Origin of the sequence: Psychrobacter sp. CCUG 69069 (assembly GCF_021023115.1) — a bacterium.
Lineage (GTDB): Bacteria > Pseudomonadota > Gammaproteobacteria > Pseudomonadales > Moraxellaceae > Psychrobacter > Psychrobacter namhaensis.
Window position 1 is genome coordinate 173,015 of sequence record NZ_QQAI01000003.1, and the last position, 47,293, is coordinate 220,307.

The window sequence follows — 47,293 nt, forward strand, 5'->3', positions numbered from 1 at the left end:
AAGACTTTATCAGGTCTTAAGAGGGCCTGTATTCTCAGAAAAATCTCAAATGCTTGGCGACTCACTTGGTGTGCAGGTATTTAAAATTGATTCTAATGCTACTAAGCTTGAAGTCAAAAAAGCAGTTGAGTTGATGTTTGAAGGTGTTGAAGTTACTAAAGTAAACACTTTGAATGTTAAAGGTAAGACAAAGCGTTTTGGTAAGAGTATCGGCCGTCGTAACGACTATAAAAAAGCCTATGTTACCTTAAAAGCTGGTCAAGATGTACAAATGGCTGATGCTGGTGAAGAGGTCGCGAATACGACTGCTTCTGCTAGTGAAACAGCGAACAACGAATAAGGATTACACTCATGCCTATCGTAAAAGCAAAGCCAACATCACCAGGCCGTCGTTTTGTTGAAAAAGTGGTGCATCCACACCTTTACAAAGGTCGTCCTTATGCAGCGCTTCTCGAATCAAAAAGTAAGTCAGGTGGTCGTAACAATAATGGTCGCATAACTACTCGTCACATTGGCGGTGGTCATAAGCAACATTATCGCATCATCGATTTCAAACGTACTAAAGACAATATCCCAGCTGTGGTTGAGCGTATTGAATACGATCCTAACCGTACTGCACATATTGCATTACTTAAGTACGCTGATGGCGAACGTCGTTACATCATTGCTGCTAAAAAACAAGCAGTTGGTGATACAGTAATGTCAGGCGAAACTTCTCCAATCCGTCCAGGTAACTGTCTACCGCTGAAAAACATCCCATTGGGTACTGTGATTCACAATATCGAGCTTAAAATCGGTAAAGGTGCACAGATGGCTCGTTCTGCGGGTGCTAGCGTTCAGTTACTAGGTCGTGACGGTATCTACGCAATTTTACGTATGCGTTCAGGCGAAACTCGCCGTGTACATGTGAATTGCCGTGCTGTTATCGGTGAAGTCTCTAACACTGAAAACAACTTGAAATCACTTGGTAAAGCCGGTGCTTCACGTTGGCGCGGTGTTCGTCCTTCAGTTCGTGGTGTCGCAATGAACCCGGTTGATCACCCGCATGGTGGTGGTGAAGGTCGTAACAAAGGTCGCCATCCAACCAGCCCTTGGGGTCAGAAGTCTAAAGGACTTAAAACGCGTCACAATAAGCGTACTGACAGTATGATCATCCGTCGCCGTCGCGCCAAGAAGAAATAAAGGAAGAATTTCATGCCTCGTTCATTGAAAAAAGGTCCATTCATAGACGCGCATTTGTTTGCCAAAGTTGAGAATGCATTAGACACCAACTCACGCAAGCCAATTAAGACTTGGTCGCGCCGCTCGATGATTCTGCCACAAATGGTTGGCCTAACTTTATCTGTTCACAACGGCCGTACACATGTACCGGTTATCGTGAGTGAGCAGATGGTTGGTCATAAACTAGGTGAATTTGCCCCGACTCGTACGTATCGTGGTCATGGCATTGACAAAAAAGCTAAGAGATAAGGTGCTTACCATGGAAGTAACTGCAAAATTACGCGGTGCCGCCATTTCGGCACAAAAAGTTAGACTCGTTGCTGATGAAGTTCGTGGCAAATCTATCGAGCGTGCTTTGGATATCCTAACGTATAGTAATAAAAAAGGCGCTGTATTTGTTAAGAAATGCCTTAACTCAGCCATCGCCAATGCCGAACACAATCACGGCTTAGATATTGATGACCTAAAAGTCGCTACTATCTACGTTGATGAAGGCATTACGCTAAAACGTATCCTACCACGTGCTAAAGGTCGCGCTGATCGTATCAGTAAGCGTACTTGTCACATCACTATAAAGGTAGGAGAATAAGTTATGGGTCAAAAAGTACATCCAATCGGAATTCGTCTTGGTGTTGTAAAAAAGCATAATGCAAATTGGTATGCTAACCCTAAACAATACTCAGAATACCTCATCAACGACATCCAAGTTCGTGAGTATCTACGCAAAAAGCTAGATAATGCTATGATCAGCAATATTATGATCGAGCGTCCTACTGGTGCTGCTAAGATCACCATCGCCACTGCGCGTCCTGGTATCGTTATCGGTAAAAAAGGCGAAGATATCGAAAGACTTCAAAAAGAGTTGACCAAAATTATGGGCGTACCTGCTCAGGTCAACATTGAAGAAATCACTTCACCTGATCTTGATGCACGTTTGGTAGCAGACGGTATCGGAAGCCAGCTTGAGCGTCGCGTCATGTTCCGTCGTGCCATGAAGCGCGCGGTACAGAACAGCATGCGTTCTGGTGCTAAAGGTATTAAAGTTGAGTTGTCTGGCCGTCTTGGCGGTGCTGAGATTGCTCGTACTGAATGGTATCGTGAAGGTCGTGTGCCATTGCATACACTCCGCGCTGATATTGACTATTCGTCAGTACGTGCAGAAACAACTTACGGCACTATCGGTGTAAAAGTTTGGATTTTCCGTGGCGAAATCCTTGACGGTATGAACAGTGTTTATAATCCCGTCAACGAAGAGAAGCCTCGTGCGCCAAAACGCCGTGGTCGTGGAAACGGAAACCGTCGAAACTCAGACAGAGGTTAAACTATGTTACAGCCAAAACGTACCAAGTTTCGTAAAATGCACAAAGGTCGTAACACAGGTCTTGCTCATCGTGGAAGCACCGTTGCATTCGGACAAATTGGTCTAAAATCATTGACTCGTGGTCGTATGACTGCCCGTCAAATTGAAGCAGCACGTCGTACCATCACTCGTAAAATTAAGCGTGGCGGTAAGATTTGGATTCGTGTATTCCCAGACAAACCAATTACCAACAAACCATTAGAAGTACGTATGGGTAAAGGTAAAGGTCCAGTCGAGTATTGGGTATGCGAAATCAAACCTGGTAAAGTGCTATATGAAATCGAAGGGGTCTCAGAAGAGCTTGCTCGCGAAGCCTTAACGCTTGCTGCAGCAAAACTGCCCTTTAAAACTACCATTGTTAAGCGGACGATAATGTAATGAAGATCAGTGAATTACGTGATAAATCATTAGAAGAACTGACCCAGTTACTTGATGAAAAGCAACTTGATGCTTTCCGTATTCGTATGGCTAAAGCAACTGGTCAGTTGGGTAATACCCATGAAGTCAGAGGCAATCGTCGCACGATTGCTCAGATTCAGACTTTGATTAACGAGAAACAACGAGGCGACTCATGAGCGATAACAATCAAACAGCTACCAATGCTAGCGTATTGACAGGACGAGTTGTCAGCGACAAGATGGACAAGTCCATCACAGTTTTGATTGAGCGTCTGGTTCGTCATCCTTTGTATGGCAAACAGCTTCGTCGTTCTACAAAAATCAAAGCACATGATGAGAATAACGTTTGCCAACAAGGCGACCTTGTCCGCATCAAAGAAACGCGTCCAATCTCTAAAACCAAGTCTTGGACTTTGGTTGATGTGGTTGAAAAAGTAGAAAAAATCTAAGTAAATTGCATTAAAAGCCAGAAGCTGTTAAAATAGCCGCCTTTTTAAGGATGCTGATTGCGCCGAGCGTATATCACTCACATTAAGAGTAAGCAGCGGTTATTAATATTAAAATGCCGACTACTCATACTGTGCTAGCGGCAGCAACTGGTTTTTATTGCTCATACGTGTGGAGTAACGCTATGATTCAGGTTGAGTCAATGCTGGAAGTTGCAGACAATAGCGGTGCAAGGCGAGTTCAGTGCATTAAAGTACTGGGTGGTTCTCATCGTCGTTATGCATCAGTTGGCGACATTATTAAAGTAACGGTTAAAGAAGCCATTCCGCGTGGTCGTGTTAAAAAAGGCGACGTGATGAATGCTGTAGTTGTACGTACCAAAAAAGGCGTTCGTCGTCCTGATGGTTCTGTGTTGCGTTTTGATGACAATGCTGCGGTATTGTTGAACCAAAACAAAGCGCCGATTGCAACTCGTATTTTTGGACCGGTAACTCGTGAACTACGTGGTGATCAGTTTATGAAAATTGTATCACTAGCACCAGAAGTATTGTGAGGTAATCCATGTCAAAATTACGTAAAGGCGATACAGTTATCGTGATTGCTGGGAAAGATAAAGGCAAGCAAGGTACTGTACAAGCTGTAAAGAATGATCGTATTAAAGTTGAAGGCATTAATATTGTCACTAAACATCAGAAGCCAAATCAGGCGACTGGCGTTGAAGGTGGTATTCTTAAGCAAGAAGCTTTTCTGCATATCTCAAATGTCGCAATTCTAAATGCGCAAACCCAAAAAGCTGATCGTATTACTTATCAGTTCGGCGAAGACGGCAACAAACAACGCGTCTATCGTTCGAACGGTGAAGTAGTGGCGACTGCGTAAGACACTAAGGGTGTAATGGTAATGGCAAGATTAAAATCTTTATATAACGATAAACTAAAGCAGCAAATCAAAGAAGAGCTTGGTTTGGCAAATGTGATGCAAGTGCCTAAAATCACTAAAATCACACTTAACATGGGTGTAGGCGGCGCGTCTCAAGACAAGAAATTGCTTGAAGGTGCTGTGGCTGATATGACTGCGATTGCTGGTCAAAAACCTGTTGTCACCAAAGCGCGTAAATCAGTTGCTGGTTTTAAGATTCGTGAAGAATGGCCAATTGGCTGTAAAGTAACGCTACGCGGTGAGCAAATGTACGAATTTTTGGATCGTCTCATTGCCATTGCAATTCCTCGTATTCGTGATTTCCGCGGTTTTTCACCTAAAGCCTTTGACGGACGTGGTAACTACTCTTTGGGTATCAAAGAACAAATCGTATTCCCAGAAGTAGATTTTGACAAGATTGATCGTATCCGCGGTATGGATGTGACAATCACCACGTCAGCTGGTACTGATGAAGAAGGTCGTGCGTTGCTTAAAGCATTCGGCTTCCCATTTAAATAAGGTAAAGACGTTATGGCAAAGAAGAGCATGATTAACCGCGAATTAAAGCGCGAAAAAATGGTTGCTAAATATGCTGAAAAGCGTATCAAGCTAAAAGAAACTATCAGTGATATGACTGCAAGTGACGAAGCTCGTATGGAAGCGATGTTAGAGCTACAAGCTTTACCACGTAATTCATCACCAGTACGTCTACGTAATCGTTGTGCTATCACCGGTCGTCCTCACGGTTACTTCCGCAAGTTTGGCTTATCACGCAATATGCTGCGTGAGCGTGTCATGCAAGGCGATGTGCCTGGTGTTCGTAAAGCAAGCTGGTAAGGAGTAACTATATGAGTATGCAAGATACCGTTGGGGATATGCTAACCCGTATTCGTAACGCACAAATGGCTAACAAAGTGTCGGTTGCAATGCCGAGCTCTAAATTACGTAAATCAATTGCTGATTTACTAGTTAGCGAAGGTTATGTGGCTAGCGCTGTTGTTACTGAAGAAGAAAACAACAAAGCAACCCTTACTATTGAATTGAAATATTTCGAAGGCCGTGCTGTCATCGAAACTATCCAACGTTATAGCCGTCCTGGTCTACGCCAGTTCCGCGGTAAAGACGCTATCCCTACTGTTAAGCAAGGTATGGGTGTTGCTATCGTATCGACTAGCCAAGGTATCATGAGCGATCGTGCTGCACGCGCTGCTGGTATCGGTGGTGAAATCGTTGCATTTGTTGCCTAATTAGCATTCTTTGCTTTAGGCAATAAAACGATAAAGTCTATTTGGACCCCTTTAAGCTTTATTAAATTTATAAAAATTTATAATAAGCTTGAAGAAACCTAAACATTCGATGTTAATAAAATTGAAAGATGTTTAATGGGAACAACTATGCTAAACTAGCAGGCTTTTTAGCCTGTTAGTTTTTTCGCTAATATAAAGAAGTTAATTTTTTAAGGAATATTCCTATGTCTCGTGTGGCTAAAGCCCCAGTGACGCTGCCAAATGGCGTAAGCGTTACTTTGAACGATCGGCAGGTCGAAGTTAAAGGCAAGAACGGCAATTTGTCTTTACGCCTGCATGAATTGGTCGAGCTGAAACAGGAAGATGATGCTATCATTTTCTCACCTACAGTCGATTCAAAAGAAGCTATGATGCACACTGGCACCATGCGCGCTTTACTTAACAACTATGTTACGGGCGTGAATGAAGGCTTTGAAAGACGTCTTCAACTGATTGGTGTTGGTTATCGCGCACAAGTTACTGGTAATAAAGTAACTTTAAACGTCGGTTACTCTCATCCAGTAGAGTATACGTTGCCTGAAGGTGTGTCAGCTGAAACCCCAACGCAAACTGAAATTGTTTTGAAATCAAACAATAAACAGCAGCTTGGTCAAGCAGCGGCTAATATCCGTGGTTTCCGCCCACCTGAGCCTTATAAAGGCAAAGGTATTCGTTATAGTGACGAACATGTGATTCGCAAAGAAGCTAAGAAAAAATAAGGTGAGTTGAAATGTTTGATAAAAAAGCAGCTCGTCTGCGTCGAGCTAAGAAAACCCGCGCGCATATCCGTGTCTTAGGCGCTCATCGCTTAACGGTTAATCGCACGCCGAAACATATTTATGCCCAGATTATCTCTCCGAACGGTGGTGAAGTGATTGCTCAGGCATCTACCTTGGACGGCAGTTTGCGTTCAGGCGCGACAGGCAATACTGATGCCGCAACGTCTGTGGGTCAATTGATCGCAGAACGTGCAAAAGCAGCTGGTATTACTAAAGTTGCCTTTGACCGTAGTGGTTTTAAATATCATGGTCGAGTAAAAGCTTTAGCAGAAGCTGCTCGCGAAAATGGATTGGAGTTTTAATCATGGCTAGAAATGATAAAAATGATAAGAACGAACAGACTGACGGTCTAGTAGAACGCCTAGTTACCGTTGATCGCGTTGCAAAAGTTGTTAAAGGTGGTCGTATTTTCTCATTCACTGCGTTGACCGTAGTGGGCGATGGCAATGGTCGTGTTGGTTTTGGTCGTGGTAAAGCACGTGAAGTGCCAGCTGCTATTCAAAAAGCACTAGAAGCTGCCAAACGTAATATGATCACTGTTGATCTTAATGATGCAACTTTGTATCATCCAATCAAAGCACGTCATGGTGCTAGTAAAGTCTACATGCAACCTGCATCTGAAGGTACTGGCGTAATCGCTGGTGGCGCAATGCGTGCTGTATTAGAAGTTGCTGGTGTCAAAGATGTTTTGACTAAATGTTATGGTTCTACCAATACTGCTAACGTTGTTCGTGCAACGTTTAACGGTTTACGTGATATGTCAACTCCAGAGAAGATGGCAGCTAAACGTGGTAAATCTGTAGACGAAATCTTGGGTTAACTTAGACTAGGTGAGTTACGATGAAAAAAATGAAAGTCACTCAATTTAAATCGGGTGCCCATCGCCTAAAGAGCCACAAAGCGAGCTTGAAAGGATTGGGTTTACGCCGTATTAATCATACTGTTGTAGTAGAAGACACTCCTTCAACACGTGGTATGGTCAATCGCGTCAACTACATGGTAAAAGTGGAGGAAGCGTAATGGGACTTAGATTAAATGAATTATCACCAGGTGTTGGCGCAAAGAAAACTGCCCAACGTCGTGGTCGTGGTATCGGTTCAGGTCTTGGTAAGACTGGTGGTCGTGGTGTAAAAGGTCAGAAATCTCGTTCAGGTTCTAGCATTCGCTCAGGATTTGAAGGTGGCCAAATGCCTTTATATCGCCGTCTACCGAAATTTGGTTTTACCAGTAAAATGGCAATGAAGACTGCTGAAGTGCGTCTGTCTGAACTGAATAAAATTGAAGGCGATGTGGTTAGCGTTGAAACACTGAAAGCGGCTAACCTTATCCGTCATGATATGAAGCGTGCCCGTGTTATGTTGTCAGGCGAAGTCACTAAAGCTTATACTTTTAAAGGTATCAAAGTGACTAAAGGCGCCAAGCAAGCAATCGAAGCTGCTGGTGGTAGCATCGAGGAGTAGTAACGTGTCAAAACAATCAATGTCATCGGCTGGTATACCGCTTAATCCATTTGCATTCATACGTAAGTATGATGAACTATGGAAGCGTTTATTATTCTTAATCGGCGCATTGATTGTTTATCGTTTAGGGTCACACATTCCTGTACCAGGTATTAACCCAGTTAATCTGGCTGATCTGTTTTCGCGCAACGAAAATACCATCCTGAGCATGTTTAATATGTTCTCAGGGGGTGCACTAGAGCGTATGTCCATCATGGCGCTTGGCATTATGCCTTATATCTCAGCGTCCATTATTGTACAGATGATGTCTGCGGTATTGCCATCGCTTGAAGCCCTCAAAAAAGAAGGTGAAGCGGGACGACGCAAGCTAAATAAGTACACCCGTCAAGGGACACTTGCTTTAGCACTGGTACAGTCATTAGGAATGTGTGCGGGTTTAATCAGCCAAAATCTTACCTTATCTACTGGTCTTACCTTTTACATACCAGCGGTTACTTCTTTAGTAGCAGGCGCAATGTTCTTAATGTGGCTTGGTGAGCAGATTACAGAACGTGGTGTGGGTAATGGTATTTCAATGCTTATTTTTGCAAGTATTGTGGCCGGTACGCCAGGTATGATTTCGCAGTCTATTGAACAGGTCAATCAAGGGCAGATGAACTTGATTGTACTATTTATTTTTGTGCTACTAGGCATCGCGGTTACCGCAGGTATCGTTTATATTGAACGTGCTCAGCGCCGTGTTCCTGTAAACTATGCGCAAAAACAACAACAGGGACGCAAAATCTACGCTCAGCAGCAGTCACATTTGCCGTTGAAGCTGAACATGGCAGGGGTTATCCCAGCTATTTTTGCCAGCTCTTTATTGTTGTTTCCTGCAAGTTTGGGGCAGTGGGTGGGTCAATCTACCGATCCTAGCTTCACACAAAAAATATTGCAAAATATGGCACTCGTATTGTCTCCTGGACAGCCGCTGTATCTAGTACTGTTTGGTGCAATGATTATTTTCTTCTGTTACTTCTATACGGCATTGGTATTTAGTCCACGTGAAGTAGCTGAAAACCTTAAACGTAGTGGTGCGTATATCCCCGGTATTCGCCCAGGACAACAAACTCAGCGTTACCTCGATCATGTATTAAACCGACTGACCTTTATTGGCGCGATGTATATGACGGTTATTTGTTTAATGCCAATGGTCGTCCAGTCATCGTTTGGTGTACCGTTCCAACTTGGTGGTACGTCTTTACTGATTATGGTGGTTGTGGTAATGGATTTCATCTCGCAGATACAAGCGCATTTGATGACCCATCAATATCATGATCAGACGTTAATTCAATCGCCCACTCAACCTTAAATGAGCGGTACGATATTTCAAGGAGCATGCTATGAAAGTTCAAGCATCAGTTAAGAAGATTTGCGGTAGCTGTAAAGTTGTGCGCCGTAAAGGCCGTGTACATATTATCTGTACAGCAGAACCGCGCCACAAGCAACGTCAAGGTTAATATTTGGTACCATAAGTTTTTTAACTTTTGTTACTAAATAAATTAATACTTGAAAAATAACGGCGGATGGGATATCATCCGCCACTTGCCGTGTTTATGCAGAATGTTTTATAATACTGTCAGTCGATAGGCTTGTAATTGAGTCAAAAAGCGACAGTAATCATAAAAACTCTAGTATTAACAGCAACAAATCTGAAGAATAATGCCTTATTGATAAATAACGCTTATTTTTCTTTAATGGAGAGAAATCAATGGCTCGTATTGCCGGCGTAAACATTCCGGATAATAAGCATGCTGTTATTTCACTAACTTACATCTTTGGTGTAGGTCGTACCACTGCTCAGAAAATCTTAGAAGCAGTTGGCATTGCCCCTACTACTAAAGTTAGTCAGTTAGATGATACACAGTTAGATGCTATCCGTGCACAAGTTGCAAATTACATGACTGAGGGTGACCTTCGTCGTGAAGTTTCAATGAATATCAAGCGTTTAGTTGATCTTGGTTGTTACCGTGGCATCCGCCATCGTCGTAACCTACCGGTTAGAGGTCAGAACACCAAGAACAACGCTCGTACTCGCAAGGGTCCGACACGCCCTCTCAAAAGATAATTAACTTAGGAAGCTAAAAGATGGCTAAAGACACTCGTAGTCGCAAAAAAGTGACTCGTCGTTCAGTATCGGAGGGCGTTGCCCATATCCATGCGTCTTTTAATAACACCATTGTTACGATTACCGATCGTCAAGGTAATGCACTGGCTTGGGCCACTTCAGGTGGACAAGGCTTCCGTGGTTCACGTAAATCTACACCATTTGCAGCTCAGGTTGCAGCTGAAGTCGCTGGTAAAGCGGCTCAAGAATACGGTGTTAAGAATATCGACGTTTTGGTCAAAGGACCAGGACCGGGTCGTGAGTCTGCGGTAAGAGCACTAGGTGCATTGGGTTATAAAGTTAATAGCATCTCTGATGTTACCCCAATCCCACACAATGGTTGCCGTGCGCCGAAAAAGCGCCGCGTCTAATATTAAAGACGAAGCTTTTTATCCCAAAAGCTTATAGGAGACATAACAATGGCCCGCTATATTGGACCAAAACTCAAATTATCACGTCGTGAAGGTACAGACTTAGGCCTTAAGTCTGGCGTAAAACCATATGACGTAAAAACAAAAAAAGCTGGTCGTCCACCAGGTCAACATGGCGTTAGCCGTAACAAGACCTCTGAATATGCTTTACAGCTGCGCGAAAAGCAGAAAGTTAAGCGTATTTATGGTGTACTAGAGCGTCAGTTTGCTAATTACTATAAAGAAGCTGCTCGTAAGCGTGGTGCTACTGGTGAAAACCTACTAGCAATGCTTGAGAGCCGTCTAGATAACGTGGTATACCGCATGGGCTTCGGCTCAACTCGCGCTGAAGCACGTCAGCTAGTCAGTCATCGCACTGTTATGGTAAAAAAAGCTGGTCGTGATGAGTTTGTTCGTGTGAACATTCCATCAATTCAGCTTCAAGATGGTGATGTCATCGCTATCCAAGAGAAGTCTCGCGAACAACTACGTATTAAGAACGCTATTGAACTAGCAACACAACGTGGTATTCCAGAATGGCTAGATGTTGACCACAGCAAACTACAAGGCACGTTTAAACAAGCGCCTGATCGCATTGATCTACCTGCTGAAATCAACGAAAGCTTGATCGTTGAGCTATACTCTAAATAAGTAACGTACTGCTCGATGTTATGAAAATAGCATTGAGCGATTAACGTTAATTAAACCAGTTTAATAAATCGAGGTGACATCATGATGCTAAATGCAACTGAGTTTCTAACGCCGAATGCCATTAACGTGGACACGGTTAATGAAACGATTGCGAAAGTCACGCTCGAACCGTTAGAACGCGGCTTTGGGCATACCCTAGGTAATGCCTTACGTCGCATCTTGTTATCTTCATTACCTGGTGCTGCAGTCATTGAAGCTGAGATTGATGGTGTTGACCATGAATACTCAACGCTTGAAGGACTACAAGAAGATGTACTTGACTTGCTTTTGAACTTAAAAGGCTTGGCAATTACGCTTCATGACCAAAATGAAGTATTTTTGACCTTGGATAAACAAGGTCCAGGCACTATTACTGCTGCAGACATCTCGCTACCACACAATGTAGACATCATCAATCCAGAATTGGTATTGGGTACATTGAGTGATCGTGGTCATCTTAAGATGCGTTTGCGTGTAGTAATGGGTCGTGGATATGAGCCAGCAAACCAGCGCCGTGAAGATGGTGATACCAAAGCTATTGGACGTTTAAAGCTTGATGCAAGTTTTAGTCCTGTGCTTCGTGTTGCTTATCAGGTTGAGAACGCTCGCGTTGAGCAGCGTACTGATCTTGATCGTCTTATCGTTGAGCTTGAAACTAATGGCACTATAGATCCAGAAGAAGCAATTCGTAAAGCAGCCACTATTTTACAACAACAGATTTCTATCTTTGTTGACCTAGAAGCTGAAGAAGCGCCTGAGCCTGTGAAAGAAAAAGAAGAGGTTGATCCGGTGCTATTACGCCCTGTGGACGATCTTGAACTAACGGTTCGCTCAGCCAACTGCTTGAAAGCTGAAAACATTTACTATATCGGTGATTTGGTACAACGTTCAGAGACTGAACTATTAAAAACCCCAAATCTTGGTAAGAAATCATTAACGGAAATCAAAGACGTATTAGCGTCTAAAGATTTAGAGCTCGGTATGCGCCTAGATAACTGGCCACCAGCTGATTTACGTGTTGATGATCGCTTTTCTTATCGTAGCCGTTAAACTTTAAGGATTTTTGACTATGCGCCATCGTAAGAGTGGAGTCAAGCTGGGTCGTACCGGCAGTCATCGTAAGGCAATGTTTCAGAACATGACCAACTCATTATTTGAGCATGAACTGATCAAAACAACTTTACCAAAAGCAAAAGAGTTACGCCGCGTTGCCGAGCCATTAATCACTATGGCTAAAGAAGACAGCGTTGCTAACCGTCGTTTAGCATTCAGCCGTATGCGTAGCAAAGCTATGGTAGGCAAATTATTTGGCACGTTGGGTCCTCGTTACCAAACACGTCCAGGTGGATATTTGCGTATCGTAAAATGCGGTTACCGTGATGGTGACAATGCGCCAATGGCTTATGTAGAATTGGTTGATCGCGACTAATTTTATACTGACCTATAAGTATATAAAAAAAGCTCCAATAAATTGGAGCTTTTTTTTGTGCGTCACATTTGTCATTATTCTTCGTTAACTATAGTAGCAAGGAAGCAACGTCAGCAGCACCTTGTCTGATAATCTCAGGTTGGCCGCTAGTCATATCGACAATGGTGGTGAGCTTAGTGGTCTTGATACCCGCGTTAATGAGACCATCTATCTGATTGCCCAACAGCTCTTCAATCTCAAATGGATCATCGAGTATATCGTCTCTATTAGGTAGTATGAGGGAGCTGGTCAAGATTGGTTCATCCATTGCCTCTAAGAGTGCCTGAGCAATAGGGTTACTCGGTACGCGAATACCTATGGTTTTTTTCTTGGCGTGTGCCAGTTTTTTTGGCACATCTTTTGTAGCATTTAGAATGAATGTAATAGGTGCGGGGGTATGGGCTTTTAGTTGTTTAAACTGTACATTGTCTACGGTGGCATAATTAGCAATTTCACTTAAGTCACGACACAATAAAGTAAATTGATGCTTGTCATCCAGTTCACGAATTTGCTTAAGCTTCTCTAGTGCCTCTTTTGCCCCTAGGCGGCAACCAAACGCGTAACTGGTATCAGTGGGATAGATGATTAATTGGTCCTTGCGTAATAGATCAGCGGCTTGTTCAATAAGACGCGGCTGTGGATTGTCCGGATGAATATAGAGTACTTGCATAATAGATCCTTATTTATAATTATTGGGTTTTTGTCATTAGGAGAGATTGTTTTTATTGACACTACGAATCAAATCTATACAGAGTTGTTCAAATACTTGTTTTGTTTACTGCGCAGACATTGTATAAGTAGGGTGGGTGATACTATATGAGTCTGAGAGATCACGCACCGCTTTATACTGCGTTATTCATTAGACCCAGTATAGCGCACAGCAAATATAAGTTTAGTGGCAAGACGTTACTATCCGTAGAAAATCGTTAACGAAAGATCATAGAGAGTAGCAAGGCTAAGCCCATGTACCGTCGTTAGCGTCGCCAGTAGCACAGACCGTCAGAAGGGCATGTAATAAGACTTTAGCATCACGGGGTAGGGTATGAGGCTTTGCGATGTATTCCTCAACCTGTCGATAAACGTCATTTTCGAAGGTACTACTGCTGGTATCAAATGTTGCAAATAAATTGTCTTGTGAGACTTGAAAAGAGCGTCCGCAAGCTAGAGTGAATAGACACTCAAGCGCCTGTGGTTTGATCTCTACACGCTCAAACGCTTGCTGCTGAGCGACTGATCGTCCATCTGGTGCGTACCAATAGCCAAAGTCAGGCAAGCGTCTACGAGCGTCCCCTGCTATGCACCAATGACTCGCCTCGTGCAGCGCACTAGCAAAAAATCCATGGGCAAACGCTATTCTGGCAGGCTCATTATTTTGTGCAGGGAAGTACTCTGGTTCGCCTTCACTACGGACCAAGACGACTTTTTGCGCGGCAAATAGGGTATTGAATAATTGGATAAGCCAGTTTGTCGCTGCGCGTTCCCTGTCATCAGATGTTTGTATAGTGCTATCAGATGCTTTGCTAGGAAGTAGACTGTACCATTCATCTTGCCACTTCTTGAAACACTCATTTAAGTACTTATTTCTTCGAATGCTTCCTGACTCAGGAGAAAGTAGGTTGTTATTACTGGTCAGATTGGTAAGACGTTGCAGTAGTTCTTTGGTTTTGACAAAAGGGAGTAGATTAGAAAAATCAACTTTATTTTTAACTGGATCCATAGATAACACACTGACCAAATAGAGGATAAAAAGTAAGAAGAGATCGGCTGAGGAAAAAGAATACCAAAAAATATTAACATACTAGCGCTAGCACAGCACGGTGCTTTCCGTTAGTATGGCAGGCAATATTATACACCGTTTTGACGAATGAGGTCGCGCATGTCAAGCACTCCAGAAAGTAAACCGTCAGCATTGAACCCTGACAATAAAAAAGCGCCTGTAACGAATAGCATGCCTGAGCACATCTCTTTAGATAAATGGGCAGACACGGGTTATGAGTGGGCAGGAGAAGTAGAGCCGAGCTCTTTTCAACGTCTCGCTACTGTTTTGTCCACCGACCATGAACAGACAAAAACGCAGCTCGATGCTAACCTATATCGCCGCAATAATGTCTTACATCTGGCTTTTACACTGACGGGTAACGTCTGGCTAACTTGTCAACGTTGTCTACAACCAGTGGCTATTGATTTGTCTGATGATTATGACATTGCCTTGCTAGAAAACGAGAGCCAAGTGCGCTTAGTGAATGAAGAGCAAGACTATTTGCTACTTGATGAAATCATCACGGAGCAATCACCAGAGCGTTTACTACCCTTTAAAAAGCTGGTTGAAGATGAAATCTTGCTCAAGACCCCAATGGCGCCAAAGCATGATGACTGCGAAATGACGGTAGAGCAATTTGGTGAGATACCAGAAGAAGAGGAAAGTGAAAACCCATTTGCGGCTTTAGCCTCCTTAAAAGGCAAGCTCTAACCGTATAAATGCTCTGCTCTTTAGATTTATAATGCCTTTTATCTGCTTTGTACAGAAGAGTGAAAGGCAGGGCTTTATTAATCCATTAAACATGCGTATAATGTCCGGTTTATTGCATTCTAGCAACAAGTTACTTGCTGATAGACGCTGACTGGGCAAAATTTCTGTGGATTTTAGACGCAGTCAGTATTATATGTAGGTGACAATCTATTTAACTAATGATGCTTAAGACTTAGGTTGTGGTGATTATATAGCCTCTGTCAGTATCGACTAAAGCTGAATTTTAAGCTTATCCCTTTTAAGTATAGGAGCTATATCATGGCTGTTCAAAAAAGTCGTAAAAGCCGTTCTCGTCGTGACATGCGCCGTTCACACCATCGTATGGAAGTGGCTGAGCTAAGCGTAGATGCGACCACTGGTGAAAAACATCGTCGTCATCACATGACTAAAGATGGTTTCTACCGTGGCCGTCAGTTATTCAAGGTCAGTCAAGACGCTTAAGTCATTGACTATTCAATAGCTAATACATAAGTAATGATAGTACTGGTGATTGTCATTACTTGTGTGCAGCCGTTATTAGACAATATGTTTTAAGCTAAAAAAAGCCAAGTTATTTCGCTATCATATATTATGTGGCTGGATAACTTGGCTTTTTGCTATATGTTTTTTATCAACCGTGTTTTCACATCCTTTTATCTGTAGCTTTTGGTAGATATGAAGATGAACTAATACAATTGATCACTTTGTTCCGAGTAGGGTTCTTTGCTTGGTGTGTTTGGTTGTCATCCGCTATGATAATAGTGTGCGTCAGTGTATAGTTTACCGATGGTTTGTTTTCTTAGACAAATAATGAAAGGATCGGCTGATATCGTGTCTAATAACGGTATATAGTACCTAATAACATCATTACCCCCATTATTTTTAGGGATATTTCCAATTAAATAAGGAATGTTGGTTATGGCCTCTGCACCCGATATGGTAAAAAAGCAGCCCACGCGTATTGCGGTAATTTTTCCGGGACAAGGATCACAAGTGGTCGGGATGACTAGTGAGCTTGCTGAAACTTATCCAGAGATTCGTGATACTTTCACCGAGGCGAGTGACGCACTTGGTGAGGATTTATGGGCAATCTGTCAGGATGAAGAAAAGCTCAATCAAACCCAGTACACTCAGCCTGCACTACTGACGGCTAGCATAGCAATTTGGCGTATTTTAAAACAAAAAATAGACACACCCCCTTGCTACTTGGCTGGTCATTCTCTAGGTGAGTACAGTGCGCTTTGTGCAGCGGGCGTATTATCGCTTGGTGATGCGGTAACCTTGGTACATAAGCGTGGTCAGTTGATGCAAGAGGCTGTCGTTGGTGTCGATACAGCGATGGCAGCAGTATTGGGGCTTGAGGACAATCGGGTCGAAAATCTGTGTGAGCAAGCGACTGAACATGTGGCCGATGCGGTGGTTGATGCCGCCAACTTTAATAGCCCAGGCCAAGTGGTCATATCGGGCAATGCTGCTGGCGTTAGTGCGGTGATTGATAAAGTGCAAAATACGGGCAAAAAAGCGATCTCTCTAAAGGTAAGTGTGCCGTCACATTGTGCGCTTATGGAGCCCGCAAGTAGTGCGCTCGCTGAGATATTGGCCGCAATCAAATTTGATCAAGCGACGATTCCTGTTATTCAAAATCGTCATGCGCGCGTTGAGAGTAGTGCTGTCGGTATCAAACAAGCATTAACAGAGCAGTTAAGCCAACCTGTCTTATGGTCAAAGACAATGCAAGAGCTGGCTGACAAACAAATTAATGTTTTAATTGAATGTGGCAGTGGTAATGTATTGAGTAATTTGGCTAAGCGTCAAGCGCAACCAATTACCAGTTATCCTACGGATAAACCTGCCCGTCTCGATAAGTTAATGGAGGTATTATCATGAGTCGTACGATTACATTAGTGACTGGCGCTAGCCGTGGTATTGGAAAAGCTGTCGCCAAACGCTTTGCCAAAGAAGGACATTTTGTTATTGGGACTGCGACCACTGAAAAAGGCGCTGCACTCATCGAAGACTATCTCCATGATAGTGGGGGCATTGGTCGCGTCTTAGATGTCCGTGATACGGCACAAATTGATAAGCTGTTTGAAGAGATTGAAAGCGTTTATGGAGCGGTACAAGTGCTCATTAATAACGCTGGTATCACGCAAGACGGATTATTGATGCGCATGAAGGATGAAGACTGGGAAAATGTCATTGATACTAATTTGACGTCAGTTTATCGTATGAGTAAACGCGCGGTCCGCGGTATGATGAAAGCGCGTCGCGGTCGTATCATCAATATCACCTCTGTTGTCGCTCAAATGGGCAATGCAGGTCAATCTAACTATGCCGCGACCAAAGCAGGAGTGGAAGGTTTTAGTCGTACCCTAGCGCGTGAAATTGGCTCACGCCAAGTGACCATCAACTGCGTCGCCCCAGGTTTGATCGAGACCGATATGACGGATGAGCTGGATGAGCGCCTACTAAACTCCATGTTAGATGCCGTGCCAATCAGTCGTCTTGGCCAGCCAGAAGACATTGCAGCCGCCGTCCATTTCTTAGCCAGCGATGAGGCAAGCTATATCACAGGCGCTGTCATTCCTGTCAACGGTGGCATGTATATGTAACGCACGAGCCTGCGTTACACAGTGATAATAAAAAACTCTGTGAACGAGTGTAAACTATATTAAAGGGTGCTATAATGACGAATACTTTTATGTCAAAGCCCTGTATGATAGCAAGGCTTTATCAGACATTGGTCAAAACGTATAACCCGTTATAAAGCACTTAGACAGCGACGCTAGTCTGAAAATACCATTTTATAAACAATGCCATAGGCTCTGTTAATAGGGCTATGGAAGTTTGTCAAAATAATAGATCAAAAAGGAGAAATCTACATGAGTAACGATATCGAGCTAAGAGTTAAAGCGGCAGTAGCTGAGCAATTGGGTATGAACGTTGAAGATATCAACAACGATGCTTCATTCATGGAAGACTTAGGTGCAGATTCACTAGACCTAGTAGAATTGGTTATGTCATTCGAAAGCGATTTTGGCATTACTATTCCTGATGAAGATTCAGCAGAATTAACGACTGTTCAAAAAGCAATTGACTACGTACAAGCGCAGCTATAATTAGCGATTGGCTTATCCGATTTTATGTTATTATATGACCGCTTATCTTAGTAGATAGGCGGTTTTTTATGCTCATTGTTTGTCAGAATAGGGTTTATGAATGGGGTTAGCTTGAACGTTAACATAAGCTACGCCAAGTCAACATTACACAACATACTCTTACTATCTACCGCCATGCCTGTTGTTTATACTCATAGTGGTAAGCCGCAATAAGTGGTAAACCGTAGATGTGTTTGCCACTAAAAAATAATGATGAATAATAAAATAATGATATTTTAAGGAGTCACTCTATGGGTATGTTCAGTTTTGCCAAAGACATTGGAGACAAAATTTTTAATCGGGATGACGATAAGCATGATGCTAAATCAGAAACCAAAGCAGATGCCAATACACCATTACAAAGCAGCGAGCCTTCTGCCCAGTCAGTTGCCAATCTTTTACTGCGCCGTATCCAGCAGCAAAACCTCAATATTAGTAACTTAAAAATTAAATATAACGGTTCTACCGATACCGCAGAAATCAGTGGCAATGCTAAGACTCAGGCTGATCGCGAAAAAGCCATTATCGCTATTGGTAATGTACAAAATGTCGCAAAAGTCATTGATAACATCGATATTGAAGAAGATGCGCCTGAATCAACGATGTACACTGTAAAATCGGGCGACAGTTTGTCTAAGATTGCCAAAGACGTTTATGGTGAATCTGGTGATTATATGAAAATATTTGAAGCCAATCAGCCCATGCTGTCTGATCCCGATAAGATTTATCCAGGTCAAGTATTACGCATTCCTAAACCATAATATTGCTTTTACATTCTAAATGTATGCGTGAATAAAAAATGCCTCTTAATAAGAGGCATTTTTTGGTTTATCTAAACACAAAATTATAGTTTGACGTTCTTGAGTTTGTTGTATTGTTCAGCTAATGCCCACCTGATATGTTCATCAAGCATGTCATTGTGTATTCCTAGTTTAGACGCTAACTGATTGGCGATCTCCAAACTGGCGTTAGCGTTCCCTAGTCCAATGGCAATATTGCGTAAAAAATTCACATAACCTGTGCGTCGAAGGGGGCTGCCTTCGGTCTTTTTTATAAAGTCGGCTTCTTGCCATTGCCACAGCTCAAGTAAGCTGCTGTTATCAAGACTATGCCGTGGGGCGAAGTCATCGATGGCAGTAAGGTTGGCGTAACGGTTCCATGGGCAGATAAGCTGGCAGTCGTCACAGCCAAAGACACGATTGCCAATCGCGCGTCGATATTTAGTATCGATAACGCCATCGTGTTCAATCGTAAGATAAGAGATGCAGGCTGCGGCATTGAGCTCATAAGGGGCAACAATCGCCTGAGTAGGGCAGATATCGATACATGCGCTACAACTGCCACAGTGCGCTTTGACAGGTGTGTCATCAGGCAACTCGAGGCTGATAAATAGTTCACCTAGGACGAAAAATGACCCCGCTTGCTTGTTGAGTAGTAGGGTGTGCTTTCCTGTCCAGCCCAGACCGGCAGCATCAGCAATAGGGCGCTCAAAAATGGGGGCAGAGTCGCTAAAGGGTCTGAAAATAAAGTCTTGTTCTGAGCCAATGTTAAGGTGTTGCCAGTCAGACAGCATGGCTTCAATCGTTAATGCCAATTTTTTTAGACGACTGCGCATTGTTTTATGATAATCGCGCCCTCTGGCATAACGCGCAATGATACCTTGATTGGGATGATCATTGTCAGTAACAGTACGTGGTGTCGGCGCTTGGGTGAGATAGTCCATACGCACGCTGATGATAGTCTTGGCGCCCTCTACCAGCTGGGCAGGATTGGCGCGCAGATGATGGTTGTGGTGCATGAACTGCAATTGACCTTCATAGCCTTTATCTAACCATTGCTGCAATTGCACAATCTGCTGAGCAAACAAAGGATGATGGACAGATAAGAAACCACAGTCAGCAAATCCTAACGCTTGTGCTTGCGCTTTAATCCATAGCTTAACGTCTGCTGGCGTTGCAAATACTGTCTTGTTATTAACGGCAATTTGGTTTGCAGAGTGTACTATGTTCGGTTTGGTGGAATTATTCATGTATGGCAGTAAGGAATGATGTGAATACCGTTATGATAAGCCAGTGAGCGCAGAGCGCAAGCATAAAAGCAAATAAACATGGCTTCATATTGATACACAAGACAAAGTAAGCTTTGCTAAGCTAATAAAAGTAAAAATTCAGTCAGTTTTACCGTAATGTAAAATAAACCGATAAAAATAAACGAGGGTCAGCCATGCAAACTCACGCCAATTTATTATGCACAACAACCAAAAAACCGTTAGCACTCTATAGTAGTGAGCAGATCTATGCTATGGAGCAAGCATGGTTTGCAGAGGGACATGACAGTTTTGGGTTGATGAAACAAGCGGCTTGGCAAATGGCGCAACGGATAGAGCAAATTTATGAACACAAACAGTTAAACACTTCCTCATCTGTCAACAGTAAATTTTACACCAGTCATAGCCGAGCGCCTCGAGCCAGTGTTTGGGTAGGAAGGGGCAATAACGGGGGTGATGGTTGGCTGATTGCTCACTATCTGGGTCAAGCTGGCTGGCAAGTAAAAGTGATAACGGTCGGTTTTGCAAAGCAAGCGCTTGATATAAATAACACAACGGAGACGTCTAATACCGCTATTTCCACAACTGACGATGCGGTAAAAGCGCGACACATCGCTATATCTGCTAACTGTGAACACCAACGCTTTGAAGACAGTAGTGACAATCAGAGCGATTTAAGTGAAAGCGTTTTACCAGCGGATGTCTGTATCGACGCATTATTTGGTATTGGATTTGATCGTGCACCTGAAGGTATCTATCAGCAGGCCATCCACACTTTTAATCGTACCGTCCAACAAAACAATGCGTTAGCAATCGCAGTCGATGTTCCAAGTGGATTGGTTGCTTCTACTGGAGAGGTGTTCGAGCGCATAGCTATCCAAGCGGATGTGACGTTGTGTCTGATTGCACGAAAATTTGGTCTGCACACCAAAGATGGGGCCGACTATAGCGGGGAAGTGCGCGATATACCGCTGATACCTTATCAAACAGCCCTTCAGCAGACAGGAGCTGACAAAAAAAACAGTCGACAGGCCAATCAAGTGTTGACACCCATTGCCACACTGCTGACAGCTGCACGGGGATTCACTGCACGCCGCCAAAATAGCTATAAGGGCAGTTATGGACACGTACTGATTATCGGGGGTAATCGTGTTGATGGCTCACAAGGCATGGGCGGGGCTGCGATACTGTCTTCGTCCAGCACCATGGCAACAGGGGCGGGGAAAATCACAGTGGCCTGCCATGAGGCTTTTCATGGGGCGCTACTAACCTCATTGCCCGATGCGATGACGATCAATCTACATGATAGCGACGGGGTAAAGGGTTTGATTAAAGACGCCAGTGTGATTGCCATTGGCATGGGTCTGGGCCGTGATAAAAAAGCAGAAGCCCTGTTTATAAATTATGTACAAGCGGCCATAGTGGAGGAGAAATCCATCGTTATCGATGCGGATGGTCTGTATCATTTGGCGACGCTACAGACGGACAATCATGAACTTATAACTCAATTAAGACAATATAGTGTTGGTCATCAGATTTGTTTGACACCGCACAGTGGGGAAGCTGCTAGATTACTGGATAAAAAAGTGCATGAGGTAGAAAGTGATAGATTGGCCGCTATAAAGCAGTGTGCGGAGACTTATGGCGGTGACTGGGTACTAAAAGGCGCCGGTTCTTTGGTGTTAGAGCAGGGCTCAGCGCGAGAGCAGGTTTATGTTTGCGGGGCCGGGAATGCTGGTATGGCAACGGCTGGTATGGGCGATGTGCTGTCTGGCGTCATTGCTGGGTTGTTAGCACAACAAGACTTAGAAACAGAAGCGCGCAGCCTGCACCAAGCGGCCATGATACATGGGATAGCAGGGGATATACTGGCTAACCAGACAAAGAGTGGCGACAAGGACACGCTACTGATTGGTCAACGAGGGCTACAAGCGCAAGACATGCCTGCAGCCATTCGTCATGTTATGCAGCTTGGCGTCCATGCCTAACATTTAGGTAGTAGCGTTGCCACAATACTGATCGATCGCCTGTTGGACGCGCTCACGTTTTAGCTCAATTTCACGGCCGTCCAAATACTGACGATTGCCATTGGCATCCATCTCATAGATACGTCCGCCGACATTTAAGTTGGTCAAGTTATTGCGTAGTGACTGGCAGCGCTGGGCATTAGCTTGAGCTTCTTGCTCTTTAATACGCGCCTCTAGCTGGGCAACTCGCTGTTCTTCTGCACTTTGTGTGCTGCCCTGATTGGCATCTGTTTTGCCTGCCATCTCTCCTGCATTGCTTTGTCTACCGTCACTGCGAAATTCGAGTAACTCAACATTTTTGCCATTTTGCGGGGCATGTTGGCTGTATTTAACTTCACCGTGCGCACCGATAGACTTATACACTTGAACGGCCTGACTGGCATTCATGGATAGCACTAGCATACACGCCGTACTGATAAGCATTTTGGCGGCGGTGTTTATCTGAATGGCATATGCCATAGAAGCGATCCTCTCAATTGGTAGAAGCAGACAGGTCAATATAACATTTGCGTGTTTTAATGGCACTAAAATTTACGAGGGTTTGATTTTAACAAATAATACTTATGAATTTAAAACGTTTGATAACCAATAGTTTGGTATGGGTGTTAGAAGTTTTTCTTGACAATAGCTCACAAACCATCGAATATAATAACAGTTGATTGGTCAGTGAGCGGCTTTTATGATATTGCCGTGGCACTTGAAAATATGGACTACGGGTTACTTATCAGTGACTTATGCAGTTTTGTTTTCTTTGTGACAATGCTATAAAAAAGGTAATAATCAGCACGATTGCTACTGATACGTTTATACATTGTCTCCGGACTTATCTGTCTACAATGACTAAGATAAACTTATTATTTGAAACGCGCTAAATCTTATACTAGCGATTGTGTTCAACAGGCCAAATATTTAGATATGAAATTATTTTTAATGACCTTATTGTAAAATCTAGCGATCTTACAACGCAGTATTGGCTATGAAAATTACTTTATTTGTCTATATGGGTGTCTTTGTATAAATCAATCCGTTATAAATGCTGGCTGTTGGCAATCCTCAATAATAAGCTTCTTTTACAGATGCACTCGCATCTTGTCACTGTATATAGTAAACGCCTGTCGCAAAGCTGACCCTAAATATATTGCTATGTTTGAGCAGTATGCTGTCTTATCAAACAGTATGACTGAGAAATATAGCGGGCACACATTCTTGAAAAAAGGTGACGACAGTGACGCAAACCACGCAAAGTCCAAATATGACTGGACACACCCAAACGGGTAATGCCGCCAAAAATTTTGAAGAAAAGCAGCAACGCCTTGCAGAAGGTAGCACTCAGCCTGTGATGTTGTCCGGTGCTGAGATGCTGGTACAAGCGCTGACTGACGAAGGTGTCAAGTATATCTTTGGTTATCCAGGTGGTGCGGTATTGCACATTTATGATGCGCTGTTTCAGCAAGAAGCGATTGAGCATATCTTAGTGCGTCATGAGCAAGCAGCGGGTCATATGGCAGATGCCTATTCACGAGTGACTGGGAGCACGGGTGTCGTGTTGGCAACGTCAGGTCCTGGCGCGACCAATACGGTAACTGCTATTGCAACTGCCTTTATGGACTCAGTACCGATGGTCGTGATATCAGGTCAGGTGCCTAGCAGCTTAATCGGTGAAGATGCTTTTCAAGAAACAGATATGGTCGGTGTATCGCGTCCTATCGTCAAGCACAGCTTTCAGGTGCGCCACGCTAGTGAAATTCCAAGCATCGTCAAAAAAGCCTTTCATATTGCACAGTCTGGACGCCCAGGCCCAGTCGTCATTGACGTACCAAAAGACATGACCGCCCCGAGCGAAAAATTTGCTTATGAGTATCCAGAAGAGGTATTCATACGCTCTTATCAGCCGTCACTAAAAGGTCACACGGGTCAAATCAAAAAAGCAGTTGAGACGTTATTGTCTGCGCAGCGTCCGGTTGTTTATGCGGGTGGCGGTGTGATTTGGAGCAAGGCGCATGAAGAGCTCACGGATCTTGCTCATCGCTTAAACTTGCCTGTGACCAACACGTTGATGGGCCTTGGCACATTCCCAGGTTCTGATCGTCAGTTCTTAGGTATGCTGGGCATGCACGGCACTTATGAAGCCAATATGAGTATGCATCATGCCGACGTGATTTTGGCAGTGGGCGCGCGTTTTGATGATCGCGTGACCAACAATGTCAAAAAATTCTGCCCGAATGCGACGATTATCCATATCGATATCGACCCGGCTTCGATTTCTAAAACGATTCTTGCTCATATTCCTATTGTGGGCGATGTAAAATCAGTATTGACTGACATGTTAGACATTATCGGTGATGATAAAGAGCTTGAGCAGCATGCCCTGTTAGACTGGTGGTCACAGATTAATGAGTGGCGTAAGCGCCATGGCCTGCGCTATGACACCAGCACAGATGAAGGCATTAAACCGCAAAGTGTCGTACAAGCCTTGTGTAAGGTTACTGATGGCAAAGCCATTATCACGAGTGACGTCGGCCAGCATCAGATGTTTGCCGCTCTCTACTATACGTACGATGAGCCTCGTCAGTGGCTAAACTCAGGTGGTCTTGGGACGATGGGCGTTGGTCTGCCATATGCCATGGCAGCGAAGCTTGCCAACCCTGAGCGTGATGTGGTGTGTATTACTGGTGAAGGCTCTATTCAGATGAACATTCAAGAGCTATCCACTTGCCTACAGTACAACTTGCCGGTCAAAATATTAAATTTAAATAACGCCCAGCTAGGGATGGTGAAGCAGTGGCAAGACATGCTATATGAAGGCCGTCACGCGCAGTCGTACATGAACTCTTTGCCAGATTTTGTAAAATTGGCTGAAAGCTATGGGCATGTTGGTGTCAAAATTACTGATCCTGCAACCATGGAAGCACAGTTGGCTGAAGCCATGGCAATCAAAGACAGACTGGTATTTATCGACGTTTATGTCGATCGTAATGAGCATGTGTATCCGATGCAAATCGCTGGGCAGACGATGCGTGATATGTGGTTAACAAAAGGGGAGCGTACCTAATGCAACAACAACATCTGATTTCGGTACTGATGGAAAACGAAGCGGGTTCGTTGTCGCGGCTAGTCGGCTTGTTCTCACAGCGTGGCTACAATATCGAAACGCTAAATGTCGCACCCACTGATGATCCAAGTATCTCGCGTTTAACAGTAACCACCATTACGTCGCCTGAAAGAATCGAGCAAATCACCAAACAATTGCATAAATTGATTGAAGTGGTTAAAGTGCTAAATCTAACAGAGAACGTGCACGTTGAGCGCGAATTAATGCTCATAAAAGTCCGAGCGACTGGCGGTGTCCGTGAAGAGATTAAACGAAGTGCAGATATTTTTCGCGCACAAATCGTTGATGTAAACTCTAATCTTTATACGATTCAAATTGTCGGTGACAAAGCCAAGCTGGACGGTTTTATTGATGTCATTGGCCGCGAACGCATAATGGAAGTGGTACGCTCGGGTGTCATTGGTATTGCTCGCGGCGAAAAAACGCTAAGCGTATAACCAGCATTTACTGTTTTTCAAATACGGTGTTTCATACACTCCATTTAATACTTATTTATTCGACACTTAACATAGCGCTTATATAGCAACTCACTTTAAGACAGTGACTGTAACCTAAGCGTTTATTTATCCATGGCTTGCCATGATTGAGGAAAAGGACTCTACTTATGAACGTTTATTATGATAAAGACTGTGATCTATCGATTATCCAAGGCAAAAAGGTTGCGATTATTGGTTACGGTTCACAAGGCCACGCGCACGCACTTAACCTACAAGATTCAGACGTCGACGTGACTGTTGGCCTACGTGCCAACTCAAGCTCATGGAAAAAAGCGGAAAACGCTGGCTTGAAAGTTGCTGAAGTAGAAGACGCGGTAAAAGCGGCTGACGTGGTGATGATTTTGACGCCTGATGAGTTCCAAAAAGAGCTTTACAGTGACGTGATTGAGCCAAATATCAAAGAAGGCGCAACATTAGCGTTTGCTCATGGTTTTGCGATTCATTATAACCAAGTGGTTCCACGTGGCGATCTTGATGTCATCATGGTTGCACCAAAAGCACCAGGCCATACAGTACGCTCTGAATTCACAAAAGGCGGCGGTATTCCTGACCTTATCGCTATCTATCAAGATGCCTCAGGTCAAGCCAAACAAGTCGCGCTTTCTTATGCCGCTGGTGTTGGTGGTGGTCGTTCAGGCATTATTGAAACAACGTTCAAAGATGAGACAGAAACTGACTTGTTTGGTGAGCAAGCAGTGCTTTGTGGCGGCGCTGTAGAACTGGTAAAAATGGGCTTTGAAACCCTAACAGAAGCAGGCTATGCCCCAGAAATGGCTTATTTTGAATGCTTACATGAGCTAAAGCTGATCGTTGACTTGATGTATGAAGGCGGTATCGCTGACATGAACTACTCAATCAGTAACAACGCTGAATACGGCGAATATGTGACTGGTCCTGAAGTCATCAATGAGCAGTCACGCGAAGCCATGCGTAATGCGCTAAAACGCATTCAGTCTGGTGAATACGCAAAAATGTTCATCTCTGAAGGGGCAACCAACTACCCATCAATGACTGCTCGTCGCCGCAACAACGCTGAGCATCAAATTGAAGTGACTGGTGCTAAATTGCGCGGTATGATGCCTTGGATTGGCGGCAACAAAATTATCGATAAAGACAAAAACTAATATAGCATTGAGCGATTAGATATTCGTACCTCAATATAAACCCCCGTGCTATCACTTGATGGCACGGGGTTTTTATTGAGCGCTATTTGGTGGATGTTTTACACTGATCGGCCTAGGTGGGTTGAAAATCAATAACAGCTACCCAATGTAGGCAAGCGTCATTGTGTTCGTTAACGGCCGACCCATTTAGGTAATTATTATCTTCATTTGACGTTGGGCTGTTAAATAAAGCAAAAGATTTCTTCTTTCTTATTTTCTCTAGATTACAGGTTGTGTGTTGTGCAAATATCTTATCCTGACTGGCTAACGCCGCAATTCGTGTATGTTACTCTTAGTGCTGTGGTAGCCGTTTTAATTTGGATAGAAGGAGAGATGCTTAAAAAAACGGATGGCAAATTGCCCAAATCCAAGTTTTTTCAAATCAGCTCTCTCTTAGACACCTCATGGTTCTTTGTTTCTGTCGTCATGTTGTATGTGATTGATCTGACGCCATTGGCCATCGCCGTACCTGCGGCCTATGGTATCTATACCACTTTCGGCTGGGTTTATGGAACGCGGCTGTTAAAACGTAAAGGCATACCGGATTCTCCTAAAGATTTGGTGATACCCACCAAATACATCGCTTATAGCCAATCGTTTTCACTGATATTTTTTGCGCTTTGTTTGTTGGTGTTAGCCTCACCCTGGTTGCCGATTTCACAGTAGGAAATGACTGCTGTTTTAACCTAGCGTCCTCCTTCTTGTCTGGTTGATCTTAGAGGGCGCTTTAGAGTAGTGATGGGGCTCACCGAAAAGTTATTTTAATATCAATGATATACATGGTTTTGCTACTCTGTTTTTATTTGTCAAGATAGTTGGCAATTATTTACAAAAATCATCAATTTAGCCTGTTACCTGCATGGAAAACTGTTATAATCAGGCTGTACTCAAAGTATTTGAGGTAAACTTTTTAAGTTTTCTTATAAGATTATTTAGAATTAGTAACCGCCGCTTTTAGCAAAAAATACTCGGGTATATATCAATTAATCGGTGATGACACAAGTCTCGCCAACAGTTAAAGAGTCAGGAAAATTTATGTCAGATAAAGTTGAAGGCACTGTAAAGTGGTTTAATGAAGCTAAAGGTTTTGGTTTTATCGCTCAAGACAACGGCGGACAAGACGTATTCGCTCACTACAGCGCTATCCAAGGTAACGGTTTCAAAACGCTAGCCGAAGGCCAAAAAGTGTCTTTCATCTTAGGTGATGGCAAAAAAGGCCCACAAGCTGAGCAAATCGAAGCTATCTAATCTCACTTGAGATTGAGCACACTGACTTTCAGGGTGTTTAGTCACAGTAAGATTGCTAAGATGCATTGATTACTTTGTTTGTTAAAACAATAAAAATACTGTTTCGACTTTAAAAAAGAGCAACCTCTCATCAGGTTGCTTTTTTTATATAAATTTTTCTTGAAGCATTACTCCAGTGTTGATTATGGCCACGAGTGTCATCAGGTAACAATGAGTGTCGGCTCAATAAAAACATAATAAAAAAGGATATTCTATGAAGTGGGAGACTTGGTTTTCGATTGATTGGCAGCAAGTGCTGGGCATCTCTTTATCTGCACTAGGATTTTATATAGGATTAATGCTGTGCACGCGGGTGATGGGGCTGCGGAGTTTTTCTAAGCTTTCAAGCCACGATTTTGCAATGACAGTTGCCATTGGTAGCATACTTGCTTCAACCGTACTCTCTGATACCCCGTCGCTGCTACAAGGTTTATTTGCTGTTGCTGTGTTATTCTTGATTCAAGGTGTTATCTCGGTGCTCAGACGTAAAATAAAACCGCTGAAATCTTTAATAGACAATCAGGCCATCATATTAATGGCCCACGGTGAGTATTTTGAGGATAATTTAAAAGAAGCCAATCTCAGCACCAGTGATGTCCAAGAAGTATTGCGTAAAAATGGTCTTAAGTCTAAAACAGAAGTGTTTGCCGTTATCATGGAGACGACAGGTGACATGAGCGTGATTAAAAACAATGACGTCACGCCTGATTGGACGTTATTCAATGATATACGGGACAGTGAGTTGCTGATTAAGCCTAAAAAAAGCGCATCGTAGTACTGTCCTAGTGTGCCTATATTGTGCAGCCGATAAATAACAACAAATTATTAAGTGAATAGAGCAGGGGTAATGCTATAAAAGACAAAGCTCTAGCAAAAAACGGTGAAATTGTGTGCTTATAGACTATATATTGTAGAGTGGTGACAAATTTATGACGCATTATTCACGGCGTTGTCTTGACCTTAGGCCCGTGCTCACGCAAGATACATAGGTCTGATAATAACGGTTGGCTTAGCTTTAGTGGATTTTATTAAAAGGGGATATGAGGCCAATACGGTTTTTACTATTGGTGCATCTTGCTCAATTAATGATTTTCTGCTGTTGCAGTAATAACCTTGAGTAGTACTTTGAACGACAGTTTGCAAAACCATGAACCTTTGGTTCTTAACTGACAATTTTTAATTCATAACATTAATAAACGAGGAACGTATGAAAGCATTAGTAGCGGTCAAGCGTGTCATTGATTATAACGTAAAAGTTCGTGTAAAAGCCGATAACTCTGGCGTTGACTTATCAAACACTAAAATGTCAATCAACCCTTTTGATGAAATCGCAGTAGAAGAAGCGGTGCGTCTAAAAGAAGCTGGCGTGATTGATGAGATCATTGTTGCGTCTATCGGTCCAAAAGAATCACAAGAGCAGATCCGTGCAGCCCTAGCATTGGGTGCTGACCGTGGCATATTAGTAGTGAGTGACGAAAAACCATATCCATTACAAGTTGCTAAGATTCTAAAAAATATCGCTGAAACCGAAAGCACTGACATCATTTTGCTCGGTAAGCAAGCGATTGACGATGACAATAACCAAACGGGTCAGATGCTAGCGGCGTTGATGGGTATCGGTCAGGGTACGTTTGCCTCAGAAGTGAAGGTTGAAGGCGACAAAGTAAACGTGACGCGTGAAATCGACGGCGGCCTACAAACTGTTGCTCTTGACTTGCCAGCGGTCATCACGACTGACCTACGTTTGAATGAGCCACGTTACGCTAAACTGCCTAACATCATGAAAGCGAAGAAGAAGCCACTTGATGAAAAAACGCCAGCTGATTTTGGTGTTGAGATGGCGTCTAAGCAAGAGATTATTAAAGTCGTGCCACCTGCTGAACGCAAAGCTGGTATTACAGTAGGGTCAGTTGATGAGTTGGTCGATAAGCTAAAAAACGAAGCAAAAGTCATTTAATATTTCAATGATTGGATACTTCGCTACGGCATATCATGTGCAAAGTTATGACGCTGGGTTGGGTGTAGGTCCAAACGATCCGTATCAATGACTTTGTACACAAACAACCGCATGAATAGATAATACGAATAAATAAAGGATTAAAACCATGGCTATTTTGGTATATGCAGAACATGACAATGCCAGTCTAAAAAAGGCAACTTTGAACACGATCGCTGCTGCTAAGCAAATGGGTGATGATATCCATGTGTTGGTTGCAGGTAGTGGTGCTCAAGCGGTCGCTGATGAAGCTGCAAAAGCGGAAGGCGTGACTAAAGTGCTATTGGCAGACAATGCCGCTTATGAGCATCAATTGGCCGGTAACGTCGCATTGTTGGTGGCTGATGTTGCTAGCGATTACAGCCACATCATCGCGGCTGCAACGACCACTGGTAAGAACTTTATGCCACGTGTTGCAGCTTTGCTTGACGTCAGCATGTTGTCAGAGGTCTCTGGTGTGGTCGATGCCCAAACGTTTGAGCGTCCTATCTATGCAGGTAACGCGACGGCAACCGTAAAAACGTCAGAAGATAAAGTCGTATTGACCGTACGTACCACGGCATTTGATCCAGTTGCAAGCGAAGGCGGTTCAGCCACTGTTGAAACAATCGACAACGTACAAGAAACGGGTAAAGCAAGCTTTGTTAATGAAGAGATGGCCAAATCTGACCGTCCAGAATTAACATCAGCAGGCATTGTTGTTTCTGGTGGTCGTGCCTTGGCAAATGGTGAGAACTTCACCAAATATATCGAACCATTGGCTGATAAGCTAGGCGCTGCGGTTGGTGCATCACGTGCCGCTGTTGACGCAGGTTATGTACCAAACGATATGCAGGTCGGTCAAACGGGTAAAATCGTTGCACCGCAGCTATATATCGCGGCTGGTATCTCAGGTGCGATTCAGCATCTAGCGGGTATGAAAGACTCTAAAGTCATTGTTGCTATCAACAACGACCCAGAAGCCCCTATCGCTAGCGTGGCTGATTATTTCCTAGAAGCAGATTTATTCGACGCACTACCTGAGCTAACCAGCAAGGTTTAATATCTCAGTCGTGATAGCAGTATAAAAAACCCATTATCAGTTGATAGTGGGTTTTTTTTATGTCATGTGATTTTGATATGAGCTAAGAGTACTGTCTTTGTCGTAAGGTTTCATACAGGCATAAAGCCCCTGCAATTGCTACGTTTAGACTCTCTTGTCCGTTAGGCTGCGGTAAAGCGATGGGCGTGGCACACTGCATCAAGTCGTCACAGACGCCTTGTCCTTCATGACCCATAATCCACGCCACAGGGGTAGATAGATTGTGATCATAAATCAAGGTATCAGTGTGTGAACTGGTCGCTAAGAGGGGGACTTGCACATGATCTAGAATGTCTTGCGTACTCAAGCCCTCAAAAATAGTTAGCGCAAACTGCGCGCCCATACCGGCTCTTAGCGTCTTAGGAGACCAAGCTTGAGCTGTCGCACTGGTACATAAAATATTGCGGATACCAACGGCTGCTGCTGTGCGTAGTAAGGTGCCGACATTACCGCTATCTTGCACATCATTTAAGATCAAGCAGTCTTCATCGATCATTGGCAAGCTAGGCGTTGGTACTTTGATAACTGCCATGACATCGATGCCTGTCCCTAAGCTGCGAATACTCTCATAAAGGGTGTCTGAGAGCGTGAGAACAGGCGTATAGGTCGGCAGGCGAGTCAAAATTTGCTGAACCTCAGGGTGGCGACGCGCCGATTCAGACAATAGTATTTGCACAAATGGATAGTCACTACGCAGCGCCGCGTCTATCAGGTGTACACCTTCTACGACTGTCTGACCATGCTTTTTACGCTGGCGTGCTTGGGCCAACAGCGCCTTTACGAGCTTAACGGTCGTGTTCTTATCTGAGGTAATCAGCTCGGTGGGATTTAATACCATAGTGGATCGCTTAGAGAAGAGGGATAGAGTGGGTTGGTGAACCAGCATCATGCTTATTATTTATGTAGCATGATGCCGGTTTTCTGAATGGGCGTTCAAATCAGCTGTTTATTCAGAATAGTTTACATGCAAATCTTTGATGTAGTTGACTTCGTTTTTGCTACCGAGCACTACAGGAACGCGTTGATGAATGTCAGTTGGTTCGATATCTAAGATACGATTGACGGCGTCAGTGGCACCGCCGCCCGCGCGCTCAATCAGCAGGCTCATCGGATTGGCTTCATACATCAAACGTAACTTACCCGCTTTATGAGCGTACTTAGTATCAAACGGATACGTAAAGAGGCCACCGCGACATAAGATACGATGAACGTCTCCAACCATGGCAGCAACCCAGCGTGTATTGAAGTCGCGACCACGCACGCCTGTTTCGCCCGCGATGAGCTCGTCGATATACTGTTGCATGGGTGCGCGCCAGTAGCGATAGTTTGAGGCGTTGATGGCATACTCACTCGTATCGGCATCGATTTGGACGTTGTCTTCTATGAGCACATAATCATTCGTCTCTGGGTCTAAGCTGAACATGACCACGTTGTCTGTGATGGTCAGCGCCAGTACGGTAGAGGTGCCATATAATAAGTAACCAGCTGCTAGCTGCTGACTACCCGCTTGCAAGAAGTCACTATTCTCACTTGTTTGTCCTTGACGTTGGTACGGTAGAACAGAGAAGATAGTACCCACTGCCATATTGATGTCGATATTTGATGAACCATCCAGTGGGTCAAACAATACCAATAGACTGCCGTCAGCATGAGCGGGGGTGGCATCATCTAGCTCTTCTGACGCCACACCGGCACAATGTGCGTTTTTTGCTAAGGCATCTAACAATAAGTCATTGGCAAGTACGTCCAGCTTTTTTTGATCTTCACCTTGGACGTTTTGATTGCCAGCTTCGCCTAAAATATCGGCTAACGCCCCTTTTCTTAGTAACTGTGAGATGGTCTTACCAACGTCAGTGACGGTAGTAATTACGTCGTTAAGGGCAGGGCTGACCGCCTGTTCGTTGAGATAGTTTGCTAAGGTCGTCATAACGCTTCCTATAAATGGTCTGGACAGTAAAAGACAGATGAAAATTGGAGAATAGGCGTAGTCGCCCTAAGCACACCTTAAATGAGCAATGGAATAAATTGCCTATACGGTATCTTTGTCCCGACCACAAAATCAGCTACACTATATCTATTGTTATTCATTTATAGTTTTGACGTGCTTATTTTTTATGATGGATGCTAAAGACTGATTGGCATTGCCTAACAGGGCGACTCAGTTTAGGTGACAGGGCTGGTTTTATTACGGTAAATTGTAGCAAATAAGCGTCAAAATGTCCTCGTGTCTGTGTACATCAACACATAAATGCTCGAACAAAGACAAATAAATGATTACTATAGACCCATACAAACCCACAATAAAGACTTGCCATTATGTCAAATTCTATCGATAGCAGCTCAATACATACGGTCTCGCCGACTGATTATGCAAAATTTGATCCCGATACGATTCACCAACGGCTCAATACCTCACTAAGTCGCCCCCAGCTCAACACCGATGGTAGCATTCGCCACTTTTTGGGCATCGAAGGTCTAAACAAAGCACAGTTGCAAGCGATTATTGCCAAAGCAGAGACGTTCTTTGATGAAAACGGACAACTGATCAACCGTCCTGAGCTGGATGGCTGTACGGTCATGAATTTGTTTTTTGAGCCGTCGACTCGGACGCGTACCACCTTTGAAGTCGCCGAAAAGCGTCTGGGTGCCAACGTGCTAAATATCGATATCGAACGCTCCAGTACTAAAAAAGGTGAGAGCCTACGTGATACGCTGTGGAATCTGCAAGCGATGACGGCAGATATCTTTGTGGTGCGACATTCAGCATCAGGTGCCGCCCATTTTATGGCCACAGAAGTGACCCCTGACATTGCCATCATTAATGGGGGTGATGGGTGGCATGCGCATCCGACGCAAGGGATGCTTGATATGCTTACCATCCACCGTGAGGCACCGCGCCCATTTGAAGCGTTGTCGGTCGCTATCGTGGGGGATATTAAGCATTCACGCGTCGCGCGCTCTGATATCAGTGCGCTGCAAACCTTAGGGGTCAAGGATATCCGCGTCTGCGCGCCACGTACCTTGTTGCCTAAAGGAATAGAGCGTTATGGGGTGCAAGTTTATGAAAACATGAATGAGTGCGTCACTGACTGCGATGTTATTATGGGTTTGAGGATTCAAAACGAACGTATCGGCTCGCCATTACTGGCTTCATCGAGTGAATATTACAAACACTACGGTATTACGCCAGAGCGAGTGGCGCTGGCCAAACCGGATGCGCTGGTAATGCATCCAGGACCGATGAATCGCGGGGTTGAGATTGCTTCTAGTGTCGCTGATGGCGCACAGTCCGTCATCTTAAAGCAGGTGAATAACGGTATTGCTATTCGCATGGCTGTTTTGTCACTTGCGATGGAAGGGCAACGTGCTCATCAAGCGGCTGGCAAATAGTATTCTGCCGCGCTATTTCATTCTTATTTAACTCATTTTATTGATACGGTAATAACGCTCATGTCTATTATGCTTAACACTGATGCACCGATACGTGACCATCTTCCTGACACCATTAAAAACGCATTACCCAGTACAGTAACTGACAAGCTGGCCGCCCTTGAAGCAGGGCGTGAAATGTGGCTGCTGCCACCATTGGTTGACTTGTGTGCACGCCTGCGTGAGCCAGGCCAACAGCAACATGGCACACTAGAGTCTGAGGGACGTGCTGCCCGCAGCAATGGTTTTTTGCATGTGGTGATTCCCCCAGATACCAATCCTATCTTAGAAAACGGCTCGCTACTCAAAGGCTTGCGTGAGCGCGCGCTTGATGATGGCGGGATTTATTTGCATATTTTAGGCGCATTGACTGCTGGGCTAGAAGGTGAGCGCCCATCCAACATCGCCGGTTTAAAAAAAGGTGGCTGTATTGCAGTCTCTAACGCTCGTCGACCTTTTCGCAATGACTTGGTGTTACTACGTACGTTGGAGTACGCGGCGACTTTTGGCATGAAAGTATTCTTTTACCCGGATGAGGCCAGTTTGTCTGGAGATGGGGTCGCCCATGAAGGGTATATCGCTTCATATCACGGTCTACAAGGTATTCCATGGATTGCTGAGACAGTTGCTTTGTCCACCCAATTACTCATGGTTGAAGAAACAGGGATCGCCGCTCATTTTAGCCAACTGTCTTGTAAATCTTCAATAGAGTTGATGCGCTGGGCAAAAGATAAAGGCTTACCAGTGACTTGTGATGTGGCGATGCATCAGCTGTATTTGACAGATGATAATTTAGAAGGCTTTAACGCTCAAGCCTATGTACTACCCCCTTTGCGTAGTAACACCGACCAGCAGGCAATACGCCGTGGGCTAAAAGATGGCACCATTGATGCAATTTGCAGCCATCATGAACCACTAAACAGTACCGCCAAAAAAGCCCCGTTTGCTGAGAGTACCCCAGGTATCTCAAATTTTGATACCTTTATGGCGTTGGCGTGTCAGTTGGTGCATGATGAGGTATTAACCTTAGAGCAACTGGTGGAGAAAATTTGTCTCAACCCTGCAAAAATAGCAGGTATTAGTGAGCAATATGAAAACATCGGTGGTGCTGTGTTGGTCGACCCCAATCTTGAATGGCAGGTGACGGCGCAAACCATGCTATCAAACGGCAAAAACACGCCGTTTTTTAATCAGCAACTACAAGGCCGTGTTGTGGAGACGTTCTTTGGCTAATCTCCCCCAACAGGATGACAATCTGCTGCCATCCTCGAAGGATAATGAGCCTACGTTACGTCGCCAGCAGGAAAGCCCGCGTAGCACTTCTAGTGAGTCCATCAAGGCGGTGGCCATCTATGAAGTGGTTAAGGGGGTGGGTGCGCTGTTAGGGGCGGCGGCGTTATGGACGTGGCATGGCAATCTTGAGCATTGGCTGTCGACTGTGACGGCTTCTTGGCAACAAAGCTTTGGTTATTTGCTGGCCCCGCAGATTGATAGCGCGGTACGTATTGCTCAGCAGGCAAGCAAAAATTGGTCGCTATTTTTATTGCTGATTTTTGCTTATGCCAGCTTACGTTTTCTTGAAGCTTATGGCTTATGGCAAGACAAAACGTGGGCGTATTGGTTTGGGGTACTTGGCTATGGGATATTTATTCCCATTGAGCTTTATTACTTGCTAGTTAGCCCGTTTGATTGGTTTAAGCTTGGTATTTTGGTCTCAAATATTTTAATTGTTATCGTGGTTTATCGTAATATGAAGCGCAAGGGCTTGATATAAAATTATGCTACACGTGGTTAAATTAACTGATAAAGCCCGCCTAAGATATTATTCTTATGCGGGCTTTTTGAGCAGTAACGTTATTGTACCAGTTATACTTTTGCTGTTTTATCGGTGCGAATGCTTTTTGCCACTTTACCAACGCTTAGCCCTTGTATCAAGATAGAGAATATGACGACAGCATAGGTAAGTGCCAATAAAATATCGCGCTCAGTTCCTACCGGTAACTGCAACACGAGGGCCACCGAGATGCCGCCACGTAATCCTCCCCACGTCAGCACTTTCCACGCTCCTGTGGGTAAGTCGAGCTGACGATGAAAGGTTTTGGTGGTCATACCCACGACGATGAACCGAGCCACTAGCGCAATAATAATCGTCAAACCGCTGGCGATAAATAAATTACCCGAATAAGCAGTCATCACCACTTCTAGACCAATGAGCACAAACAAAATCGCGTTTAAAATCTCATCAATGAGCTCCCAAAACAAATCAATATAGTGACGCGTCCGATCGCTCATCGCCAATTCTCGTCCGCGGTTACCAACCATCAGTCCCACCATAACCATGGCTAAAGGCCCAGATAAATGCCAATGACTGGCCAATGCATAGCCTCCAATGACGCCCGCTAGCGTGAGTAGGACTTCCTCTTGATAGCTATCAATGCTCTTTAGTAAGTAATACAAAATTGCACCGAGTACCAAGCCAAAGATAACACCGCCACCTGCCTCAACCGCCAATGTGTGAGCCACATAATTGACCGTTGGGATATCGCCACTTGATAAAATACCAAGCAGTAAGACAAAGATAACCACGCCGATACCGTCGTTAAACAGTGACTCGCCAGCGATGACGGTTTCAATACTTTTGGGTGCGCCTGCTGATGAGAGAATGCCCATAACGGCAATAGGATCAGTAGGGGATATCAAAGCGCCAAACAATAGGCACCAAAGAAACGGTAAGCCAAAGCCAAACAGCGGCAACATAACGTAAATCGCGGTGGCGATAAGCATGGCTGATACGATAGTGCCCAGTCCTGCAAGGATACCAATGGGCAACTTATAGCGTTTTAAGTCGCCAACATTGACGTGTAATGCGCCGGCGAATAACAGCATAGAGAGCATGCCATCTAACAACACTTCGGTAAAATCAAGCTGCTCTAACAAACTGACTTCGTAATCAATCAGCTGCTCAAATCCTAAAAAGCCTAAAAAGATCGCGCCAATAGACAATACGATAGAGATCACCATCACACCAATCGTGGTTGGCAGACCAATAAAACGATGATTGACATAGGTCAACAAGGCGGTAATGGATAAGAATATGGCGCTGATTTCAAGGATGGTGAGGCTGGTTGCAGATGCCATAAAGTAGGTCTCATATCAGTATAAAAGTTGTCCTAAGCCTAGGGGTTATAAGAAAGGCGTAGGTATTTAGCGTTTGATTGATGCGGCATTATTAGAATTGCTAACCACGCTAGTATGATTAACTGGATTGTGTTTGTAGCGCTTGACGAATATGGGTAGCAAAATCACTGGCATAACGAAAGTGCCGATGTTTTGCGTTATCATCAGTCATAAATTGCTCGGCTTGATGGCACATAGCGACCAAATCGTCTACCAACTCTTGATAACTGAGATTCTCTTCTCCCGCACGCTTAATTAAATTTAACTCATGCAATAGCGTTTGTTGCTGCGCCTTATTCACTCGTGCATAATTTAAATCGACCATGGCCTGACACAGCGCTTTTAGGACCATCAAGTCCGCCGCCGCATAACGACGTATCTCGCCAAGCGACACGTTGATAAAGTCAGATATCTTAGGTGTGTGCGTGACCAAGGCTAATATCGCCACTCGTTGTGGTTTGACCACAGTCTCGGGAGTATCTTTATCTTGTGCTGGTACATAAAAATGATAGGGGCTTGGTGGTTGACGCCGCATCATGATACTTAAGCAGCTGGTCAAAGATTGTACGCAATTGACTGCTGTCTTTGGGTCGTTGATACCAGGAGATAGTGCTCGCACCGCGATCTCAGTTATTTGCCCTAGGCTATAAGCAATATCATTAGAGTGCGCCAATCGTTGTTCGAGTCGGACGCAACCCGCAAAACGCTGCCAGAACGTACCATCAGGCGCGCGCGGTACGACCACCAAGTGCGGTGTTGTTGTTTTTTGTCGGTTATTTGGATGACTTGCAGGACGTTGGTAAAAATGTCCCATAACGTTTTTGTCAGTGACGTAATCACCAAGATTGACGTGAATTTGTACCACACCACCGTACTCCTGGGTCAGGGTGATCAGTGATTGAAGATAAATTTGCTGGATATAACCCGAGCGTGGGGCATAGATAGGCGTAGCTGGCCAACTGTGAAACTGCTCGACGTCATGGTGTTCAACATCGCGTTGATGCTGGAGATCGCAATGATCGCTATACCAATAATGCACATTGTTAATCGCATCATTGCTGGCATTTTGAATGACGTGAGACGCTTGGATGGCATGTACCATATGTTGTACGAAGTACACCAGCAAAAGGGCGCAGATAATGGCCATAATAATGGCAAAGGTCACTGCTAGTTGCGGCACGCCAAAAGCAACGTCGGACTGATGAATAGATTTTAAGACCAATAAGCTGTAGCTAAAGGTGCCAATAAACGCGCCCAATACAAACTGATTTGGCGTGTCTGTCAAAAAATTGCGTAATAAGCGTGGGCCAAACTGTGAAGACGCCATAGACAGGACGGCAATCGTAATCGAAAAGGTGGTACCTGCCACGCCCAACACGGCTCCTGCAATTGCGGTCATGATGGCACGCGCCGCCTCATCGTCACCCGTAAAAGCAAAGGTAATCTCTCGGATAGTTTCACGGTCAAAATGCTGATCGATAGTCACGAATAAAGGGGCTAGCAATATACCGATGAGCACACAAGCGGTTGGGATAAACCAATAAGAGCCGATCAGCTGCTGCCACAGGTTTCTGAGACGGTCGGGTAGGTCAGTCAAGGTTTGAAGCGACCATAACTGGGTAAACTGTTTGAGCCTGTCTTGACCGGTATCAAAAATACGGGCCAAGACGCTCTTTTCATCGTCTTTATGTACTGTCATAAGCTTCAATGTATCCAAAAGTAATAGGATTGTGGCTTGTTCTCATTTTATGACGTTATTTCAAGCCGCCCGCTACCGTTTTCTATTTTTGGTTAAGGTGCTTTGGGATTGTCAGCTTCAGTGATGATGGCATTCTTATGTTCACGTCCAGACGTCTCTGTTTTGGCATCGCTGTCCCCAGCGTCTATAGGAATGATCGCTTCATGGTTGTGCTCATCACACTCAATATCGCTTTCTTTATCATAGGCGATAGGGTCAAAGTGCGGTGACTTTTCAGTATCTGAGTTAGCTTTGGATAGCTGACGGGCCGCTGTCGGAGTATTTTTTCTAAATAAATCCGTGTGGCGCTCTTTATGAAAGCCTTTTGGGTCAGAAGACGCCTTCTTACGCGGCTTGCTATTGGCAAAAATCGCATTTAATGGCAAATCTAATTGCTGCTTAGCATACGCTTCGGTGTGCTCAAAACGATGAACCAATAAGCTCAACCAAGGTTTATGATCTTCCAGCCTCATCTCATCAAGCTCATCCTTAATAGGTAGCGGATAGGGCAGGGTGCGATAAAAGTCCCACAACGTCATTTTGCTTAAATCTTTTTTGAGCACATAGTTCTCATCTTCAGTCATGGTGATGAGATTGCTGTCTTGTAAGTAATTAATATAGGTGTACCACTTTGGCAGCTCTTTACGTCCCAGTACATTGCGCAGCGCTTGTTCGCTGACAGACTCCCCTTTTAAATGGTGCGTGTATATTAAATTTAGCATGTCGAGTAAGCTGAGCAACGGATGACGAGGACAAACTTCTTCGGTCTCAAAAATGGTCAGGGTATAGCTCACCTCCACCCCTAATAAAATCAAATTCCAGGATAAATAGATCCATAGCAAGAAAATTGGAAGGGCGGCAAATGCCCCATAAATCGCTTCATAACTGGTAAAGTTTGCCATCACAGTACCAAAAAGATGCTTCATCAGCTCAAACACAATGGCGACAAACAGACCGGCAATGGCGGCGTTTTTTACTGGCACACGTGCTTTGGGGGTAAACCAGTACATACCGATAAAGCCTGCAATGGTAATGCCAATCGAGACGGCTTGTACCCAAAAAGACCAGTCAATACCATAGCCAGCAATTTGCCGATTTAAGAAGCTCAGGCTTTGCACCGCACTTGAGGCAATAAACGCCGTCCCCAATACCAATGGCCCTAACGTCACTATGGTCCAGTAGCGCAGTATGCTTTTTAGGCCGCCCGAGCGGTTTTCTACCCGCCAGATTTGGTTAAAAGCACGCTCAATGGTCGTCAACGTCATGATAGTGGTAAAAAACAGTACCATGGCACCAATAATGGTTAGATTAGACGACTTTTCGGCGAAGTTATTGATGTATTCACTAACCTGCATGCTGGACTGTGGTAGCAAGTTACTATAAATCACCTCATAGATCTGTGCTCTCACAGACGCCAGTGCTGGTACTGACGATAAGATCATCAGTAGCACCGTAAATATAGGCACAATGGATAACATGGTGGTGTAGGTCAGTGACGCAGCCTTTTGCTGGCAGTTGTCTTCAAAAAAATGCCGAACCAAAAATCGCAAAAACTGAAACCAGCGTTGATGTAAAAATGGGATTTTTTTTGTTATGTTTTCCATGTTAACCATTGAGCAAGTATTAGAGTGAAAGTAGTGTAACAAAAATATGTCGTTATCATCTGCCGTTTAATTGTGTCAAAATGCACAGCAGTAACCGTTACAGGGTTTTGCTGGCGGCAATACTAAGCGTGCGAGTTTGCATGTCAGGGAATGACTCGGGCATAATGTGTGCACATGCTAATGGTGCAAATCACTGGCCTGTCTGTCTATTTATTTATATGTTTTGATGTTATAGGCAAAATTTTAGCGGCATGATAGATAGGTATAGAAGCTGCTATGATGATTGCTGTCCATAATAATGTTAATGATTGATGAGGAAGTGTTGCTAATGAGTCAGACCGCCCCCTATGTGTTGGTGCTCTATTATTCTAGTTATGGTACGACTAAGACGTTGGCATATGCTATTGCTCAAGGTATTGAAGATGCGGGCATGACCGCGCGTATCCGTACGGTGCCAACGGTGGCACCAGAGACCACATCGAGTAAGCCTGCGATACCTGATGAAGGGGATCTTTATTGCACAATGGATGATCTGAAAGACTGTAGCGGTTTGGCACTTGGTAGCCCCACGCATTTTGGTAATATGGCCGCGCCCATGAAGTATTTTTGGGACAATACCGTCACGCTATGGCTGGCAGGTAATTTGCAGAATAAACCCGCGTCAGTATTTACCGCAACGGGTTCGATGCACGGCGGCCAAGAGACGACCTTATTGACGATGATGCTACCATTGATGCATCACGGCATGATCATCGTTGGTGTGCCTTATGCAGAGCCTGCGCTCAACCGTACCCATCGCGGTGGTACGCCTTATGGCGCCAGTCACGTCAGTGGCGCACTTCATGATCAGCCAGTGTCTGCTGATGAGCGTGAGCTGGCTATCGCCCAAGGTCGTCGTTTGGCTATTAGTGCCACTGCGCTGGCGCAAGCCAACTGGAGTAACTAAGCTGCGCTTAGGTTGTTAAGCCTCATGCTACCGTGTTATTAATTAGGAAGTACATACATCTAATGGTTACAAACCGCTCCAATAGTGAGAAAAAGTCTACGGCACCAGTAAATAAGTCCGATAAATCTGTCAAAGCCAAAAAGCCTATTGCGCCTATTCGTCAGCGCTTGATGGTGACTTGGCTCGTTTGGTTGGTCTATAGGCTGTTTGCGCTGCCTATCTTTATTAACCTCTTTAACCCACGTAGTCCCGATATCATCGGTGGCATCGCATGGCAAGCGCTGTGGCTGGTGCCAGCATTTGTTTTGACGCCGTGGATACTACGTGGCCGCTCACCATATGCGTTATTAATAGGCAGTATGTTTACCTTAGTGTACTTAGGAGCCAGTGGTGTGGTGCTTTTTACCCGCGCTTACGGCAGCAGCTGGGCCGAAATAATGGTTTATCTGATTGATTTTGTGCTGTTATTCACTATCAATGTTTGGCTGTTTGTTTTGCTCAAGCGTCTGCCATCGATGAATAATGTCGTCAAACCCCCACGTTGACCGATGAATGAATCGTAACCTTATCATGTACGATCAGGATCAAAAAAAAGCGGCGCTCTATTTAGAGCGCCGCTTTTGTATTTTGTACAATCCATTTAACACAAGAAAAGTACCGATAGTTTTATTAGTTGACCTTAGTCAATTCTAAATCCATTTTTTTACCATCATTGATCTGGCTTACTTTGACGGGTAAGTAATTTAAGCTTGGCGCTAACCAAAAACTGGTAGAGCGACTGTTGTCATCATGGATACGGTCGACACGCACAGTGTCAAATGTCCCAGCTGGTACAGTGACTTTAGTGTTGCCAGACTTTTTAAATGGCGTCTTCTCAATTTTATCTTTTTTCGCCATGTAGTAGTTGCCAGAGAATTTACCGTTTAACAAGTCTTGACGAATCTGTACTTCAAGACTCAAATCATCAAAGGCTTGCTGTGCCATGTCCATGGTCGTCGTTTTGCCTTTGTAGTTGCTGGTGACCTTTTTATTACGAGGGTTAAAGTTCAACTTATGGGTACGTCCCATACCTAATAACTTATAAGTGGTGCTCGCTTGGGTTGGCGTGACATTATTACCGATGATGGTAAAGGTACTGCTTTGTACCGCGCTTGCAACACCAGCCACGCGCGCATTGACATCATATTTCCAAGTATTGCCCGACTTGCTTAAGGTGCGAGTAGCCGTCCCTTTATATTTATCTTCTACGGTAAAACTATAATTTGCGCTTGATGGTTGAACGGTTTTTGCGTTTGCCAGGGTGGGTGCGGTCATACTTAAAGCTCCGATGGCAGCAATACTTGCCCCTGAGGTTAAGATAGTCAGGCGTCTAGACTTGCTGCGCTGTGCGTCATTAGTGACAATTGCTTTTTTAATCATTGAGAAAAAACTCATGGATATTCCTTAATTAACTTTTATGCAGTCATGTTCGTTTTTTTGATGACTGTTTTTTGATGACTGACATGACAGGATCAAAAGTTATAATGGTCATATTGTGTTACATTTTCAAGGATAGGAGTGGCCTTTGATGTGGTGCGCTTGTAGTTAATGTTACGAGCAAAGCTAGTGCTCGCATACTAAGTAACCGACTGTAAGCTTAGTAAAAAAGATCAGTTAAGCCACTGACCATAAAAGAAGTACGGTCATCTATCATGAATCAAATGAACGCTTTAAACACCATGCTAATGCCATTTGTCATAGGGTACTTCAAACGAAACGTTTTTAAATAATGACATTCCTCATTTAATAGCCCGTGTTATGCAAAATTCTTGTAAATTTTTGGGCTTTACACTTGAAGCGAGCCACGCGTGCCCCCACTTTTTGTTACAAGCTCAAGGCTTATCTTAAGAAGGCTGCTTTACGCAGTAATGCTTGTAGATACTAGCGTTGAGACTATTAATTCAAATAAACCCTTTATTTAAATAACCAACTTTTGGAGTCATATCGATGAACATTCGTCCTTTACATGACCGTATTGTCGTCCGCCGCATAGAAGAAGAGACAAAAACTGCTGGTGGTATCTTACTTCCTGGTTCAGCACAAGAAAAACCATCACAAGGTGAAGTGCTTGCAACTGGTAATGGTCAAATTCGTGACAACGGTGAAACTCGTGCATTAGATGTAAAAGCTGGCGACAAAGTTTTGTTCGGTCAATATGCTGGTCAAACCGTAAAAGTTGACGGCGAAGAACTGCTTATTATGAAAGAATCTGATGTATTGGGTGTGCTAGAAGGCTAATTGGCCGACAGCATGTCCAACCGTACTATCGAATCATTCAATTGTATTCTCATACTTATAATAGTGGAGTAATTTAACATGGCAAAAGACGTAAAATTCGGCATTGATGCCCGTAAACAAATGATGGACGGCGTAAACGTTCTAGCAAACGCAGTACGCGTAACCTTAGGCCCTAAAGGTCGTAACGTGGTTATCGATAAATCTTTTGGCGCGCCTACCATCACTAAAGATGGTGTATCGGTAGCCAAAGAAATCGAGCTTGAAAACAAATTTGAAAACATGGGCGCTCAACTAGTCCGTGAAGTCGCTAGCCGCACAAATGATGTCGCTGGTGATGGTACGACGACTGCGACGGTATTGGCTCAGTCAATCTTGCAAGAGGGCATGAAGTCAGTGGCTGCTGGCATGAACCCAATGGATCTTAAGCGCGGTATCGACAAAGCAGTTCGTGCAGCAGTTAAAGAGATTCATAAACTATCTACACCAGCCGATGACGAAAAAGCCATCGCTCAAGTGGGTTCTATCTCTGCTAACTCAGACACCAAAATCGGTGAGCTGATCTCGCAAGCGATGGAAAAAGTAGGCAAGCAAGGCGTTATCACGGTAGAAGAAGGCTCAAGCTTTGAAGATACCTTAGAAGTCGTAGAAGGTATGCAGTTTGACCGTGGCTATATCAGCCCGTACTTTGCTAACAAGCAAGACAGCCTGACTGCTGAGTTTGAAAACCCATACATCTTGCTTGTTGACAAAAAAATCAGCAACATCCGCGAGATCGTGCCATTACTTGAGCAAGTTATGCAGCAGAGCAAGCCATTGCTCATCATCGCTGAAGACGTAGAAAACGAAGCGCTCGCGACTCTGGTTGTCAACAACATGCGTGGCGGCCTAAAAACGTGTGCGGTGAAAGCGCCAGGTTTTGGTGATCGCCGTAAAGCCATGCTAGAAGACATCGCAACGCTAACAGGTGGTACGGTTATCTCTGAAGAGATTGGTCTAAGCTTAGAGACTGCAACGCTTGAGCAATTGGGTACGGCTAAAAAAGTAACCGTTGGTAAAGAAAACACCGTAATCGTTGATGGCGCTGGTAACACGGCTGACATCGATAACCGCGTTGAGTCTATCAACCGTCAAATCGAAGAGTCAACGTCTGACTACGATAAAGAAAAGCTACAAGAGCGTGTTGCGAAACTGGCAGGCGGCGTAGCAGTTATCAAAGTTGGCGCAGCGACCGAAACTGAGATGAAAGAGAAAAAAGACCGCGTTGATGATGCGCTACATGCAACTCGTGCAGCGGTTGAAGAAGGCGTTGTCCCTGGTGGCGGTGTTGCCTTAGTGCGTGCAATGAATGCATTGTCTGAGCTAAAAGGCGATAACGATGATCAAGATGCGGGTATCAATATCCTACGTCGCGCAATGGAAGCACCACTGCGCCAAATCGTCACCAACGCTGGCGAAGAAGCATCAGTCGTGGTGAACGAAGTGAAAAACGGTACTGGTAACTACGGTTACAATGCTGCCTCTGGTGAATATGGCGATATGCTAGAGATGGGTATTCTTGATCCAGCTAAAGTGTCTCGCTCAGCGCTAGAGAATGCTGCCTCTGTTGCTGGTCTCATGCTGACGACTGAAGCCATGATTACTGACCTACCAGAAAAAGAAGACCCAATGGCTGGCATGGCTGGTGCTGGTGGAATGGGCGGTATGGGTGGAATGGGCGGCATGATGTAATTTATACCCCGGCTGAATTCGTACGATGTCGTTAACTGTGTTCGATGTACTATAAGTACACTCTTTACTCGGTTGCCTAGTTATACTACTTCAGTCAACCCATAAAGTGCTTTTCACTATGAATCTAGAATAGTAAAAGTGTTTTGACTACCGAAAGCGCTGTTATCTTTAAGATAGCAGCGCTTTTTTTGTGCCATAGGTAGAGTTCACTGGAGTTTTCACACATTTTTTAGAACTTATAAATGTTACATAATTATTTCTATTTGTATATAATGTAAATTTTGACAATTAGATCATCGCCTATCCTCTTTGCTTACTATTAAAAGTTCAAAGATAAAAAATAAGGAGTATTTATTGAAAGCTAAATTACCTGCCATTTTGTTAGGGCTAGCTACTGTTTTGACCATAGGCGGCTGTGCTAGTAAATCTACTAAGATTCCTATCACTTACGTATCTCCGAATGAATACGCTAGTCTTAGCTGTGCTACTTTAGAAAATGAAATGAGAGAGATATCACAAAGAGTAGCCACGATTACTGGTCAGGTAGATAAAGAGGCATCAGCTGACGCTTGGCAAATGGGTGTTGGGTTAGTATTGTTTTGGCCTGCACTTTTCTTTTTAGAAGGAGGTGATGGTGCACTTCAATCTAACTATGCTCTTTTAAGAGGTAAATATGAAGCAGCTTCGACGCAGTATAATAGAAAGGGCTGCGCTGATGTAACTGACGAGACCGTTAAATAATTATGTATTAATAGGTAGGAGACGATACAGATTATATCGTTGTACGTTATTTAGGTGATGTATTTTTGACCCCTGCCGTCAAATCCGTACAACTAAACTTGGGAGATTTTAGTTACGCAGCCTGACGATAATAATCAAACCACACCTGTCTTGGCGATTTATAGCCTAAACCCTTTTGAATTCTCGTTTGGTT

At 44.1% G+C, this 47,293-nt stretch carries 58 protein-coding genes (1 of these 58 only partly in view); 48 read left to right on the plus strand and 10 right to left on the minus strand.

The genetic code is table 11. From position 1 onward, the window contains the following. The 25 genes from rplW to rplQ all read left to right on the plus strand — a co-directional run. Positions 1–340, plus strand: partial view of a 50S ribosomal protein L23 gene (gene rplW / locus DVY93_RS03820; RefSeq protein ID WP_193006040.1) — the 3' portion only. The gene continues 11 nt to the left of window position 1, outside the view; the window shows 340 of its 351 coding nt (coding positions 12–351); its start codon lies beyond the left edge, outside the window; its stop codon occupies positions 338–340. 11 nt (positions 341–351) lie between these two features. Continuing rightward, complete coding sequence (gene rplB, locus DVY93_RS03825; RefSeq protein ID WP_193006038.1) at positions 352–1,182, plus strand: 50S ribosomal protein L2; 831 nt, start codon at positions 352–354, stop codon at positions 1,180–1,182. Positions 1,183–1,194: 12 nt separating this feature from the next. Further along, positions 1,195–1,470 (plus strand): 30S ribosomal protein S19, encoded by a 276-nt coding sequence (gene rpsS, locus DVY93_RS03830; RefSeq protein WP_010196682.1) that lies wholly within the window; start codon positions 1,195–1,197, stop codon positions 1,468–1,470. A gap of 10 nt (positions 1,471–1,480) precedes the next feature. Continuing rightward, positions 1,481–1,810, plus strand: coding sequence for a 50S ribosomal protein L22 (gene rplV, locus DVY93_RS03835; protein ID WP_021813373.1), 330 nt, complete (start codon positions 1,481–1,483; stop codon positions 1,808–1,810). A gap of 3 nt (positions 1,811–1,813) precedes the next feature. Beyond that, the gene (gene rpsC / locus DVY93_RS03840) at positions 1,814–2,542 is read left to right on the plus strand and encodes a 30S ribosomal protein S3 (RefSeq protein WP_193006036.1); all 729 of its coding nucleotides are present in this window, start codon (positions 1,814–1,816) and stop codon (positions 2,540–2,542) included. 3 nt (positions 2,543–2,545) lie between these two features. Then, positions 2,546–2,959, plus strand: coding sequence for a 50S ribosomal protein L16 (rplP, locus tag DVY93_RS03845; RefSeq protein WP_075102274.1), 414 nt, complete (start codon positions 2,546–2,548; stop codon positions 2,957–2,959). Further along, positions 2,959–3,156 carry a 50S ribosomal protein L29 gene (rpmC, locus tag DVY93_RS03850; RefSeq protein ID WP_010196696.1) on the plus strand — a complete coding sequence of 66 codons (198 nt, stop codon included), beginning with the start codon at positions 2,959–2,961 and terminating at the stop codon, positions 3,154–3,156. Before rplP ends, rpmC begins: the two co-directional genes overlap by 1 nt. Further along, positions 3,153–3,428: a 30S ribosomal protein S17 gene (gene rpsQ, locus DVY93_RS03855; RefSeq protein ID WP_021813375.1), complete on the plus strand. Its 276-nt coding sequence runs from the start codon at positions 3,153–3,155 to the stop codon at positions 3,426–3,428. Before rpmC ends, rpsQ begins: the two co-directional genes overlap by 4 nt. Before the next feature lie 182 nt (positions 3,429–3,610). Beyond that, entirely contained in the window at positions 3,611–3,979 is a 369-nt protein-coding gene (gene rplN / locus DVY93_RS03860; protein ID WP_010196702.1) for a 50S ribosomal protein L14, read from the plus strand. An 8-nt stretch (positions 3,980–3,987) separates the two neighbouring features. Continuing rightward, the gene (gene rplX / locus DVY93_RS03865; RefSeq protein WP_010196703.1) at positions 3,988–4,305 is read left to right on the plus strand and encodes a 50S ribosomal protein L24; all 318 of its coding nucleotides are present in this window, start codon (positions 3,988–3,990) and stop codon (positions 4,303–4,305) included. Between the two features lie 21 nt (positions 4,306–4,326). After that, positions 4,327–4,863 (plus strand): 50S ribosomal protein L5, encoded by a 537-nt coding sequence (gene rplE, locus DVY93_RS03870; protein ID WP_198335027.1) that lies wholly within the window; start codon positions 4,327–4,329, stop codon positions 4,861–4,863. A 12-nt stretch (positions 4,864–4,875) separates the two neighbouring features. Further along, positions 4,876–5,181 (plus strand): 30S ribosomal protein S14, encoded by a 306-nt coding sequence (rpsN, locus tag DVY93_RS03875; protein WP_193006033.1) that lies wholly within the window; start codon positions 4,876–4,878, stop codon positions 5,179–5,181. 11 nt (positions 5,182–5,192) lie between these two features. Then, the gene (rpsH, locus tag DVY93_RS03880) at positions 5,193–5,591 is read left to right on the plus strand and encodes a 30S ribosomal protein S8 (RefSeq protein ID WP_193006032.1); all 399 of its coding nucleotides are present in this window, start codon (positions 5,193–5,195) and stop codon (positions 5,589–5,591) included. A 224-nt stretch (positions 5,592–5,815) separates the two neighbouring features. After that, positions 5,816–6,349 carry a 50S ribosomal protein L6 gene (gene rplF, locus DVY93_RS03885; protein WP_198335026.1) on the plus strand — a complete coding sequence of 178 codons (534 nt, stop codon included), beginning with the start codon at positions 5,816–5,818 and terminating at the stop codon, positions 6,347–6,349. A gap of 11 nt (positions 6,350–6,360) precedes the next feature. Then, complete coding sequence (gene rplR / locus DVY93_RS03890; protein WP_087040761.1) at positions 6,361–6,711, plus strand: 50S ribosomal protein L18; 351 nt, start codon at positions 6,361–6,363, stop codon at positions 6,709–6,711. A 2-nt stretch (positions 6,712–6,713) separates the two neighbouring features. After that, entirely contained in the window at positions 6,714–7,229 is a 516-nt protein-coding gene (gene rpsE / locus DVY93_RS03895; protein WP_193006028.1) for a 30S ribosomal protein S5, read from the plus strand. A 20-nt stretch (positions 7,230–7,249) separates the two neighbouring features. Next, positions 7,250–7,429: a 50S ribosomal protein L30 gene (gene rpmD, locus DVY93_RS03900; protein WP_057758718.1), complete on the plus strand. Its 180-nt coding sequence runs from the start codon at positions 7,250–7,252 to the stop codon at positions 7,427–7,429. Next, a complete protein-coding gene (gene rplO, locus DVY93_RS03905) occupies positions 7,429–7,869 on the plus strand; it encodes a 50S ribosomal protein L15 (protein ID WP_193006026.1) in 441 nt (146 codons plus the stop codon). The genes rpmD and rplO overlap by 1 nt, the downstream gene beginning before the upstream one ends. Before the next feature lie 19 nt (positions 7,870–7,888). After that, on the plus strand, positions 7,889–9,220 hold the full coding sequence (secY, locus tag DVY93_RS03910) for a preprotein translocase subunit SecY (RefSeq protein WP_193006079.1): 1,332 nt from the start codon (positions 7,889–7,891) through the stop codon (positions 9,218–9,220). 31 nt (positions 9,221–9,251) lie between these two features. Next, positions 9,252–9,368, plus strand: coding sequence for a 50S ribosomal protein L36 (gene rpmJ / locus DVY93_RS03915; RefSeq protein WP_010196721.1), 117 nt, complete (start codon positions 9,252–9,254; stop codon positions 9,366–9,368). 251 nt (positions 9,369–9,619) lie between these two features. Continuing rightward, a complete protein-coding gene (gene rpsM / locus DVY93_RS03920; protein WP_021813384.1) occupies positions 9,620–9,976 on the plus strand; it encodes a 30S ribosomal protein S13 in 357 nt (118 codons plus the stop codon). Between the two features lie 20 nt (positions 9,977–9,996). Beyond that, complete coding sequence (rpsK, locus tag DVY93_RS03925) at positions 9,997–10,386, plus strand: 30S ribosomal protein S11 (protein WP_058368279.1); 390 nt, start codon at positions 9,997–9,999, stop codon at positions 10,384–10,386. A gap of 48 nt (positions 10,387–10,434) precedes the next feature. Next, on the plus strand, positions 10,435–11,076 hold the full coding sequence (gene rpsD / locus DVY93_RS03930; RefSeq protein WP_010196731.1) for a 30S ribosomal protein S4: 642 nt from the start codon (positions 10,435–10,437) through the stop codon (positions 11,074–11,076). Positions 11,077–11,157: 81 nt separating this feature from the next. Continuing rightward, positions 11,158–12,165, plus strand: coding sequence for a DNA-directed RNA polymerase subunit alpha (locus DVY93_RS03935; protein WP_193006024.1), 1,008 nt, complete (start codon positions 11,158–11,160; stop codon positions 12,163–12,165). Positions 12,166–12,184: 19 nt separating this feature from the next. Continuing rightward, the gene (gene rplQ / locus DVY93_RS03940) at positions 12,185–12,544 is read left to right on the plus strand and encodes a 50S ribosomal protein L17 (RefSeq protein ID WP_021813387.1); all 360 of its coding nucleotides are present in this window, start codon (positions 12,185–12,187) and stop codon (positions 12,542–12,544) included. 88 nt (positions 12,545–12,632) lie between these two features. Here the strand turns inward: rplQ and DVY93_RS03945 are convergent, their stop codons facing one another. Then, positions 12,633–13,253 (minus strand): L-threonylcarbamoyladenylate synthase, encoded by a 621-nt coding sequence (locus DVY93_RS03945; RefSeq protein WP_193006021.1) that lies wholly within the window; start codon positions 13,251–13,253, stop codon positions 12,633–12,635. 285 nt (positions 13,254–13,538) lie between these two features. Further along, positions 13,539–14,300, minus strand: a complete 762-nt coding sequence (locus tag DVY93_RS03950; RefSeq protein WP_230709222.1) for an elongation factor P hydroxylase — start codon at positions 14,298–14,300, stop codon at positions 13,539–13,541. 159 nt (positions 14,301–14,459) lie between these two features. Between DVY93_RS03950 and DVY93_RS03955 the strand changes: the two genes are divergently transcribed. The 6 genes from DVY93_RS03955 (at position 14,460) to lysM (ending at position 19,011) form a co-directional block, all read left to right on the plus strand. Beyond that, positions 14,460–15,053, plus strand: a complete 594-nt coding sequence (locus DVY93_RS03955; RefSeq protein ID WP_230709224.1) for a YceD family protein — start codon at positions 14,460–14,462, stop codon at positions 15,051–15,053. A gap of 318 nt (positions 15,054–15,371) precedes the next feature. After that, positions 15,372–15,554, plus strand: a complete 183-nt coding sequence (gene rpmF, locus DVY93_RS03960) for a 50S ribosomal protein L32 (protein ID WP_010196743.1) — start codon at positions 15,372–15,374, stop codon at positions 15,552–15,554. A gap of 456 nt (positions 15,555–16,010) precedes the next feature. Beyond that, positions 16,011–16,979: an ACP S-malonyltransferase gene (gene fabD, locus DVY93_RS03965; RefSeq protein ID WP_193006017.1), complete on the plus strand. Its 969-nt coding sequence runs from the start codon at positions 16,011–16,013 to the stop codon at positions 16,977–16,979. Continuing rightward, complete coding sequence (fabG, locus tag DVY93_RS03970) at positions 16,970–17,704, plus strand: 3-oxoacyl-ACP reductase FabG (RefSeq protein ID WP_230709260.1); 735 nt, start codon at positions 16,970–16,972, stop codon at positions 17,702–17,704. The genes fabD and fabG overlap by 10 nt, the downstream gene beginning before the upstream one ends. A 270-nt stretch (positions 17,705–17,974) precedes the next feature. After that, complete coding sequence (gene acpP, locus DVY93_RS03975) at positions 17,975–18,211, plus strand: acyl carrier protein (protein WP_057758815.1); 237 nt, start codon at positions 17,975–17,977, stop codon at positions 18,209–18,211. Between the two features lie 290 nt (positions 18,212–18,501). Then, positions 18,502–19,011 carry a peptidoglycan-binding protein LysM gene (gene lysM / locus DVY93_RS03980; protein WP_230709227.1) on the plus strand — a complete coding sequence of 170 codons (510 nt, stop codon included), beginning with the start codon at positions 18,502–18,504 and terminating at the stop codon, positions 19,009–19,011. A gap of 83 nt (positions 19,012–19,094) precedes the next feature. On the opposite strand, the gene queG is transcribed toward lysM, so the two are convergent. Then, entirely contained in the window at positions 19,095–20,279 is a 1,185-nt protein-coding gene (gene queG, locus DVY93_RS03985) for a tRNA epoxyqueuosine(34) reductase QueG (RefSeq protein WP_230709229.1), read from the minus strand. A gap of 194 nt (positions 20,280–20,473) precedes the next feature. Here queG and DVY93_RS03990 point away from each other — a divergent pair, with 194 nt between their 5' ends. Continuing rightward, positions 20,474–22,285 carry an NAD(P)H-hydrate dehydratase gene (locus DVY93_RS03990; protein WP_230709231.1) on the plus strand — a complete coding sequence of 604 codons (1,812 nt, stop codon included), beginning with the start codon at positions 20,474–20,476 and terminating at the stop codon, positions 22,283–22,285. A 3-nt stretch (positions 22,286–22,288) separates the two neighbouring features. On the opposite strand, the gene DVY93_RS03995 is transcribed toward DVY93_RS03990, so the two are convergent. Continuing rightward, positions 22,289–22,783, minus strand: coding sequence for a DUF4124 domain-containing protein (locus tag DVY93_RS03995; protein WP_193006010.1), 495 nt, complete (start codon positions 22,781–22,783; stop codon positions 22,289–22,291). Between the two features lie 880 nt (positions 22,784–23,663). Here DVY93_RS03995 and DVY93_RS04000 point away from each other — a divergent pair. From DVY93_RS04000 to DVY93_RS04035, 8 genes are all read left to right on the plus strand, one after another. After that, on the plus strand, positions 23,664–25,376 hold the full coding sequence (locus DVY93_RS04000) for an acetolactate synthase 3 large subunit (protein ID WP_193006078.1): 1,713 nt from the start codon (positions 23,664–23,666) through the stop codon (positions 25,374–25,376). Then, complete coding sequence (gene ilvN / locus DVY93_RS04005; protein ID WP_193006009.1) at positions 25,376–25,873, plus strand: acetolactate synthase small subunit; 498 nt, start codon at positions 25,376–25,378, stop codon at positions 25,871–25,873. The genes DVY93_RS04000 and ilvN overlap by 1 nt, the downstream gene beginning before the upstream one ends. Before the next feature lie 167 nt (positions 25,874–26,040). Continuing rightward, complete coding sequence (gene ilvC / locus DVY93_RS04010; protein WP_193006008.1) at positions 26,041–27,057, plus strand: ketol-acid reductoisomerase; 1,017 nt, start codon at positions 26,041–26,043, stop codon at positions 27,055–27,057. Between the two features lie 279 nt (positions 27,058–27,336). Then, on the plus strand, positions 27,337–27,762 hold the full coding sequence (locus DVY93_RS04015) for a hypothetical protein (protein ID WP_193006007.1): 426 nt from the start codon (positions 27,337–27,339) through the stop codon (positions 27,760–27,762). A 369-nt stretch (positions 27,763–28,131) separates the two neighbouring features. Beyond that, the gene (locus DVY93_RS04020) at positions 28,132–28,344 is read left to right on the plus strand and encodes a cold-shock protein (RefSeq protein ID WP_057758834.1); all 213 of its coding nucleotides are present in this window, start codon (positions 28,132–28,134) and stop codon (positions 28,342–28,344) included. Positions 28,345–28,597: 253 nt separating this feature from the next. After that, on the plus strand, positions 28,598–29,158 hold the full coding sequence (locus DVY93_RS04025; protein ID WP_198335019.1) for a DUF421 domain-containing protein: 561 nt from the start codon (positions 28,598–28,600) through the stop codon (positions 29,156–29,158). Positions 29,159–29,590: 432 nt separating this feature from the next. Beyond that, positions 29,591–30,340 carry an electron transfer flavoprotein subunit beta/FixA family protein gene (locus DVY93_RS04030; protein WP_193006005.1) on the plus strand — a complete coding sequence of 250 codons (750 nt, stop codon included), beginning with the start codon at positions 29,591–29,593 and terminating at the stop codon, positions 30,338–30,340. Between the two features lie 148 nt (positions 30,341–30,488). Further along, positions 30,489–31,421 (plus strand): electron transfer flavoprotein subunit alpha/FixB family protein, encoded by a 933-nt coding sequence (locus tag DVY93_RS04035; protein WP_230709233.1) that lies wholly within the window; start codon positions 30,489–30,491, stop codon positions 31,419–31,421. 82 nt (positions 31,422–31,503) lie between these two features. On the opposite strand, the gene DVY93_RS04040 is transcribed toward DVY93_RS04035, so the two are convergent. Both DVY93_RS04040 and DVY93_RS04045 read right to left on the minus strand, forming a co-directional pair. Continuing rightward, complete coding sequence (locus DVY93_RS04040) at positions 31,504–32,298, minus strand: TrmH family RNA methyltransferase (protein WP_230709235.1); 795 nt, start codon at positions 32,296–32,298, stop codon at positions 31,504–31,506. Between the two features lie 108 nt (positions 32,299–32,406). Next, positions 32,407–33,387: a class 1 fructose-bisphosphatase gene (locus DVY93_RS04045; RefSeq protein ID WP_230709237.1), complete on the minus strand. Its 981-nt coding sequence runs from the start codon at positions 33,385–33,387 to the stop codon at positions 32,407–32,409. A gap of 389 nt (positions 33,388–33,776) precedes the next feature. On the opposite strand from DVY93_RS04045, the gene DVY93_RS04050 reads away from it, so the two are divergent. Genes DVY93_RS04050 through DVY93_RS04060 form a run of 3 tightly spaced genes read left to right on the plus strand, consistent with a single transcriptional unit; the run spans position 33,777 to position 36,663 of the window. Next, positions 33,777–34,850, plus strand: a complete 1,074-nt coding sequence (locus DVY93_RS04050) for an aspartate carbamoyltransferase catalytic subunit (RefSeq protein WP_198335015.1) — start codon at positions 33,777–33,779, stop codon at positions 34,848–34,850. Positions 34,851–34,910: 60 nt separating this feature from the next. Beyond that, positions 34,911–36,122: a dihydroorotase gene (locus DVY93_RS04055; RefSeq protein WP_230709239.1), complete on the plus strand. Its 1,212-nt coding sequence runs from the start codon at positions 34,911–34,913 to the stop codon at positions 36,120–36,122. Continuing rightward, positions 36,115–36,663, plus strand: a complete 549-nt coding sequence (locus tag DVY93_RS04060) for a DUF2127 domain-containing protein (RefSeq protein WP_198335014.1) — start codon at positions 36,115–36,117, stop codon at positions 36,661–36,663. The genes DVY93_RS04055 and DVY93_RS04060 overlap by 8 nt, the downstream gene beginning before the upstream one ends. A 92-nt stretch (positions 36,664–36,755) precedes the next feature. Here DVY93_RS04060 and DVY93_RS04065 read toward each other — a convergent pair whose 3' ends face one another. From DVY93_RS04065 to DVY93_RS04075, 3 genes are all read right to left on the minus strand, one after another. Further along, positions 36,756–38,027 (minus strand): cation:proton antiporter, encoded by a 1,272-nt coding sequence (locus DVY93_RS04065; protein WP_230709241.1) that lies wholly within the window; start codon positions 38,025–38,027, stop codon positions 36,756–36,758. Positions 38,028–38,145: 118 nt separating this feature from the next. Then, complete coding sequence (locus DVY93_RS04070; RefSeq protein ID WP_230709242.1) at positions 38,146–39,765, minus strand: DUF2254 domain-containing protein; 1,620 nt, start codon at positions 39,763–39,765, stop codon at positions 38,146–38,148. Between the two features lie 92 nt (positions 39,766–39,857). After that, complete coding sequence (locus DVY93_RS04075) at positions 39,858–41,408, minus strand: YihY/virulence factor BrkB family protein (RefSeq protein ID WP_230709245.1); 1,551 nt, start codon at positions 41,406–41,408, stop codon at positions 39,858–39,860. A 328-nt stretch (positions 41,409–41,736) separates the two neighbouring features. Here DVY93_RS04075 and wrbA point away from each other — a divergent pair, with 328 nt between their 5' ends. Both wrbA and DVY93_RS04085 read left to right on the plus strand, forming a co-directional pair. Then, complete coding sequence (gene wrbA, locus DVY93_RS04080) at positions 41,737–42,354, plus strand: NAD(P)H:quinone oxidoreductase (RefSeq protein WP_198335010.1); 618 nt, start codon at positions 41,737–41,739, stop codon at positions 42,352–42,354. A 62-nt stretch (positions 42,355–42,416) separates the two neighbouring features. After that, positions 42,417–42,899, plus strand: a complete 483-nt coding sequence (locus DVY93_RS04085) for a hypothetical protein (RefSeq protein ID WP_230709247.1) — start codon at positions 42,417–42,419, stop codon at positions 42,897–42,899. 124 nt (positions 42,900–43,023) lie between these two features. Here DVY93_RS04085 and DVY93_RS04090 read toward each other — a convergent pair whose 3' ends face one another. Beyond that, positions 43,024–43,788, minus strand: a complete 765-nt coding sequence (locus DVY93_RS04090) for a DUF3108 domain-containing protein (protein ID WP_230709248.1) — start codon at positions 43,786–43,788, stop codon at positions 43,024–43,026. Between the two features lie 552 nt (positions 43,789–44,340). Between DVY93_RS04090 and DVY93_RS04095 the strand changes: the two genes are divergently transcribed. The 3 genes from DVY93_RS04095 (at position 44,341) to DVY93_RS04105 (ending at position 47,100) form a co-directional block, all read left to right on the plus strand. Then, positions 44,341–44,631 carry a co-chaperone GroES gene (locus tag DVY93_RS04095; RefSeq protein ID WP_010196840.1) on the plus strand — a complete coding sequence of 97 codons (291 nt, stop codon included), beginning with the start codon at positions 44,341–44,343 and terminating at the stop codon, positions 44,629–44,631. Positions 44,632–44,709: 78 nt separating this feature from the next. Then, positions 44,710–46,359 carry a chaperonin GroEL gene (groL, locus tag DVY93_RS04100; RefSeq protein WP_193005989.1) on the plus strand — a complete coding sequence of 550 codons (1,650 nt, stop codon included), beginning with the start codon at positions 44,710–44,712 and terminating at the stop codon, positions 46,357–46,359. Positions 46,360–46,713: 354 nt separating this feature from the next. Further along, positions 46,714–47,100 carry a hypothetical protein gene (locus tag DVY93_RS04105; RefSeq protein WP_230709250.1) on the plus strand — a complete coding sequence of 129 codons (387 nt, stop codon included), beginning with the start codon at positions 46,714–46,716 and terminating at the stop codon, positions 47,098–47,100. The last annotated feature ends 193 nt before the right edge of the window (positions 47,101–47,293 follow it).

Bases quoted from the DNA above. Each gene is read 5' to 3' on its own strand.
- rplB (WP_193006038.1), top strand. From the start codon at position 352: ATGCCTATCGTAAAAGCAAAGCCAACATCACCAGGCCGTCGTTTTGTT.
- rpsS (WP_010196682.1), top strand. From the start codon at position 1,195: ATGCCTCGTTCATTGAAAAAAGGTCCATTCATAGACGCGCATTTGTTT.
- rplV (WP_021813373.1), top strand. From the start codon at position 1,481: ATGGAAGTAACTGCAAAATTACGCGGTGCCGCCATTTCGGCACAAAAA.
- rpsC (WP_193006036.1), top strand. From the start codon at position 1,814: ATGGGTCAAAAAGTACATCCAATCGGAATTCGTCTTGGTGTTGTAAAA.
- rplP (WP_075102274.1), top strand. From the start codon at position 2,546: ATGTTACAGCCAAAACGTACCAAGTTTCGTAAAATGCACAAAGGTCGT.
- rpmC (WP_010196696.1), top strand. From the start codon at position 2,959: ATGAAGATCAGTGAATTACGTGATAAATCATTAGAAGAACTGACCCAG.
- rpsQ (WP_021813375.1), top strand. From the start codon at position 3,153: ATGAGCGATAACAATCAAACAGCTACCAATGCTAGCGTATTGACAGGA.
- rplN (WP_010196702.1), top strand. From the start codon at position 3,611: ATGATTCAGGTTGAGTCAATGCTGGAAGTTGCAGACAATAGCGGTGCA.
- rplX (WP_010196703.1), top strand. From the start codon at position 3,988: ATGTCAAAATTACGTAAAGGCGATACAGTTATCGTGATTGCTGGGAAA.
- rplE (WP_198335027.1), top strand. From the start codon at position 4,327: ATGGCAAGATTAAAATCTTTATATAACGATAAACTAAAGCAGCAAATC.
- rpsN (WP_193006033.1), top strand. From the start codon at position 4,876: ATGGCAAAGAAGAGCATGATTAACCGCGAATTAAAGCGCGAAAAAATG.
- rpsH (WP_193006032.1), top strand. From the start codon at position 5,193: ATGAGTATGCAAGATACCGTTGGGGATATGCTAACCCGTATTCGTAAC.
- rplF (WP_198335026.1), top strand. From the start codon at position 5,816: ATGTCTCGTGTGGCTAAAGCCCCAGTGACGCTGCCAAATGGCGTAAGC.
- rplR (WP_087040761.1), top strand. From the start codon at position 6,361: ATGTTTGATAAAAAAGCAGCTCGTCTGCGTCGAGCTAAGAAAACCCGC.
- rpsE (WP_193006028.1), top strand. From the start codon at position 6,714: ATGGCTAGAAATGATAAAAATGATAAGAACGAACAGACTGACGGTCTA.
- rpmD (WP_057758718.1), top strand. From the start codon at position 7,250: ATGAAAAAAATGAAAGTCACTCAATTTAAATCGGGTGCCCATCGCCTA.
- rplO (WP_193006026.1), top strand. From the start codon at position 7,429: ATGGGACTTAGATTAAATGAATTATCACCAGGTGTTGGCGCAAAGAAA.
- secY (WP_193006079.1), top strand. From the start codon at position 7,889: ATGTCATCGGCTGGTATACCGCTTAATCCATTTGCATTCATACGTAAG.
- rpmJ (WP_010196721.1), top strand. From the start codon at position 9,252: ATGAAAGTTCAAGCATCAGTTAAGAAGATTTGCGGTAGCTGTAAAGTT.
- rpsM (WP_021813384.1), top strand. From the start codon at position 9,620: ATGGCTCGTATTGCCGGCGTAAACATTCCGGATAATAAGCATGCTGTT.
- rpsK (WP_058368279.1), top strand. From the start codon at position 9,997: ATGGCTAAAGACACTCGTAGTCGCAAAAAAGTGACTCGTCGTTCAGTA.
- rpsD (WP_010196731.1), top strand. From the start codon at position 10,435: ATGGCCCGCTATATTGGACCAAAACTCAAATTATCACGTCGTGAAGGT.
- DVY93_RS03935 (WP_193006024.1), top strand. From the start codon at position 11,158: ATGATGCTAAATGCAACTGAGTTTCTAACGCCGAATGCCATTAACGTG.
- rplQ (WP_021813387.1), top strand. From the start codon at position 12,185: ATGCGCCATCGTAAGAGTGGAGTCAAGCTGGGTCGTACCGGCAGTCAT.
- DVY93_RS03945 (WP_193006021.1), bottom strand. From the start codon at position 13,253: ATGCAAGTACTCTATATTCATCCGGACAATCCACAGCCGCGTCTTATT.
- DVY93_RS03950 (WP_230709222.1), bottom strand. From the start codon at position 14,300: ATGGATCCAGTTAAAAATAAAGTTGATTTTTCTAATCTACTCCCTTTT.
- DVY93_RS03955 (WP_230709224.1), top strand. From the start codon at position 14,460: ATGTCAAGCACTCCAGAAAGTAAACCGTCAGCATTGAACCCTGACAAT.
- rpmF (WP_010196743.1), top strand. From the start codon at position 15,372: ATGGCTGTTCAAAAAAGTCGTAAAAGCCGTTCTCGTCGTGACATGCGC.
- fabD (WP_193006017.1), top strand. From the start codon at position 16,011: ATGGCCTCTGCACCCGATATGGTAAAAAAGCAGCCCACGCGTATTGCG.
- acpP (WP_057758815.1), top strand. From the start codon at position 17,975: ATGAGTAACGATATCGAGCTAAGAGTTAAAGCGGCAGTAGCTGAGCAA.
- lysM (WP_230709227.1), top strand. From the start codon at position 18,502: ATGGGTATGTTCAGTTTTGCCAAAGACATTGGAGACAAAATTTTTAAT.
- queG (WP_230709229.1), bottom strand. From the start codon at position 20,279: ATGAATAATTCCACCAAACCGAACATAGTACACTCTGCAAACCAAATT.
- DVY93_RS03990 (WP_230709231.1), top strand. From the start codon at position 20,474: ATGCAAACTCACGCCAATTTATTATGCACAACAACCAAAAAACCGTTA.
- DVY93_RS03995 (WP_193006010.1), bottom strand. From the start codon at position 22,783: ATGGCATATGCCATTCAGATAAACACCGCCGCCAAAATGCTTATCAGT.
- DVY93_RS04000 (WP_193006078.1), top strand. From the start codon at position 23,664: ATGTTGTCCGGTGCTGAGATGCTGGTACAAGCGCTGACTGACGAAGGT.
- ilvN (WP_193006009.1), top strand. From the start codon at position 25,376: ATGCAACAACAACATCTGATTTCGGTACTGATGGAAAACGAAGCGGGT.
- ilvC (WP_193006008.1), top strand. From the start codon at position 26,041: ATGAACGTTTATTATGATAAAGACTGTGATCTATCGATTATCCAAGGC.
- DVY93_RS04020 (WP_057758834.1), top strand. From the start codon at position 28,132: ATGTCAGATAAAGTTGAAGGCACTGTAAAGTGGTTTAATGAAGCTAAA.
- DVY93_RS04025 (WP_198335019.1), top strand. From the start codon at position 28,598: ATGAAGTGGGAGACTTGGTTTTCGATTGATTGGCAGCAAGTGCTGGGC.
- DVY93_RS04030 (WP_193006005.1), top strand. From the start codon at position 29,591: ATGAAAGCATTAGTAGCGGTCAAGCGTGTCATTGATTATAACGTAAAA.
- DVY93_RS04035 (WP_230709233.1), top strand. From the start codon at position 30,489: ATGGCTATTTTGGTATATGCAGAACATGACAATGCCAGTCTAAAAAAG.
- DVY93_RS04040 (WP_230709235.1), bottom strand. From the start codon at position 32,298: ATGGTATTAAATCCCACCGAGCTGATTACCTCAGATAAGAACACGACC.
- DVY93_RS04045 (WP_230709237.1), bottom strand. From the start codon at position 33,387: ATGACGACCTTAGCAAACTATCTCAACGAACAGGCGGTCAGCCCTGCC.
- DVY93_RS04050 (WP_198335015.1), top strand. From the start codon at position 33,777: ATGTCAAATTCTATCGATAGCAGCTCAATACATACGGTCTCGCCGACT.
- DVY93_RS04055 (WP_230709239.1), top strand. From the start codon at position 34,911: ATGTCTATTATGCTTAACACTGATGCACCGATACGTGACCATCTTCCT.
- DVY93_RS04065 (WP_230709241.1), bottom strand. From the start codon at position 38,027: ATGGCATCTGCAACCAGCCTCACCATCCTTGAAATCAGCGCCATATTC.
- DVY93_RS04070 (WP_230709242.1), bottom strand. From the start codon at position 39,765: ATGACAGTACATAAAGACGATGAAAAGAGCGTCTTGGCCCGTATTTTT.
- DVY93_RS04075 (WP_230709245.1), bottom strand. From the start codon at position 41,408: ATGGAAAACATAACAAAAAAAATCCCATTTTTACATCAACGCTGGTTT.
- wrbA (WP_198335010.1), top strand. From the start codon at position 41,737: ATGAGTCAGACCGCCCCCTATGTGTTGGTGCTCTATTATTCTAGTTAT.
- DVY93_RS04085 (WP_230709247.1), top strand. From the start codon at position 42,417: ATGGTTACAAACCGCTCCAATAGTGAGAAAAAGTCTACGGCACCAGTA.
- DVY93_RS04090 (WP_230709248.1), bottom strand. From the start codon at position 43,788: ATGAGTTTTTTCTCAATGATTAAAAAAGCAATTGTCACTAATGACGCA.
- DVY93_RS04095 (WP_010196840.1), top strand. From the start codon at position 44,341: ATGAACATTCGTCCTTTACATGACCGTATTGTCGTCCGCCGCATAGAA.
- groL (WP_193005989.1), top strand. From the start codon at position 44,710: ATGGCAAAAGACGTAAAATTCGGCATTGATGCCCGTAAACAAATGATG.